The organism is Galbibacter kalidii (assembly GCF_026241135.1).
GTDB lineage: Bacteria > Bacteroidota > Bacteroidia > Flavobacteriales > Flavobacteriaceae > Galbibacter.
The window spans coordinates 1-47013 of record NZ_JAPFGA010000025.1 but is presented as its reverse complement, the minus strand read 5'-3'; the positions used below and the strand labels follow the sequence as shown (position 1 = coordinate 47013).

Below are 47013 nucleotides of genomic sequence, written 5' to 3'. Positions count from 1 at the left end.
CAGGGAATCCCTTTGGCCATGTCCAATCCCGTGGCGGGCAACCATAACGACCTCCACAATATAGAAGTAGAGTTTGAAGTGGTTACGGGCACACTGGGAGATGCCAATATAGCTGTAGGAGGCTTGTTCCTCAACGCTGATGCAGGGTTTGATTCCGAAGGCTTTGGGCAGGCGTGCCAGCTTAAGGAAATACAATGCCAATATCTGTTTCAATAAGCGCAACGGGGGCAAGGACAGGGACGAGTATTTTGACAAGGAACTTTATGATCAGCGCTATGCCATAGAACGAACCAATGCTTGGATGGACAGTTTCCGGTCATTGCTCAACAGGTTCGACACCACCATAGCTAGCTGGATAGGGTTTAACTTATTGGCATTTATGGTGATAGCATTGAAAAAATTCAAAAAGAAAAAGTTTAAATGAGTTCGTTTTATAAAAACTAATACTTTTAATCTCTCTTGAAGAAAAATCCTTTAAATTTATTTTTTTAGAATCATAATTTAAAATTTGAAATATAGGCTGTGGATTTGTATTCCCTTTTTGAAGAGACAAAAAGCAAACATTATCTACCTTGAACAAACTGTAACCCTTTGTTTCATATTCTGATACTGTTTTTAATCCTTGGTAATAATAATCGGTCAAAATATGTATGCTGTCTTTTTTGAATTGGATTGTTTGCTTTATTTCTAAATCCTTATTAGGATTGCTGTTTTCATCTTCTATAACATCATATTCCCAAATAGAACTGTTCAATTCTTTTTTTAATTGTTCAATATTTATAGATATCTTGGATTGAATTTCAATAAATTTAGCACTGTTTTTAGGGTTGGCTTTTCCATTTTTTAATGGTTTAAAATTCAGACTATCCAACAAATCAATAGTATAAAAACCTTCATCGTTTTTATTTAGAACTTTTAAATGTTTCTCCTTAAACTTAATTGTTCCATACTTTTTAATTTTATTATTTGCGGTCTTTTCAATTAAGCTTCCTTTGTTGTTAAATAAATACATTGAGTCTTTATTTTGCTTGATGACATAAGGGTATGGTACCATTTGATCCATTGACCTATACGCACCAACATAAAGTCCTGAATCATTCCTTACACCTCACTTTTACTACAACTAAAGCATGAAACAACTAACAAACAGGTAGCATATTTTAAAATATTACTCATCAAAAAGGGATTTAAATCAATAAAAAGTATAGTTCTCTAATAGAAAAATTAAAATTATTATTTTTGCTCTGATCTTTTGTGGTCCTCACCCCTTAAAAGCTGACGATACGCTGTGCTTTTGCGCGTTAAAAACTCCCATATGATCAATTTATTCTCCGACTCAATTATTTTTTGAAAGGAACTATCCGCTTCACAATAATACATAAAACCGTCTATGTGGCTATGTGGTATTTTTAAAGCATTTACAAACAATGAGTCTTGATAATATGATTTTACTTTTTTTAAACTGTCCTGCTTGCGTATAATTGCAATTATTTTATTATTTTTTTTAGTCCTCCCAGAAATTCCATTAATTAAAGCAAAAAGGACACCATTGTGATTCCTTAATGAATAAATTTTTTTTTCTGAATATGACATAGCAGGGACATTTGCATTAGGCAACCCTAAACTGGATGCTGTAGGGGTATTCTGATCCATTTCCTTCATATCATGTTCTAAAAACCCTGATAGGTGGTAAGGCCTGATAACGACTTCATCCAGTTCGTAGACAATAGGGGTCATTTGGACTGTAATATTTCTTTGATGTATAAGCCTATTCGTTATGATCACTTCTTTCATTTTGTATGAAATACTTGAAAACAGTAATGTGTCTTGAGCCTTTGCTTTTATTTCAAAAAAACCTTCTTTGCTGGTAATGCCCCCATTAAAACCGGTTTTATTAAAAACATGAACTCCCTCTATAGGTTTACCATCAACCATAACCTTCCCACTTATATATGTGTGATCTTGAGCGTTTGCATAAAGGCTCATGAAAAAGAATATTATTAAAATTCGGGTTTTCATTTTCTCCTATAAAATTACTCTAAACTGGTAAAAGAAACGCTCTATAAGCCTTAGATCTTCGGTAATAATTTCTGCTTGCCCCAACATTTCTTGTTTAAATTGAAGCTCTTTTCCGTAACTAGTAATCAATTTTTTTGGTAGTGTTACATCTATAATATAGTTTCCATCCTTATCAAGTGTATGCGAGACATGCTTTACCGCTCCTTTTAAAACCCCAAATTCGGTTTCGGGGTAATTGGCAAGCATAATATTTACTTTTTGTCCTATTTCTATTTTTCCTGAATTTTGAGATGGTGTAGTTAATTTTGCCATATATTGTGAATCTTTAGTCGGAATGATTGTAAAAACCTGATCTCCCGTAAATACGGTCTGGTTATTGCTCCAAAAATTAAGAAATGAAACTTTACCATTAATTTCTGATATTAATACATAGGTGTTTCCCCAGTCTTTAACAGCCTTTTTTAAGCTGCTATATGATTGAATGGTATTTTTAAGCAATTGTAATTCTTTTTTGCTTTTGGATATTTGTGTCTCTTTGGAAGTTTTTCGGGCTAGGGCTATATCTGATTTTAACTGAGATATTGAGACCCCCATATTCTTATAATTTCGTTCACTATTAATGAAATCAAGTTGTTTGTTTTCGTATTCCTGTGAAGAAATGACCCCCTTCTCATAAAGCAATTTATTCCGTCCCAGATCTTTCCTTTTTAATTCCAGCTCGGATTTCGTTAAACGTTGTTGCTCTTTTATATTAGCCAACCGTGTTTCAAGTTCGTCTAAAGAGATGTTATTAGCTTGGGCTTGATTGGAAAAAGGTTTTAATTCCCTGTTAAGAACATATGCATTATAACTGTTTTCAAAATCTGCAAAATAGGGGTCAATATCTCCCAAAAAAAGAATAGGAAGCTTTTCTGTCGGAAAATAAAATGCCTCTTTATTAACAGAAACTGTATCCAAGATGGATTTTAAATACAAAACATCTTCTGCAATCGCTGAGTTTTCTATAATAGCTAACACCTGTCCTTTAAAAACCTCTTGATTGTCCGACACATAGATAGAATCCATTTTCCCCGTTGCGTTAGCATATTCCTTTTGCGGAGGAACCGTTGTTGTAATAACAGCCTGTGAAGCAATTACATCTGGATATTTAATCAACCATGATAAAAAAAGTAATAAAATGATTAATGTTAGAAACAGCAAACTTCCCCAACGAATCATCCAGTTGGGGACTTTGGTGAGGATTTCCTGAACCTCCTCACTTCGTAATTCAATATCATCTAATGTATTTGGCATTATTTCCCTAATTCTAACTGATTTCTTACTAGATGATAATAATTTCCTCTATTTTGGACCAGTTCACCGTGAGTTCCGACTTCTGCTATCCTACCTTTTTCCAAGACTACAATCTGATGTGCATTTTTAACTGTGCTTAATCTATGAGCTACAACCACCACCGTTTTATTTTTAAAAAATGTATTCAGGTTTTCCATAATCACTTTTTCATTGTTGGCATCCAATGCGGAAGTTGCTTCATCAAAAAACAAATAATCTGGGTTTTTATATACGGCACGGGCTATTAAGAGCCTTTGCTTTTGACCTGTACTAAGCCCAATCCCTTCCATACCTATCTTACTATTATATGAAAGCGGGAGTTCTTCTATGAAATCTTTAATGTTAGCAACCTGAACTGCATATTTCAGCTTTTTCTTATCAACATAATCTACCCCAACGGCTATATTATTGGCAATGGTATCATTAAAAATATAATCTTCCTGCATGACCACTCCACATTTATCCCGCCATGACTTTTGGGAAATGTTCTTTAAATTATAATGCCCCAAAAGGATTTCTCCATGATTGGGGTCGTAAAACTTTAACAGTAATTTCATTAAAGTTGTTTTCCCACTACCGCTGGTACCTACTATAGCCGTTATTTTATTGGAAGGGATATGAAGGTGGAGATTATTTAAAACAAAGCTTTCTGAGCCAATATATCGAAATGAAATATTTTTAATACTGAAATCCAGTTTATCCTCTAGTTCACTTATTGTATCTGATTCACTGACTTCTTCATCCTCCTTTTCATGAATCTCAGCTAGCCTTTCAATCGAAATTTTGGCATCCTGAAACTCCCGCATAAAATTTATAAGCTGAGTAACAGGGGTATTGAGCTGACCTACAATGTAAGATATAGACATCATCATTCCCAAAGTAATACTCCCATCAATAACCAGTTTAGCTGACAAAACTGTTATTAAGATGTTTTTCAATTCATTAATAAAACCTGAACCGACACTCTGATATTGTTCTAAAACCAAGCCATCAACTGATATTTTGAAGAGCTTGGCCTGTAAGAATTCCCAACTCCACCGCTTTTTCTTTTCAGCATTATGGAGTTTGATAGTTTGCATTCCATTAATTAGTTCTATTACTTTACTTTGTTCCTGACTAATTTGGGAAAATTGCTTATAATCAATATCCCTGCGTTTTTTTAAAAACAAAGCAATCCAAATAAAATAAAAGACACTCCCCACTAGGAATATTAGAAACACATATAAATTATAATAGGCCAAAACCAGTCCGAAAATCAAAAGGTTGACCATAGAAAAAAGAACATTCAAAGATGACGTTGTTAAAAGTAGTTCAATCCGTTTATGATCGTTGATTCTTTGAAGGATATCCCCTGTCATACGGGTATCAAAAAAAGCTATGGGAAGTTTCATGAGTTTTATAAAGAAATCAGAAACCAATGAAATATTGATACGTGTACTTAAATGGAGAAGAATCCAGCTTCTAATAACCTCCACGGAGGTTTTTCCAAAAAACAAAAGTAACTGAGCGATAAGAATTAAATAGACAAAGTTGATATCCTGATTTCTAATACCAACATCTACAATGCTTTGTGTTAAGAAAGGAAAAATAAGTTGTAATATACTACCTGCTATTAAGCCTATTACTAATTGCCGAAGAAATGATTTATATTTGATTAAATATTTTGAAAGGAATGTTAAGCTTAGTCTACTTTCTTTTTCAAATTCATTTTCATAAAATTTTGGTGTGGGTTCCATTAATAAAGCAACCCCTTCCTCCGTCGTTTCCGTAGCATTATTGCCAATCCAATGTTTTAAAAATTCTTCTTGGGTATATTTTAATAATCCGTGCGCAGGGTCAGAAATATAAAAAGTCGCTTTTTTTATCTTATATAAAACCACATAATGGTTTTTATTCCAATGTAAAATACAAGGAAGTGGGGCATCAAGTATATCATTAAGTGAAATTGTGACGCCCAGTGAGCGAAATCCTAGCAATTCCGATGCATTGCTTATGTTCAATAAACTGCTACCCTCTCTATGGGTTTCAGATAATTTTCTGAGTTCCTGAATGGAAATAGTCCTTTGATAATGCTTAGCAATAATTTTTAAGCAAGTAGGCCCACAGTCTTTTATATCTGGTTGCTTGTATACAGGAAAAGATGACATTATACTTGAGGGCAATTAGGTGTTATAAAATCCATGTCTTCTATTAAGTCGTCTATGAAATACACTAATTCATCTCTCCTGTAATAATCATCGGGATATTGAAACCCATTTATAATTATTTGTGGAACTTTTGTGATTCCGTATTGTGAATTTTTTTTAAACTGTTTTTTTAATATCTGATCCGAAAAAGACTTATCTAAATCAACATTTTCACTATATTCAATTAGACCATTTTCATACCAACATTTATATTTTTGTAAGAAATTATTCTCCCCACCATCTATATAAGCCTCAATTAACATTCTATAGATTGCTAACTCATCATCATTACTTTCTTTGGGATTAATATTAAAACGAATCTCAATTGACAATTGAGATTTATACTTATTATAAATTTTTTGTATCATTAAGTGAATATCCCTACAATAGGAACAATAAGGGTCCGTTATAATTGTTATGTGTAAATCTCTGGTAGGAGTTCCTAAAATAATCTTGTTAGAACCAACCTCTTTAATATTTTTAAGATAATCAGACCTTAATAAATTGAATTTGAAAATATCATAATTTTTTATAAATCGGTTTCCTCTATCCTCATAATCTAATAACCTTCCCCATTTTTTTAAAAAACCTTTTATATAAAACCATAATGTTACAACCCCAGAATAGAGGATTAACATATTTAACACGAAAATATCGTTATACTCAAAACTTATGTCGCTATGAATAAATAAATATAAATATTGAACATATATTGTTGTTATTATACCAATACATAAAAGGCACCATTTTTTAATGACAGATATTTGAAAAAATAATGATAAGAATGTAATAGGGATAGATAATAGCAGAAGTATTTTTTGCAAAAATAGAAAATTACACATTATATCTTTGTCTTGGAAAATTAAAAGACCCAGGAATTGAGACGAAAAAAATAAGATACTTAGGTCTGTAAAACCTATATTCTTATATATTTTGTTTTTTGATGAAGATATAACAGAGCTACAGTTAATAGAAGAAGACAAATCACAGTAGCTATTTCCTTTACTCTTATCTCTATAAAATAGCCTTATCGCATATAGTGAAAATATTAAACCCAAAAAGGATAGGGCAAAAAATTCAAAGCTAACCCCTAAATTATTATATTTTAGGTTAAATAAAAATGGAAGAAGCCATAATAAAGCGATTATCCAGCGAATTGATTTTCTATTGAGAAAGTTAGAACCTTTCTTTTGATCATTGTTTTTGATGAGAAGAACTATCCCGCTCCAATTTAACCTTAAGTCTTGATCACTTATATAGTGACTATTTTCGAGTAAATATTTGTTGCTTTCTATTTTTTTAACATAAGCTAACCCTCCAGTATTTTTAACATAGTACAAGAAATTTTCAGGCAAGTATTCAATATTTTCAAAATCTACCCGTATAACTTCATTATCAGTACCTTTCTCTTTTAAAACATCTGAGATAGCTAGTATAGATCCAACGTTGGGATGCTTTTTTAGTTTTAAATAAAAGGACTTCTTATCAATTATAAAACCAATCTCTTTTAAATATGAAATGACTGCATTTATACTATTTTCATCAATCATTTATCCAATAAAAGTTATAGTTTATACAAATTGTCATTTATGAATTTTTGTACTACCCCTGGTAATAGAGGAATGTCACGATCATCAATCATTTCCCAATAATCAGTTTTATAATTGCTTTTTGAAATAAATTCATAATAAGAATTAGATTTGGCTCCTTTCATATCATTTACAAATTCTTTAGAAAGAACATAAAGCTCATTAACAGCATTTATTTGGGTATATGTGCTTTCTTTCTTTTGCTTTATTTTATAACTTCTACTTTCCTTAAAACTCTTTAAAGAAGAAAAGCTATCATTGTGGTTATAAGTGGCATTAATGTAATAATTATCTAAAATAGATTCTGAACCGAATGCCCTCATAACCTTTGGGTTTTCTTTAGAATATATCTGAATTTCAAGAATATTTTCAGTTCCCTCTTCTAAATATTTACCCAATATCGTATTTTTTTGACTTAATATAAGTTCCTGCTCTTCATCTTTTTTAATGTTATATTCTTCCATTAATTGTTCTTTATTGATATAATCATCAATATATGGAATACCTACAATATTAAAATTCAAACGTACTAACCCCTTTTCATCTATTCTTTTTATAGATTTATCTTTGTATGATCGGTTTTGAATTATCTTAGCTTTTATTCTACTGTTTTTTGTCTTGATATAGTATTCGGCTATACCATCCATATAATATTGGGGCTGGGAATCACTAAATTGGATACTTCTAAAATATGTTGTAATCTTAAGATATTTAGGTACTGTCTTTTCTGCTGATAGGATTACCTCTTCTAATTCTATTGGAGTAGTTATTTCCGACAGATGAATAGTATCTTTTAACATGATATCTGTAACCGAGAGTTTTATTTCTTTAAATCCTATTTTGTAAAAAAATAATGACTGAGTATTTCTTCTCTTTATTTCTTCGACAGAATCTTCTGTGATTTTTCCTTCTTTGTCTGTGGTTCCAATTAATTTTCCATTTTCGGTATAAATCTCTACCTGCTGAATAGGTTTTTTATACAAAGAATCTACAACCATTTTTTGCGAGAGAGCATTATTTATATAAAACGAAAATACAATTAGAATAAATATCCGTAACATAAGCATCTATAGTTAATAAATCAAAAGACTGTCTGTATATAATAACAGACAGTCTTTAATTTTCAAAAAATCAGTCTTATCGACAACGACCCCAATTAAATTTGGTGTTTTCTTTGATTCCATCCAACATTCCGGTAATACAAAAAATCCCCAAAAAGCCACCTTCGACACTTCTCATTTCATTTCTTGTTAGTTTTGTTTTGAAATCATCAATACTAAGTTTTCTTTTCATCATTTAAAATTTTATATATTATTCCTACTCTATTTAATGGATTTTCGGATACTCCATAATTGAATACCTTTAAAATATCATGAAACATAATAAGATAAGAGATATTTAACTTTTTAGTATGCCTCTCATTTAAGAATCTTATAAACGAGATTCATTTTCAAATGTAACACAACTGATCGCTTTCACCCTAGCATCACGTAATATCTGTTTCGTTTTATGTAATAAGTGATTGCTTCTTATTAAAGGAATAATCAAACGTATCACTTTCCATAAGTTTTATGGGTAGTACATTGATACCTTTTTTAAAATTTCTCAGATTTTTATTTTCCTTCCTTCTTGGCCTTTTTATAGCGTAATTTCCTTTCTTCCTATCAAACCAATTGATACAAAGCAAGACTAATAGGATAGCTAGAAGGGTAAGCTGGAAAAGTAATAATAAAAGCATTGCTTTGATTGGGGCTTAATTCTTTAGGGGGCAGGAAGGTAAAAGGTCACATTCTAACAGAAAAACAACGGTCAATACGCTTTAATTGGATTTTTGAAGTACTATTTATGAATGGATATACACCTCTTCAATGATGTTAACCTCCGGCTTTTGTATGCAAATCAAAATATTCCTTCCGGTCCAGGTTTGTTTTAATCCTCCAATAACAGTTGCTATCGGTAAAGCGGGGTACATATACCTTATGCCAGTCTATTTCTTCCCAAAAATCTACTATGGGAGGTTCTTCCGGAATTCGGCAAAACGCCTTTACTTCAATTATCCGCTCACCATTATCGTCCACATAAGGAATATATTGTAAATAATACTCTTTAATATTCTTCTTAACAGGCCTTTTCAAAAAATCAAATGCATTATCTCTGGTAGCCCTATCAATCATATTGTGGACAATCTGTATATCAGCGGAATCCGGTTTCCAGTGCTTATATCTAAGTAGTGTCCTTTTTATGGTGCGTTACAAACACTCTTTAACTTATAGCCACTCGCTTTCACAGTGCTAAAAACAAGGATCAGTTACGTAGGCTTTTACCGGTTTTTCGAATTCTTAACCTTTTCGTCAGCGTCTATTTTAATTTCTCCATAAATTTCCTTGAACGTGTCTAACAGATTGTAGTTCAACCCTTCCATGAAGCAGATTAACTCGACAGCTAACAAGTCCTTCGTTTTTTCATTAGCGAGTCTACTTATTTTATTTTCAGCCATTCCAATCTTATTTTCGACATCACTTTGCTTAAGAGTGTGTCTCTTTAGAAATTGTATGTCTGATGGTAGGCGACTATATTCTTCTAAAAAATTATTCTTTGCCCTATCCGGAAAAATTTCGTCTACTGCCTTGTTAAACTCAAATTCTTCTCTATCTGCTAATTTGACCCCAATGAGAACTATTCTATAAAATTCTTCAGGAGAAGGCTTAGCTGTACCCTTATTGCATAAGTCATTCATTCTTGGCTTCTTAACATTTGCCATGCTTCTGACTTTTTCCTTTACGATTCCAAGTTTATTTAAATACTCACCTAATAATGTAGCCATACAATAATTTTTATATGACTTTTATTTGAATTTCTTTTAAAAGTCATATTTTATTTATATATTTGTGTTATTAATGAAAGCGACACGTTAAAAAAGGAGTGTATCTCCTTGTCAACTACGATGTCTCTCTATTGGGGAAATAATCCGACTAAAATTATGCCCTAGAGAGTACAACGGGGTCGCCTATTATGCTGGAATATCTTATATTTGCAGATATATCCAGCGGGCGGTCCTTTACGTTTGTACTTCGATGGGCGAGATGAGATTTTCTCATCTAAGGTTTTCTTAGTCGGATTCCCTCACCAAATCGGAGGAGTAAGGGCCGTTTCGTTGGATTCCTTTATTCTCTCCTTTTTATAGGGTTTCATCGTTTACATAACTAAAAGATTATGGAAACGAAGTTTACCAAACCACCATCACCCAAAACCCGCAGCCCAGTTACAGGGGTTATCTCAGATTGTGGTATCGAACAGGTACCATCCCTTCAATCCATGTCAAAAAACATCAATACGCACCTAAATAAAGAACTCAAAACCGACAGCAAAACTGGGAGTCATACCATTTTAGTTAAGGGTATAAACTCTAATAGCTGCTGTTCGGTAGCACCGACCTCATACCTAAAGAAACACGTGTGTTTGCCACAGGACATAAGACGGTTACATCTATTATATTATCGCAAATATAAAAGTAGCTCCTTTTTCCCTCTCATGCAAATTCACCTTTGCTTTCTTACGTCATGTGGGGTCGGTTTTTGAAGATTTTTTTAAAACACTAACAACCAAGACTAAACGAAAAGAACAGGATGAAACACCAACCAAACAGTTTGATTACCAAGGCGCAATATAATGTTGCGTTTACGGTGTATTTTATCCTTTTTCCTAAAAAACCAAAGTGTCCTATTTAGGATACTAATTGTTATGAGAGTGGCGATAGACCTTTTTTATTTCCGGTACACGATATATTTTTCTCCCATAACTCACGCTACACTTTTTCACGATATCCGGTCGTGTGACGAATCACAAGATCTTAAACATCTAAGGCTGTCCTTCTTTAATAGGACCTGCCCTTACCGGGAGCTAATGCTCGCGGTAAACGGACAGGCACATAAGGGTTAGGGTTAGCTTGATGTAAAATTTAAAAGTAAGGCCCTCTAAGAAGTAAAAGGGAAAATTAGAAGGCCTAAATCTAACAAAACCGAAGTTTAATCAAACTAACTCAAAATTATGAAAAATACCTTTATAAATAAGGTCAGGATACTCCTTATTTGTATCCTGCTCATTTCATTAACCCTATTTGCATATAATGCCTGGGGTATGTCAAATAAACTTAACTATATATTAGACTCCCCTCCTTTGGGTGAGGATATTCAACATCAGGTCAGGGGCATGGTCGTAAACACTAACGGGATGCCAATTCCAGGCGTACATGTTCTCATCAAGGACACCCAAAACGGTACTTTTACGGACGATAACGGTGTTTTTACCATTACGGCCTCCCCTTCTGATGTGCTTATAATAAGTTATGTCGGATTTCAAACAGCTGAAATAACTGTAGGGTCTAATACAAAACTTTCCGTGGTGTTGAAGGAAGATATCACCGATCTTGGAGCCGTTACCGTTAACGCCGGATACTATACGGTAAAAGAACGGGAACGTACCGGAAATATAGCTAAGGTGACAGCTCAAGAATTGGAATTACAACCGGTGGTCAGTCCTTTGCAAGCACTACAGGGAAGAGTAGCAGGCCTCGAAGTTGTTCAAAGGACAGGGGTTCCCGGAATGGCCCCTACTCTAATGATAAGGGGGCAAAATAGTTTTCGAAATGGCTTTGGAAATAATGGGAACTTACCTCTTTATATCGTGGATGGGGTGCCTATCGACCCTAATCCGATCATTACAGGGGGATATGCCGATTTGTCTATTGTAACCGGAATAGATCCTTTAAACAATATCAGTGTTTCCAATATAGAAAGCATTGAGATATTAAAGGATGCAGATGCTACGGCTATTTATGGTTCACGTGGGGCCAATGGTGTTATTTTAGTCACTACAAAAAGGGCATCAAGGGCCGCAACTGAAAAAACGTCATTGGATGTTTCATTGTATTCAGGTTTGGCGACCGTTTCCAATAAAATGGAACTTTTAAATACCGAACAGTTTCTGGAGATGCGAAAAGAAGCCTTCGCCAATGATGGCATTGTAACCTACCCGGCCAATGCCTACGATATAAATGGCACTTGGGATCAAAGCAGATATACCGATTGGCAAGATGAATTTTTTGGCAGGACAGCCTCCGTCACGGATGCCCAATTATCCTTGTCTGGCGGAAATGAGTTTACCGCCTTTCGGTTAGGAGGATTTTACCATATGGAGGAAACAGTATTCCCGGGGGACTTTGGCTATGATCGGTTTAATGGATCTTTGAATGTGAATCACACTTCAAAGAATAGAAAACTAAAGGCCAGTGTTTTGGTCAATTATGGAATAGACAAAAACAAGTTATTCCAAAGCTCCACTTTTGTTAGTGATGCCTTGCGATTGTCTCCCAACGCCCCAGCGTTATATGACGAAAATGGTGAATTGAATTGGGAAAACTCTACATGGAACAATCCCTTTGCAGTGCTCAACAGGGTACAGGAAATAAACACCAATACATTAAATGCCAGTGCATCGGTTTCCTATACCATTTTTAATGGCTTAAGCTTAAAACTGAACTCGGGGTATACCAAAACGGATTCGAAGAGTTTAAGCATAATACCTGTCAGTATTTACGATCCTGCTATACAAGATAGTAGGTCGAATGAAGCCGACCATAGCGAGACGGTTCGGGATTCATGGATCGTGGAACCTCAATTAGCTTATGTCAAAACCCTATCGAAAGCAAATTTTGATATCGTATTTGGGGGCACCCTTCAGAAAAGTAATAGCAAATATTTGCAAATAAGGTCAAGAGGATATGCACAAGAACGGTTTATTGGAAATCTATCAGCTGCGGACCAGGTTCTGGTTTTGAATGTAGATCAACGGGAGTATGCCTACAGTGCTGCTTTTGGCAGGATCGGATTTAACTGGAATCAGAAATATTATCTTAATCTTACCGCTAGAAGAGACGGATCTTCTCGTTTTGGTCCGGGCAAACAGTTCGAAAATTTTGGTGCTGTCGGGCTGGCCTGGATTTTTAGTGAAGAAGGGGGTATAAAGAAGGCCATCCCATTTTTAAACTTCGGAAAATTACGTGGAAGTTACGGTACTACCGGTAATGATCAAATTCCCGATTACGGCTTTTACAATTCCTACCAAACGTACCTTGGAGGCTTAATATCTACGGGGTTGACAAACCCGAATTATGCATGGGAAGTAAACAAAAAACTGGAAGCTGCCCTGGAATTGGGCTTTTTTGAAGATCGCATCCACATGGAAACCAGTTGGTACCGAAACCGTTCTTCCAACCAATTGGTAAATTATCCGCTATCGACAGTTACGGGATTTCCTTCTATTACTGCAAATCTACCTGCGGTGATACAAAATACGGGATGGGAGATTGTATTAACTACGCAAAACATACGACAACCTAATTTTAACTGGGAAACCAGTTTTAATATTTCATTTCCGGAAAATAAATTGGTGGAATTTCCCAATATAGAACAATCTTCCTATGCCAATAGATATAGTGTCGGGAATTCTTTAAATATATTAAAGCTATACCGATATACCGGGATTGATCCTGAAACCGGTTTGTACCAAGTAGCAGATGTTAATGGAGATGGGCTTTATAATATAGATGATCAGGTAGTCATTCAAGACCGTAACCGGGATTATTATGGCGGTATAATGAACCGTTTACGTTATAAAGGCCTTCAATTGAACTTCTTGCTCGAATTTGTAAAACAACCGGGGATAAGCAATGCTTTTTTAAATAATCTATTCCCTCCCGGTTTTGGATTGCCTTTTACCGGAGGAAATGTAAGTTCAAATGTTTTAGACCGATGGCAAAATGCTGGGGATGATACAAATTTTCAACGTTATACCCAGTCTTTCCTTAATTATACGGGTTACGCAAATGCTAGGAACAGCAGTTTTGCATATAATGACGACCCCTCCTTTATTCGTTTAAAAACAATTTCTTTATCCTACAGCGTCCCTTCCAAATTTATTAAGGAATCGGGATTATCCTCTATTGTGGTCTTTGTACATGGACAGAACCTATGGACCTGGACCAAGTATAAAGGTTTGGACCCACAATATCCAGGCGGAAGTTTATTGCCTGCTTTAAAGAATATTACCTGTGGTTTTCGTGTCAAATTTTAATTAGTTAATTATGAAATATACATATATAATATTGCCCCTGTTGTGCATTTTCTGGGGTTGTGAAGATTTTGTGGAAGTAGATTTGCCTTCCAATCAGGTGATTCGTGAAGATGTTTTTTCCCAGGAAGAATCTGTAAAAGGATTAATGCAGGTCATGTTTTATGAACTATCAGATGCAAGCTATTTTTCAAGCGGAAGTGATGGATCGGTAACAATGGTCAGTGGCCTTGCATCAGATGAATTGATCAATTACAGTACCATTTCAGAGCATCCCGAGTTTTTTCAGGGAAATGTTACAACACATAATGAAATAGTCGGTCGTTTGTGGTCTACAATGTATTCTACGATCTATATGGCCAATGATATGATGGAAGGTTTAGGGGAACCTTACGCAGACGGCATTCCCGAAGAACTGAAAAATCAATGTATAGGGGAGGCCAAGTTTGTACGTGCCTTTGCCCATTTTTATCTGGTGAACCTTTTTGGTAATGTCCCATTGGTTACAACAACAGATTACCATAAGAATACTACGGCGAAACGATCATCCACTGAAGTGGTCTACGAGCAGATCATTTCAGATTTAGAAGATGCCATAACATTATTGGCCACTGGTTATGGTGGAGAAAGAACGCGACCTAACAGGGCTGCTGCCAGATTGTTGTTGTCCAGGGTGTATCTATACCTCGGTGACTGGGAAAAGGCAGGTAATCTTGCTACTGAGGTTATCTCTGAGCAGACTATGTATGAGATAATCCCTAACCTTGACGAGGTCTTTAAGGCAAACAGCAGGGAAACGGTATGGCAGATAGAACCCGTTGGGAGGATCTATACTTTGGAAGGGGAAACCTTTATTTTAACGGGGCTCCCTACCCTGTTCGCATTGAACCCTGAATTGGTTAGCACCTTTGAAGAAGGGGATAAGCGAAGGGAACAATGGATAGGTGTATATAGTTCTGGACCCAACAGTTATTACTATCCCTATAAGTATAAAATAAACTCAGCAAGTGAGTTTACCGGTGTAACCGAATATTCTACAGTGCTGCGGTTCGCAGAGGCCTATTTAATCCGTGCAGAGGCAAGGGCACAACAAAACAACCTTGATGGAGCCATAACAGATCTGGACGTTATCCGTGAAAGGGCCGATGTTCCCTTATTGTCTGCTACAAGTCCATCGACCAGCAAAGAAGGATTGATAGCGTCCATTCGTGAAGAGCGTAGAAAAGAACTTTTTACCGAATGGGGACATCGCTGGTTTGATCTGGTACGTACTGGAGAAGCAACCGATGTGTTAGTTGACAAAAATTGGTCAATTAAGAATTACCTGTATCCAATACCCGAACAGGAGTTGCTTATAAATCCCAACCTGGATCAAAATATAGGGTACGATCAATGACCAAAACACCAAATGATGCTTGTGTGAACTGTTCCTTATAAAAAGAGTATGATCAGAGCAGCTCTTACATGATAAATAATTGATAAAATTTATCCAATGAAAAATACAATTCTTAAAATAATACTTAGCGTATACATAACAGGATGTTCTGTGGCAACTTTAACTGCCCAAAATCCCAAAACAACTATAAACAGGGGTAATTCCCCACTTCAGGTAGGGCAGTTTGAAAACGGGCTAACCTACCATATTTATAGGGACTCGACACTTGACAGTGAAAAAATCCTTATGGGATTTATGGTCAAGGCCGGACGTGATAAAGAAACAGCGGATGAACTGGACTTTGCCCATATGATAGAGCATATCCCGTTTGTACGGGATTCGGTTTATCCTGAAGGCATTGACCGTTTCTTAAAGTACGATATGGTTCCTTATGCCGATGTTACTGCAAAAACTACTAAACCTTTTGTTAAATACTGGTTCCATTATCCCAACTCCCATCCTGAAGCTTTTGAAGCAGGGCTGTCCTGGTTCAGGGAAATTGCTTCAGGACTGCGTTTTGATGAGGGGATAATGGACAGGATCCGGAGTCAAGTGCAGGGAGAAATGATTTTTAGGATGCGCACAATATTGGATTGTGCTGCTGGGAAACCATATATAAGTTACCGTTTATATGGTAGAGGGACAAGGGATTTTTGTAATATAGTCAATGATATGGAGGAGTATAAAGCCGAAGACCTGCAGGCTTTTTACCAGCGTTGGTACATCCCGGAAAACATGGGGATATTCGTGGTCGGTCCAACCACGATACCCACAGAACAGGTCATAGGAAAAATCGAAACCCAATTTGGGGATTTACAACAACCTGTCAAAGTGCCAGAAGCTATCGACTACAACGAATTTTACCTCTCACAGGAAAACCAGTATATCAATATTGATACCCGGGGGCTTATTGAAATTCCCGAGATACAGCTGTATTTCCGAAAATCTCCCAAAAAAGGTATTTGCACCGAGCCTGCATTAAAGCTATCGCTGTTGGACGAGATGGTTGGGAGTCTAGTGACATCACGTATCCAGAGGCGGAGCCAATCCTTGAATAACCAGGATATTGAATCCATTGTTTTTTATCCGCAAGATCTCCCTCCAAGTTTTTTGGTCACTCCCAAACTAAAAAGCCCTACAAGTGTCAAAAAAGGTGTTCAGTTGCTTATTATCGAATTTAGAAAAATAATGGATAATGGATATACCGATGCAGAGTTCCACAATGCTGCCAAGGCAATAGAAGATAAATATGTCAACAGGGAGGGGCTTACTGCACAGTCCATCATGGATGAACTGTATGAAAACTTTTGGAGAGAAGATGGTTTTTTACCCAGGGAAAAGGCGCAATATATCAAAACTTTGTTAAGAGGACTGACCAAGCAAGATCTTAACAGACGAATGTACGCCCTGTTCAACCCGGGGAACAAGGTGGATGTGGTGGTCAGGGCAGCGGACAGCAGTTCTCATGGTTTAAACAAAAAGGAGGTATATGGATGGATGGCCGAAGCCTGGAAGGTACCAGTAGCTGACTGGGAAGCATCCCTTAAAAGTCCGGAACAGATTAAAATAAAACCAATCAAGGAATTATTATCACAGCAAGAATTTTCGCAGTTATCCGATACAAGAGATTATCAAGTCAATGAAGTGCCGGAATACGGTATCACGGATATGGATTTCCCCAACGGGATGAAGGTGGTCTTAAAGCCCTTTCAACCTAAGAATGGGTTTAAAGATAGGATACAGGTACAACTGATCAAGGCTGGTGGGGTATCTCAATTTACAGGAGAAGATTATGCTGCTGCCTTGTACTCCCCTGACATTGTCTCCGCAAGTGGATTGGGGTCTTATAGTGAGCAACAACTGGAAGCTTATTTCCGGCAACCCGGACAGGGAGGCCTTCAATTATTGCCTTATGCAAATCATACGGAGATTGGATTTCGGGGTTGGTATCTACCGGGACGGCTAGAAGGCTTGTTGGAATATTTATACTTGTATTTGACCCAACCAAATGTAGATAACAGTGCCCTTGCCGATTGGAAAAAGTCACAAAAGGTCAAGTTGCTAATGGAGCAACGGAATAACGATCTCAAACTACGGGATTTTACAAGGAATTTCTTTGAAGGACAGCCCTTTGTTTACGAAGAAACAATTGAAGCTATAGAGAAAGCAAAGGTTATGGATTTGTATAGAATACTATTTAGTGGTCCCAAAGGATATGTCGTAGTGATTACTGGAAATTTTGATTTAAATACGACTATGGAATCATGTAATAAATACCTAGGAGGGATACCGGAATATACACTAAAGAATAAGCTAATTACAAAAGAAAAAGATAGTCTATATCCACATAGTATCCCTCAAGGGCCTTTATCCTTTAATCTGGATGGGGATGATCCCAGAAAGGCGGATGTACGGGTTTGTTATTCCGGCAGGTTGGACTATTCCCCTAAAGAAGATGCCGGTCTTTTTGTGCTCAATAAAATATTTAATGACCGGCTTCATAACCGATTACGAAATGAAGAGAAAAACTCTACGGTTTACACGGTGTTTTCGACATATGACTTATTTGATCAAAACAATCGGTACAAGCTTACTATTACCTTTAACTGTGTAAATTCCAAGACAAAAAAAATGATAAATGCGTTAAAAGATGAGATCGATACCCTGAAAGAACAGGGACCAGTCCCTGAGGTACTTGAAAATGTACTGGCTAATATTTCCCTTTATTACATGCCTGCTTATGAAGATAATGCAGAACATATGGCTATGCAGCTTATAGATAGGTATAAATATAATAAAGAAAGGGAACCCTTGTATAGATTAAAAGATTATATCCAGAACATAACGGTCGCGGATGTGAAGGAGTTGGCCAAAAAATACTTGAATGAGGAAAATTATTATCAGTTCATTGTCAGTGAAAAAAGCTCCCAAGTGGAAAGCAACAACTTTTAATGCTTCATAGTATCCATAAATGTAAATGGGGACAGGATAGATAGTATCCTGTCCCCATCCCTAATTAAATATTACGGTACTGGTATAGGATTCGGATCAGAATTTCTTAATACCGTAGCACATTCTGCCGGTGAGCCCTGAGCCACATTAGATGAATAGGCTTGAAAAGGCCCGCCATGGGCAGCAGAGATCACTGTACAAGCAAAATCGTTCTCGTTGTCACAAGGATTGCTTGCTAATTCCCTACATACATTTGCATTAGTATCTTGATATGCATATTTAACAACAAACAAATCTGAAGCAGATGCAAAAGAGATGGCGAATGTAAGTACAAACACCAAAGCAGGTAAAATGAATTTAAACTTTTTCATGATTATAAAAATTAAGTTTAATTAAATTATGCCCCTCTTTGTGCAGGGCCATGGGCTTCTTCCCTGTTCTTCTCGCGCGAAAAGATTTTTTAATATTTTAAATAGCAGTTACAATGTCCGGATGTAAGCTGTAAACCACTATATGATTTCCTTGATAGGCCACTAAATAATTATTGGTTACCAAAAAATCAGACACCTTAAAGGTCTTATAGTCCGGTACCCGAAAGCTATAGGAATAGGTTCCCTGTTTACGTAAATCATACAGGTCGATGGTGGAGGCTTTTTTAAAGTCGTCATAGCTGTCATTCTTTGCCATTCCGGTAGCATATATATATAAATATTGATTGTTTGTGGCAGCATTTCTATTTACCAGAAATTGTGGGGATGCTAATTTTCTTACAGCACCATTCTGCGTTGTTACGGGTTTAACTTGTACCTGGGATATGGTATCTATAGTGTTGCTTCGATACAGTAATTTAACTTCGGTATCCATTACCATAAACTGGTTTCTGTAATAATAGATATAGATAAGTTTGGATAATTCTTCACTAAATAACATTTGACCATCGGTACAGAAAACTCCGTCAATCTGTTTTTCTAGGATATCATACCTTAATTCAATATTAGGGTAGATATCCTGTTCCAGTCCCAAAGCATACTCCTTGGTTTTTCTACTTATGGATTTAAGGGCCATTCTCTTTTTACCCGTCGGCACGGCAGAAATAAAATACGTACTGTCGTACATGAAGCGTTTCGGTTGCCAATTGTTTAGCATCCCTCTTTTTAGAATAGGGATAGTCCCTTCCATAAAATAAAAATATGGGGGTTGCACATCAACAGTATAACTTTTATAGGGCTGGATAGAACCTTCCTTCCCTAATCGAATGTTAATGTATGTGGTGTGTAAAGTAGGAAGTGTTATTTTAATTAATTCTGTAGGAGTCTTATAGTTTCCTAGGTAGATTGTATCTTCATCGTGACCGGCAAAGTAATATGCTTTTTTATTCAATGAAATGGCATCTACAAGGGAAATTCTATCCGTAATAAGTTTTCTTTCAAAACCATGATCTTTAATGATGTCTTTTTGTGACCAACCAAACAATCCGACAACAAGTAATATGCTAACAGCAAAGCAAAGTGATATTTTGACAATAGTGTTTTTCATGTTGTGTTATTTATTATCTAGTATTAATCGTTCAGATGTTTGAGATATTGGATTTGTTCGTTTCTGGGACAGGATTAATATACCGGTCATCGCAAGTAGTACAAACACGCTATTAAATATCAGGTGTTCTTTCCAGCCCATTTTTTCTAAAATACCTCCACAAGAGCAGGGAACATAAGGACTATAGGTCAAAATAATATAAATGTAGGCTGTAAACATGGTCATCAGACTAAAAGCAGCATAGAGTGCTGTATGGCGAAGGCGTGGTACTATGAGCATACCCGCAATTACCAGCTCTATGGCAGGGACTATCCAGGCTACCCAATCACCCATAGAAGTGAGCATGGGGGATTGTCCTAACTGTATTCGGAAATTTTCAAGATCCCATAACTTATTCACAGCTGCATACACAAATAATAAGATGAACAGCATGCTAATAATCTCAGTAATTAAGCCTGTATGTTTTTGATACCATTTCATTTCAATTGTATGTAATTGGTTTTGAATGGTATAAAATTAATGGGTTTGAAGTATCTGAAACGGATTATTTAGTATCCAAAACGGATTAATTTAATAATCTTAGCGTTTTGAAGGTGACATTTGGGTTGTCATCCTTAAATCACTTACACTATAACCATAACGTTTTTTAAATTCCCTGGAGAAATGATTAGCTTTCTTAAAGCCCATGGTCTGGGCAATTTGCTTAACGGGTATATTTGTATTTTGGGCTATTACATGAGCATTTCTAAGACGTTCGTTTTTTATGTATTGCAAAACAGTCATGCCATAGAGTTCTTTAAACCCCTGCTTAAGCTTAAACTCATTGGTCCCATATTGGATTGCCAAAGCCCCTAAAGTAGGAATGGGTTTACTTAAATTATGGTTGATAAACTCCCCGACCTGTCTGATTTTTTTAATATCATCATGGCTTAGTGGCTGTTTATGTGTTCTTTTCTTTGGGTTACTGATGGCATGTCTTCGTTGTTTGTCAATTCTTTTTCTTAACCGGTTTTCGACAAGGGACCACTTGCTTGCTATGTTTGGGAAGGTAAGTAAAATAAGGTTTGGGCGATCAGCATTATATGAAAAGGTTAAAATCGTACAATTGGCTGGCATATGTAACTCATTCTTGGCTCTAAAGGTAAGCTTAAGATTGGTTTCCTGGTCTTTTCTTTTGAATATAGTTTTAAAGTTTTTATCCCATTCTTGAGCAGATTCTGTTGTCAGAATTTTGTGGATCGACTGATTGACAATATCATTCTTTTTGTACTGTAACAATTTATACCCTTTAGGGTTAATATATACAACCTGACTTTTATCATTAACAAAAAAAAGCACTTGATTGTTGATCATATATGAATCGTGCATGGCTATATATCCCTGATGAAAAAAAGAATTCTGTATATTTTCAGTCATCATGTTCAATGTCGTGATCAGTGCTTCGAGTTCATCATCGTGATCGCTACGGGAAATCCGGTAATTGAAATTTCCGTTGGATATATGATATAACAGTTCGTACACCTGATCGAGCCTTCTTTGGGTTTCAGTATCCATAATTATTGTCACTTTAATTCATTTAAGCCAAGACCAAACCTTTGGGGAAAGGTATTATTAAAATGTGGTCACTTGTAAAAGCTTAAAAACTTTAAACCTTCCTCCTGATCCTTGCATATTTTAACAGGGACATTTGGAATATAGTTTTTCACATACATATTTGAAATTCTTTCTGAAACGGGGTTATCTGTAATCAGTGCAATAGCTTTACTCAAGAGGGCCCCTTCAATAGCCAAATATTTTCGGGCATCCCGATCTACTTCCATGATCCCGTTGATATCACAAAGAATAGGATATGCGATCCCCCTTTGTAATTTCATTCTAGCGGCAACAACTTCTATGGCCTGTTTCAGGCCAATGGTTACCTGATCCTTGTATTTGAAGAATAGTATGCCACCTTCGAGGGATATGTACGCGCAGCTATTTTCTATACATTTCTTCATGGTACTTTTCAAAAAAGGGGATTCAAATTACTGATTTTTTAACCTGATATACAGGGGAAAAACCCCCTAAATCGTTAAAAAAGTATCTGAAACGGATTATTTGCTATCTGAAACGGATTATTTGAACCGCTTTGGGAATTGAGGTGAGGTCAAGTGATTGATTTTAATTAGCTTGATTTCAAGGGAATTGATGCCTGTTTTTACAGGTGACATAGGAATCTCATTTAAATTATATCCAAATGGCTAAAATCAAAAACAATAACTTTTTAGATACCGTCAATGATGTATTCACCGATGCCACCCGGCAGGGGGTGCTACACCTGTACGCAGACGGGGATCTGTTTACCGGAAGGAAAATAAGTGTACAAGGGAAAAATTTGTTCCATTTCGGGACTACGGGCTATCTGGGATTGGAACAGGATATGCGGCTGAAAAATGCGGCTTCGGAGGCCATTTTCAACTACGGCACACAATTCCCCCTTTCCAAGACCTATATCTCACATCCTTTGTACCGGGAACTGGAAGAAAAAGTAACGCAGATGTACAACAGCCCAGTCATTATTACCAAAAACAGTAGCTTGGGGCATATCGGGGTCATTCCCAGTGCAGTGGCCGACCGTGATGCCATTGTATTGGACCATCAGGTACATTGGAGCGTACAGAGTGCGGCCAAAACCCTAAAGACCCGTAGTGTGCCCATTGAGATGATACGCCACAACAACCTTGACATGCTGGAGGACAAGATCAAAAAACTTTCCTCTAAACATAAAAAGATATGGTATATGGCCGATGGGCTGTATTCCATGTACGGGGACGAAGCACCGGTTTTGGAACTCATGGAACTCAGTAACAAATATCCACAGCTTCATCTCTATTTTGATGATGTGCACGGGATGAGTTGGGTCGGTAAAAACGGTACCGGGTTTGTGATGAGCAAGCTCAGGGAATTGCCGGAACATGTGCTGCTCTTCGGTACGCTCAGCAAGACCTTTGGTGCCAGTGGTTCGGTACTGGTATGTTCCGACAGGAAAATGTACAGCAGGATAAAGACCTTTGGCGGCCCGCTGACCTTCTCCGCCCAGTTGGAACCGGCCTCGGTGGCTGCGGCCATAGCCTCAGCCGATATCCACCTTTCCAAGGAAATCTACATGCTACAAGATGAACTGTTAGAACGGGTCGCCCTTTTTAATTCACTGTTGGAGAAAACACAGCTCCCACTGATTGACAAAAACAATTCCCCGGTCTTTTATATCGGGACAGGGATGCCCATCACCGGGTACAATTTTGTCAACCGCCTGATGAAGGAAGGCTTTTTTGTCAACCTGGGGATATTCCCGGCCGTTCCGGTAAAGAACACCGGGGTGCGGATCACCATTTCAAGGCATAACCAGCCCGAAGAAATCAGGGCATTGGTACAGGCCATGGAACACCACTATCCCAAAGCTTTGGAAGCCACCCACACCTCCCATGAAAAAGTTTGCAGGGCTTTTAGCCTACCTCTGACTTCCTATGGAAATGAAAAAGAGGTTTTACAGCATGGGTTAAGTGTCCAGCATGAAGAAAGCATATCCCGTATTGATAAAAAGCAGTGGAACAAACTTATGGCCGGCCACGGGGTTTTCGACTGGGATGGCCTGCATTTTCTGGAAACCGTTTTCAAGGACAACGGAAAACGGGAAGAAAATTGGCGTTTCCATTACTTTATCATAAGGGATTCACTGGACAAGCCCGTACTGGCCACCTTCTTTACCTATGCCCTTTGGAAAGAAGATATGCTGGCCCCAGAAACGGTATCAAAAAAAATAGAAGAACAACGCCAAAAGGATCCCTATTATATGACCTCCCATGTCCTGTCCGTGGGGTCGCTGTTTACGGAAGGGCAGCATTTGTTCCTCGATAAGTCCCATCCCCTGTGGCACGATGCCTTGCACCTGCTCTTTGATGAAATGGATAAATTGGACCGCAGCTTAAACCCTTCCATGGTGGTGCTCAGGGATTTTGAAAAGGACGAAACACTCAATGAATTTTTCCACAACCATGGCTTTATAAAGGTCTCCATGCCGGATTCCTGTAAGATCGACAATCTTGATTGGAAGGCGGTGGATGCTTATTTAAGGACATTGTCCTCAAGGTCGAGAAGGCATTTCAGGAAGGACATCGCCCCTTTTGAAGCACGTTTTAACATTGAGATACTGGATAAGATAAACCCGGAACAAAGAGAAACATTTTATGCCCTTTTTGAAAATGTCAGAAAGAATAACCTGGGGTTGAACACTTTTGCCTTTCCGGAAAAATTAATGGACAGTATGTCCAAACATCCGGGTTGGGAGTTCATTGTACTCACCCTTAAAGGCGCATATACCCGGGACAAAAAGGACCGCACTGTTGGGGTGATGTTCTGCTATAAGAATGGCAGGCAGACCTATGTTCCCGCTTTCGTAGGGATGGATTACAACTATGCCCATGAGCACCAGGTATACAGGCAACTGCTTTACCAAACGGTAAAAAGGGCCGGTGAGACCGGGTTCCAAAATATTGACTTTGGGATGACGGCCGGCTTTGAAAAGAAAAAGATTGGGGCCACGGTTACCTCAAAAACAGCCTATATCCAGGCCAAGGACAATTATTCCATGGAACTTATGGGAATGATGGAAAATAAATAACAATAATATATGATATGGAAAATACCTTTAGAAATTCTTCCCTAAATTAAATCGCCTCTATTGCTATTCTCCCATGGTATTTAAAAACGCAGTCGGATGGATAGAAAATACAAAGATGTAATTGATAGGTTCAATGAAAAACTGACCAAAATAAAAGCCGATAAAAGAATATCCCTAAAAAGAACCAATGAAGGGATCCATTTGTGCAACAATACCTTATATCTCCTCAAAGGTATTGTAGAGAAACACGGGTTTGAAGATATAACAGCTGAAATACATTTCTTTAAAAAGGTTAAGGCTGAACCGCTTGGTTTCCTGGTATATTTTAGCGAAGTGCGTTCCTGTGAACTGTTAATGCCTAAAGTGGGGATCAACAATCAATTGTCTTTCCTTAAAAAGAAAATCCGCCGGATCAATAAATTCTTTAACCGGAACTGGGATTTTGTCCATTATATGGAACAAGGGCTCACCTATCTCGATAATCAATATTTTACCCGTGAGAATCAAGTCTTTCCTCTGTATGCACTCCCCGAGGCTTGCTATCTGGACCCTAAGTTTTTTACTTCCAAAGACATGCTCTGGGCGCGGATAAAAGGGATGAACCACTATATCGCCTATGTAAAGAACCTGATTCAGGAAATTCAACCGCAGAACAAGTGTAGCCATCAGGAGCATAGATATACAAAACCCCTGCAATGGACTTCCTCTAAAGCTGCGCTGACAGAGCTGATCTACGCTCTTTATGTGACGCGTGCCATTAATGATGGTAAGGAAGATATCAAAACCATTGCTTCTTGTTTTGAGGTAGTATTTGGAGTGAAACTGGAAAATCTTTATAAAACTTATTTTGAAATTAAGGCCAGAAAAGGAAGTAGGACACGGTTTTTGGAAGAGCTGGTTCAGCGCTTTAATGAGAAAATGGACAGGGATGATGAGTTTTTGGACTTGTAAGAAAAGTATTCGTAATTACGAATAGGTTACGAGTTTGAGTTTTCTTGATAGGTATTATAAAATTTGGACCGTTTTGATATTTGTTTTGTGGTTCCAATAGTATAGATCACACCAAATTCCAGTAAAATTAATATGTTAAAATTCATTCGTAATTACGAACGCCTTACGAATGATTCCCGGTAAAACCCTTCAAATTTGTCAAACGAAAGTCAAATCGATGCAAAGCCGCCATTTCATAAAAAAGCGTAACCGTATCTGGTGGCTTTGTTCTTTAAAAACGTTTACAAATGGGAGCAACGATTATTACTACCGAAGACCTTTATGAGTTCAAGCTGGAACTCTTGGACGAATTCAAGCAATTACTTCAAAACCACAACGGCCATACCACAAAAAAATGGCTCAAATCAAACGAGGTCATGGAACTCTTGGGCATATCCCCGGGAACACTCCAGAACCTGCGTATCAATGGTACCATTCCCTATACCAAGGTAGGCGGTATACTGTATTACGATTACAGCGAGATCATGGATGTCTTGGAAAACAACCGTGTGCACAACAAGTTTTAAATTCCTGCGTAGGCAGGAATCTCATTTATGGAAGACATCAACTACATCAAGCACCTGAACGGGGTATTTGAACAATTTTCCAAGGATAGCCGTCTCAATCCGACCCATATCAGCCTATACATTGCCCTGTTCCAGTTTTGGAACTTCAGCTTTTTCAAGGAAGAGTTTTATATCAACCGGGAAGAAGTGATGCATTATGCCAAGATAGGCTCTACGGCCACTTACCATAAATGCATTAAAGAGCTTAGCCATTGGAAGTACATACTGTACACCCCATCACATAACCCTTTTAAAGGGAGCAAGGTCAGGATGTTCAATTTTGAAACAAGTATTGAACAAGCAGTGAACGACAGCCGTACCAAAAATCAAACAAGTGCTGAACAAGCACTGATACCTATAATAAAACATATACAAACTAGGGAAAACAATAAAAACATAAACAAACGCGGAAACTTTAAAAATTCAAATCCGCAACTTTTGAAAAACGGGAACAAACCTGACCCACTTGTTCAAAACCGGGACAACCTCAAAACAAGTTCGGACAAAGACTATAACGAACCTTTATGAGCCCATAATGGGCATTTAAAACAAAATAACCTGAAATGAAATCTCAAAACCCACATATGATCACCGAAGGCGGTGTGCAATACCAACTGGGAAAACTCAAAGGCAATTGCATCCGGTATGATTTTGACAAGATGCTCATTTACTTGGATGCCAAGGGGAAATTGATGTTCGGTAAGAAATTCAAAATCCACAAGGAAGACCGGGAGATCCTCTATAAGCTTTGCTCGTATTTTATCAGGGATAAAGCGACTTGTGATCAATTCGGGATAGATATCGAAAAAGGCATATTACTGACCGGCCCTGTGGGCTGTGGAAAAACTTCCCTGATGCGGCTGCTGAAACACATGGTGCCCCACCGGAAACCATACGAGGTCATCCCCGCCCGGAACATTGTTTTTGGGTTTAACAATATTGGATATACGGTTATCGAGCAATATGGGGACCATCGGTTTTATTGTTTTGATGACCTTGGCGTGGAACCCACCGGAAGGCACTTTGGCACAGACTGCAATGTCATGGGCGAAATCCTGCTCTCGCGTTACGACCTGTTTCTCAAACACAGGGTAAAGACTCATGCCACGACCAACCTCAATGCCCGAGAATTAGAGGAACGCTATGGCAACCGGGTTCGTTCCCGGATGAGGGAGTTGTTTAATTTGGTGGCGTTTGGTAAAGGGAGTAAGGATAAGAGAGCATAACGGTTAAAATTGATAACGCTAATTCGTTCAATCTTTTCTGCAACCCGTAACCCAACCAAACAGACGACTTCGAAAAGCATTTTTTTTATGATAAACATAGATTTCAATTCCCTTTGCATTGGCATTCCCGGAATGGTTACAATGCAGGGAGACGAAAATATCTACCTTTAAACTTAACCCTGTCTGACAAGGAAACCAAAGTATCCTTGTACCGGGTCGGGTAAATATCCAACTGGCCGTCGAAAAAAACTTTGTTCAACCGAATTATTTTTTCGGACATTTCCAATACAACATCTTTTTCTTTGATACCATTTATCCCAACCGCACCGGAATCCACTCCACCATGTCCGGGGTCGATGACTATGACTTTTTTATCATCCCGATAGTTATCGGGAGAATCTTGCCCAAAAACGATACACATTTTCAGCAGTAAAATCACAAAAACTTGAGCTGAGCGAAGCGGTGTGCTGAGCCTGCCGAAGTGTCGAAGTTTGACGTTTTTGAGCATCCCGGTCTATTTTAACTTTACCTTGTATTCTTTCCAGATTCTGTTCTGCTATGCCCAAATGCATACTGACTCTACATGATTCTGTAGGGTTCTCTAATGCTATTTCTTCAAGTTCAATTCCTTCTTGAAGAAAGTTTTCTATAAATTTATCATGCAAGTACCTATTGTTTCCGAAAAGCTTGTCAAGAGCTTTACTAAGCACTTCCGCTCTTGCTTCTTCAATAGCTACCGAATTATTTACGTATACAGTGCCCATGGCTTTTGCAGACCTATCCGGTCGTTTTTCTCCTCTGAATACAACCTGTTGTTCCTTTTGAGTTTCAGAAGAAGGGGACGTAGCGGCTATTTCTCCCAGAGTATTTTCTACTGTCAATTTAGCTTTACTAGGCTTAGGTTTTACCTCCGGCTTATCCATAGACAGGGGCGTAACTATTCCCAGAGTATTTTCCATTGCTGATTTAGCTTTATCAGGCTTAGGTCTTACCTTCGGTTTAGGCTTATCCATTAATCTTTTCTGTTCTGCAGCGTGACGGGTCTGCTCTATTTCATCATTTGCATATGCTGTCGCTACTGCTTGTGCAGGCCTGGCCAATCGCTCTGTTTCCCTTAATGTAACGGCTTCCCGAGGTTCTTGTTCCGTATTCTGGGTTATTTCTATAGACTTCATAAAATAATCTATTCTCTCAAAAGTGTCTTTGCATAATCCATTGCGGTCAACATGAAATATCATTCTATCAACCCCGTTGTCTTGAGGCAATTCATAAACAGCGTTTGTATTTTTTTTTGAATCGTCCACGAAAATGGAAACCACGTCTTGGTTTCCTGCCATTTTATTTGCGATTTCAGATTCTCTAATTAGGTTCGCCTTGTTTAAGGGGACATTATCATGGGAAACCGGGACAATAGATTCACTAAGAGCTCCCAGGCCTGCGTTTCGGTACATACGACGAATTGCACTGGAAACACCGGATGCCGTTAATGTAAATGTATTAACCCCCATATCACTGTACTCTTTTACCTTTTCAGCAAGTAATTTGGAGTCAAAAAACTCTATGTTGTTTTTAGCGATTTGCTTATCCACCCAACGACCTACCCCTTCTGTAAGTTCCAGATTGCTATTTAAAGCCTCTATGACCTCTTCTCTGTCGAATCCTTGGGGTAAATCCCCAGTATTTAGAGCACGTGTGATAGCATTGTGTATGTGCCCGTTCACTTGGGTGTGATCAAAATCTATAAATAAATTAGTTACAGCCATTTTCTGTATATTTTATGGTTACATTATTAAAAAGATCTGACATTATTGCATCGGTATTACAGTAAAGTTTAAAAACCAAGCTAGGGATAAATTTTTCCTTTGCTGAATACCCTATACACATGTGCCGAGGAAATATATTCTATACTATAATGGGAACATTGATATAACCTTGAAGGGCATTTGGATAGGAGGTTAATTGTAATGGGCTAGGATATAATCCAGTTCTGAATCCGAAATTAAAAGAGGGTTTGCTGTAATATTAACCTCCCATATCTCCTCAACATCCATAACGTATTTAACAGTTCCTATAGCTCTCTTTTCATCTGTACCTTTTAAATACAGGGGAACTGTTTTTGTATATGAATTTTGGCCTTCTTCATCCTTTAATTTTTCTACAACTTCATCCAGGTCTATTGTTATGTCAAATTCAAAAGGGATCCTAAATACCCCATCTACTCTTCCAGTATTATCGCTAAATCGTACGAAAAACCGTACAACATAGCGATCTATCATATCGATCTGCGTATCACCAGGTGTAGGGTTGCTCAATTCATTCATTATGGTATATGTAACCTTATGGTATTTCTTGCTCCCTTCCAAAAACTCAAATTTATACCCCAATTCCGAACGAACATAGCCACCGAGTTCCAAGTCTTCTACACGGGAATGCTCAGCTTTGGTCGAAACATGAACCTGATGATATCTATCAATTCTCTTTTCTATAGGTCCTTTCTTTACAAGCCAAGAAGAAGGGGTAGATGTTCCGGAAGGAACCGTCTGCTCAGAACTTTCAATATAGAATTCATTAACAAAATGATGTTCTCCCAAATAATCAAAAATATGATCATAATGATAGAAAGTCGGACGTAAGAGGGCATCCACATCATCATGATTGGGAACAGGGCCTTCAAGCTCTTCTGTTTCACAGTCCGTGGCTGGTGCTTTATCTTTTGAAAAATATTTGACGGAATACTCTGTCGTGGAAACTATTTCGGCATTTAAATAATTGTCAATATCTTCTGCCGTAATTGGATTAGAAAATATAAAATCTTTGTTTTCGATCGTATTTGTTATTTCATGGCGACAATCCGTATCGCTTGGCCTTAATAATTGTTTGGATATTGATGATGGAGTAGTAGTTGACGGAGGCTTATTTTTATCACTAGATTTAATGATATTGGTTATACTAAATCCGTTCAGTATATCTTTAAATAAGTTCTCGGTCAAGGCTTCTTCTACAGGTGTTAACTCCTCTACAGGAGAATTTTCGTTAGATTTCTGAGACTCCTCATTGTACGAATCATCATCTGAAGAACATGAAACGAGTAAGAAGAGAAAAATTGACAGGGTAGATAACTTAGAATTTTTCTTCATAATCGATAATCTTTAAAATTAATTGAATTCCTTTTGTCTGACAACTATTAAGATAAGTATGCCAACAAAATCCCCTAAAGAAAAATTAGGTGAAGGCAATATATTCTCCCCCATATTACCTAATTAAGTCAACATACGCTGGACAAATTTGGAGAGTATGAGTTCCTATTCAATTTAAGAACAAGTTAAAATTACGTTAAAACGTTGGTTTGGTGCAATTAAATTTAGGGGAAAACTGAAGGTTAATCATCTTCATCAATAAATAATCAATAATTTATAATATAAGAATTTATGACAGCATTTTCATTAATTATCCAGCAAGGAACCCTTGAAAGCCAATTACTAGATTGGGGTGGTACTATCAGAACGGTTTTAAACATCATAACTGCAATTTTTGCTGTGGTTGGTGGGTTCATAGTTTTCTTCCAATATATGCAAGGAAATGACCAGGCACAAAAGAATTTTATAAAATTTGTAATTGGTTTAGGAATAGTAGGGTTGGTAAATTTAATAGTTAAATTTTTTCTTCCTAATGCTGAAACCTTCTAAAATTAAATCAATTTATAAACTATAATTTCCATATGGAAATTCGTATACGGATTTAGGGAATTTCCTATCTATGGTATGACTTGAATGGAAGTAAATGGCATTTTTTGAAACCTTCTCTGTTTACAGGGAATATGCTCCTCAATATGGCAATGCTTTTCATTAGGTTTTACCTATATTATTTTAGTGATTACTTTGAACCTCTTTGGGAATATATGATTCAAAAAGGGAATTAAAAGAAAAAAGCAGATGAATAAATTCATGTGTTGGGTGTACTTATGATTGTTTTGTATGGCTTAGAAGCCATTTTCAATGTTTACCATACGTAAATTACTTGCATTATAAGTCTCACTATATAATACAGACATGCTTCTTTCTATGGGGGGGGGGGGCTGTCTGTTACCGTATATTTTGACATTTGCTTTGTTTCTATATGGAATGAAATGTATACTAAAATAGTGATTTAAACTACTAATAGTTAGAACTATGAAAAAGCTATTGCAGATAGATAGGTTGTTAATTTTTTTAAAAAAAATGGCTATGTTTTCTATAATCCTTTCCTTGGTGTCCGTTCTTGCAAGTCTAAGCTATGGGGTTTATTTACAAAAGAAATTATCAAAATCTCAAGTTTATATTCTGGATAGAAATACAATGGCTTATACAGCTAAGGTAGTTAAAGATGAGTTAACCTATCGTGAACCAGAAATAATTAATCACATGAAATTGTTTCAAAAATACTTTTTTAACCTTGATCAGTTTAACTATAAAAAGCACCTTGAAAAAGCGTTGAATCTAATAGATGATAGCGGTAAAAATTACTATCTAACACTAAAGAGTGATGGATGGTATCAAAACCTTAAAATGAATAATTTAATTCAAAAGTTTGAACTAGATTCTATTAAAGTTGACGTAAAGGAATATCCATATTCGGCCTCAATTTATGGTAAGACCATTGTATACAAGTATGGAGACGAAAAAGGAGGAGATAGAAAAAGAATAGGAATTAACTGTAAGCTATATGATGTATCAAGAACTGTAGACAATCCCCATGGATTAATGATTAGTAAATACCACATTTTATATCATGAATAGAAATAAGAAGATATTGATTCCAGTAGTATTTTTAATAGGACTTTCATTTTTAATAGTATTTGGATACTTTTCTTTATTTAAAAGATCGAAAGATAATAGTACAGACAGTTTGATTAGCTTTGAAGTTCCTGAAATTTCAGACAAGAAAGGAGATCAGGATTCTTCAAAGATTGAATATTATGATAAGTATGCAGATCCAAATAAAATTCAAAAAAAAAGAACTAAATTAACTAAGGATCAGGTTTATAATAGTAACTTAAGCCCTACATACAAAACAGCCGAGCAATATAATCTGCCTAATGAGTCTTTTAATGAGAAAGGCTCAATAAACCCAAATGATACAGGTGTAGAAGTAAGTAGGAATAATAACGTTGATATTGGTTTAGATGGTGATGAAAAAAGTCTTGATGATATCGAAGCCATTAACCAATTTCAATATGATGATGTGATTAATGAGGGCGAGGGCTCTTCCGATAATGAATATCTTGATCGATTATTAAATATCATGGAGTCAAATGCTGAATTAAGTAATAATAACATTCCAGAAGGAAATATCCCAGAAATGCTTCATGATTCTAGCTCTCAGGATTCTAAGGTTTCCGAAATTCATGAAATTGTTGGAAGCGTTGCGAAACAAAAAATGAAATATGGTTCTGGTGTCTTGCCAGTGGAATCGAAAGAAATGGAAAATTTAACGGTGACATCCATATCAGAAAAGGCTTTTTTCGGAGCAACAAAAAGCGGAAATGCTTTCGTCACAGCTATTTCAGATCAAAATGCCGGTCAAAAAGATAAGCTTTTTAAAGCCGAGTTTCTTTCGAATCAGTTAATAACCAATGGCGGGCTGGTAAAGATTCAATTGTTGGAAGAAATTTATATAGACGAAGAAAATACGGTTCCCAAAAACACCGTATTATTTGGTATAGCTAATGCGGCTCCTTCGCGAATATTTATAAAGGTAAGTCCCAATGTCAATATTCAAAAAGGCCAGGTAAGGTTTTCAAGCCCGATATATGTTTATGATTTTGATGGTTTGGAAGGGGTTTATGTAAAGGAAAATTTACTGGCTAAAATTCCGGCCGAAACGGCCGGTGATATTACGGAGTTAGTGAAAGACAGTTATAAACAGGCCAATCCTCTTACCGGAAATACAGGAGCCGTCCCATTAAAAGAAGCGTCTATCATAATAGGGTCGGAGAAAATCTTAAAATATCTGGATCGTATGAGGGTTAATATGTACGGAGGATATAAAATATGGCTCTCTGTCGATGATATAAAATAGACGATACGATGAAAAATTATAGACGAACAACATTTTATTTTATAGCACTTAATTTCTTTCTGGGTTTAACTGCCATGGATGCACAGGATACTGTTGAGGTTAAAACCATAGAGGTTTCCGATATATTAACCACACATTTAATTTTTGAGGAAGGAGTTGATTATGTAGACATAGGTACTTCGGAATTTGCAGTTGACAAGTTAAAAAACATTGTTAAAGTCAAATGCATTCGTCCTGAGAACTGGAAGAGTACGGGCAAAAAAACAAATTTAACAATAATCACGAAAGGGGGTGCATACTATTCTTTATGGATTAAATATAAAAAGAGTCCTGAAAAAAAAACCTACCGATTTAAAGACTCACACATTAAGTTGCCACTATTTAATGGCCACACCAAAAAGAAATTTTGTGATTATATATATGCCAAAAATTCCAATTTTCTCAAAAGAGAAATCAATCAAAAAATGGAATTTATTGTAAATGGAATTTATTACGAAAACGATAAGGTGATTTTTAGAGTAAAAATTGAAAATAAATCCAGAATAAATTTCACGACGGATTCTATCAGATTCTGGTTAACGACTAGAAATAAATTTGATATTCTAAGACCTTTAAAGAAGCAAAGAGCCGTACAGTTCATCGAAAAAGAAGCGAGTTTTGTGTGCAATAATACCAAGGATGTACCGGGAAATTCAGCATGTACGATTGTATTCGGCTTTGATAGGTTTTTACCCACTGAAAACGAAGTGCTGGAGGTACTAATCCCCGAGAATAGTTCCGGAGGGCGAAGGGGTAAAATTGTTTTAAAGGTAAAGGATTTTTTGCTTAAAGAGTTTTAGCGCTCCACGGTCATTTTCCCGAAGGGTATCGGATTTTTTATCACAGGCAAGGAATACACAGGTGTTGAGGAAGGAAAAAAGGATCAATGAAACCGCTTAAAGCACAGAAATACATGAGAAAGTATAGTATGATTTTTATGTTTTGCATACTGGGAATTACAAAAATAATGTCCCAAACTCCCGACGTTGCAGTTAGTTATGCTCTAAGAGAAATACAGATTCTTTTGGCAAAGCAATACGATCGGGAATTACGTAAAAACCTTCCTTTGTTTTCGGAGTATCTTGCTACAAATACTATTTTTTACGAAACAACCAAATCCAGAAGTGTCAGGGCTCCATCCCTTACCTATTATTCTTTTCCAACAAACCCATGTATCGGGAAGTGGGGACCTATAAAGAGAAATAGGTGTATAAAAAAAGTGGAGTTGTTAAGGCGAGCTAAAGAATTGGTTAGTGTAATTCCCGTCACTGCAACCAAATTTACTCCAAAAAGTGCTGTACAAAGTAGAGTAATGGTAAAAGTAAATTCCATACTAAAAGAGATACATCTCTTATTAAACGACTCTTAAAGTTAAAAATTAAACCTATGGTAGATTTTAAAGATTTTTTCCCTATTCTAACGATTGATGACGAAGATTTAATTGTTTCGAAAAAAGGAGATATAAGTTTGGCTTTCGAGGTAAAATTACCCGAAGTATTTTCCTTGGATAAAGAAAGCCTTATTTTAATCTCTGATACCATAGCTAATGGCCTTAGAAATTTACCAGTCGGAACAATTTTTCAAAAACAGGATTACTTTTTTATGAAAAACAATACAGAGCCTGTATCAACTTCCACAAAATATCTTTCAAAATCCGATAATACTTTTTTTTATGAAACTCCGGTTTTAGAACACAAATGCTATTTTATTCTAACCCATCCTAAAATAAACTCTAAAAATAAGGTCAGTGAGACAAGAAAGAAAAATAAGATAGAGCAATTTATTAAACTTTCGAAAGCATTTATTAATAAATTGACCTTATCAGAATATTTTAACATACGACAACTTAATGAAGGTGAAATTATCGCCTTGATGCAATCTTACTTTTCCTTATCCAATCAAGGATTGGGACGGGACGAAGAATATGAGATATCCTTTGACAAAGGGTTTCGAGTAAAAGACAACTTTGTGAGTGCTTTTTCAATGGGAAGTTGTCATAGTTTGCCTAAGTCATTCTCTCTATTTAAAAGGGATCATGAATATTCGACAGATAGGACAGACTTCTTTGTCCCTTTTACTCATAATTATGTTTTTTCCATTTCATGTAGCCATTTATATAACCAAACCATTTTTCTTGAAGACTCAGATAGCGTTAAAAGTGAAATAGAGAAAAAATCCAATAACTTTAAAGGATTAAGAAAACTCTCCCGGTTCAACATGTTAGCAAATGAAACCTTAAATAGTTTTTTGGATCAAGGAGAGAAAAACGATGTGGGTTATGTAAAGGTGAACTTTAACATGTTTCTTTGGAATCCTCAATATGATATTCTTGAAAATAATGTTAATCAGGTTAGGAAAGAATTCCAGAACTCGGGAATAAAAACGATATATCTGACTTCTTCGTTGAAAAATTTTTACCAATCAAACTGCCCGGGGAATTCCGCAAATATGGACAAAGTTCATCAGTTTATACTCCCAATAGAGGCCGTCAGTGCCTTCTTGAATTTTGAAACAACAAATTCAAAAGCTACAAGTGGCATACTTCTTTGTGATCGTGTACATGGAGAACCCATAAGGGTTGACTTATGGGATATTCCACTTAAAAAGGGGCTAATTGTAAATAGGAACCGGTTAATATTTGGCCCTTCAGGAACTGGAAAATCCTTTCTTATAAACCATATCGTAAGCCAATATTATGAGCAAGGCCACCATGTTATTATCATGGATATTGGAAATTCCTATAAAAAACTATGTTACCTTGTAGGAGGAGATTATTTGGAATATGAAAAAGAAAATCCTTTACAGTTTAATCCATTTAATATTGAGAACTATAATATTGAAAAAAAGGAATTTCTAGTTTCTTTGTTACTTTTTTTATGGAAGGGAAATGATAATAAAGCTAGTAGGGAAGAAAAAAATGCTTTATCCAAGTACTTGGGTGCCTTTTTTGAAAAAGCAGAAAACGATACTACAACTTTTCTTTGCTTTAATGCTTTTTACGAATTTGTTTCTGAAAATGATATTGAAGAAGCCGAATCATTTTTTAACAAAAAAAGTTTTTTATTTTCCACTGCAGATTTTTATAAGGGGGGAGATTATGATTTTGTCTTGAACGCCAACTCAAAAATGAATTTTTTGCACAAAAGATTTATTGTTTTTGAATTGGACAATATCAAAGATCACCCCATACTATTTCCGTTGATAGTCATGCTACTTATAGAAACAACAATGGATAAAATACGGAACCTTCCAGGTGTTCGAAAATCCATATTTATTGATGAATGTTGGAAACCTCTTTCGCAAGGCGAAATGGTTGGGTTCATAAAATATTTATACAAAACTATTCGTAAATTCTACGGGGAAATTGCTATTGCCACTCAAGATGTTGATGATATTATCAGTACTGATGCTGGTCCAGCAATGATTAATAATACAGATACATTTTTCCTCCTTTCTCACAAAAAGAAACTATCACTTAAAGATAAATTTTCTAAGTATTTGTCTTTTACAGACTCTGATATTTCCAAATTGTATTCTACAGCTAAAAGGCAAGTTTTTATAAAGATGGGAAGTTTATCTAATGTATACAATTTAAAAGTTTCTACCCAGCGGTATGCTTGTTATACTTCTAATGGAGATGAAAATGAAACGATTTATAAGACCTATGAAAAAACTGAAAACATAAAAATGGCTCTTGAAGACTTTATAGAAGAAATGAAATAATACATGAGTAAAAAATGTCCCACCCAAAAAAAAGAAAAGGATATTCTTTTAATAATATTAATATCCAAATTAAAAACATTACCTACACCACATGGTGGAATACTTATATTTATTGTGACCCTATTCATTTTTGAAGATAGGGAAGACGTTGTTACAAAGCTCATAAATACAACTTTGACCAATAATAAAAACATTGGACTTCAGAGGGAAGAAGCAGAACTTCTCTCAATGGTACTTTCTTTATTTGGTGAAACAAAATATACAGAACTAAAGAAAATCATATCAAAAGTTAAACCCTTGGAAAAAGCAGAATCCCCATTTACGGAAATTGATTGGTTTGAAAAATTATTTGCAATAACAAACATGCCACCTACCGATGAAGGTACATCCAAAAGAAGATTAGTGGGAATGCTAAAACCCCAAAAGGAATATTCCCTGCCACCGACGGGGTTTAATAAAGAGGGGCTTAAACGTCCTGTACAAAAAGTACAACACATAAACACACATAAACAATTCTAAAAATGGAAGAAAATAAAGAATTAGAAACACAAGAAAAAAGTAAAGACCAGTTAAATGGCAAAAAAGCTTCCCAAAACCAAAAACCAAATAGAGCGGTATCTTTTTTGCAGAATATGCAGAGTAAGCTAATGCCTGTTATCTTGGCCGTTCTTATGTTTTCTATAGGAGGCCCCATAGGTATCATAGCTGGAACCTCTCTCACGGCCTTTGCTTTCAAGAAGGAAATTGCCAATGGAATTAAGAAAGTATCAGACCTTTCCAAAAGAACCTTGAGTGAAAAAATATCAAAGAGGGATCAAAAGGAAAATACTAAACAGACTGTTTCCAAAGAAAAAGAACGTGCAAGCGTGCTGGAAGTAAATAAGGCTACCTTGAACCAAATGTCAACGAGATTAGAAAACGTTTCCAAAATTGGTATTATTCCTGATGACCAGTCAAAATCAACCCGCAATACAATGAGAAATAATTCCAAATTTAAAAAAATGACAGCGCCTAACATAACTCTGAGCCATAATGCTCTTAAAAGAAGAAAAAAAGAGAAAGAAAGGAAGCCAATTCCAAAGTTCGATACGAAGTTGGGGCAAAGAGCAGCATCCAGAAAAATATAAATATCTAAAAAAGCAATTATGACTACATCTATCAAAATTAAAAAGTGGAGTTTAAGTATCGTCTTTTTGATCGTATCTCTTCAGGGATTTTCACAATTTGTTGTTTTTGAGATTACATGGATTAATACGGACCGAACACTGTTGCAAATATTGGGACAAAAATCAGCAGTAAATTCGGCCATGCTGGTACAGCAGACATTAATCCATCAAGGCCTAAAGGATATCCGAAGGAGCAAACAAGAAATCCGAAAAAAGGAATTTGAAATAAATAGACATGATAAGTCGTTGGCAGTTCCATTGGGTCTTAACTTAACAATAAACAACCTGTTAATGGGAACTCCAATAGTAGCACCTTCTTCGTTTCCTTTTTATATTACTGCTGAAAAAAGTGAATACCTTACCAGAGAGTTAGCAATCAACAATTCGATTGCCGGTTTGATAAGTTCTGTAAGAAACACCAATATAAGAAATGCTAATACACAAGAGTTGTACTCCCTAAACCAAAAGTTGCTGGCAAAACTAAAGAAAACAAACCGACACGCATATAAAGATGCCTCATTTATCATTTTGGCCTCACTATTGGCCAATGTTGCGACAATGCCGGCAGATGATTTAAGTACTATATTAAGTTTGGGCTTATGAATTTCATATCTAAATATGCTTCAGTTTTGTTACTCCTAATTGTACTGTTGAGAGCTAATACATTACAGTCCCAAATCATTATCCGTTTGGTAGAAGCAGAAACTTCTGCCGCTGCCAATGTTGCAGCCCTTACTCTTATCAAGACAGCTGAAAATAGGGTGCATATGGGAATGAAAAATCTCAATGCCCAAATAAGGAAAGAGCTTCCCTATTATGGATTTACAAGTATTTTCAGCCCAATTTTCCGAATTGATAATGCCATAGTCAGAGTTCGCCAAAAACTTTCGGAAGCCATAAGAAATAATAACTCCATTCCCCTGCTTTTTAAGCGAAAGAAAAATAAAAGGCAAGATAAGCTTTTGATATATACAGCATACTTAAACAGTATAGAAAGTGATATAGGGGTTGATTTTTCAAACCATGGAAATCTAATTAAAACATGTATGGAAATTGTTTCCGAATTGGAAAAAGTTGAGGAGGATCTTGATAATATTTTAGAAGATTTAACAGTAGCAGAGCGTTTTTTTCTTGTTTTCCAATCCCGTTAAATTTTAACATATGAGTTCTTTATATATCTTTTCATTTCTACTTTTTACTACGAGCGTTTCTTCTCAAGTTGTTATTCACCTAGGCCCTTTCAACTCTAATTTTCCGGATCCCTTAGCGCATTCCCAGGAAAGAAGAGCCCTGTCTATAGACAGACAGATGATTCCTAAGCTAACAGCAATGGCAATGGAAACCCAAACTGTAAAAAAGTTTATTGTCGATTATGAAAACAGTTTGAGTGAAATAAGCAATAGTTTAAGTTTTCAAAAATTTGAAACTGATCGCTTTCTTGATAGATGTATAGAATACATTGTTGCAAAAAATTCTATTTCTGGAAATATCCCTGGATTATCGAGTTTAGCAAGGAAAATGAGTATAATAACGGCTGCCGATGTTCGAAAAATACGGTCCTTAAAAACTGAATTAAATACTTTATTTAAAAGGGACAATTATATGACGGAAGGTGAAAGAAAAGTAATCCTTTTGGATATCATTGATAGAGCTATCAAAATCTCCATACAATGAATTTTTCTAAAAGATTATTGTTGCTATATTCCAATTTTTGCGGATAAAAAGCAATATCAAAGATAGCCACTATTGCTACGACAAAGTTAAATAAAAAACAAAACCCGAATGAAGAGTAATATATTTTTGTTGATATTTATAATGCTATTTAATTATTCAGAAGGACAACAAGTCATAAATATTGTTCTGGATCCTTCTGCTTATGCAATTCGTGGAGTGGCTATACCTGGAATGCTTGGAACTGCAGCTTCTCTTAAAAATGAACAGGCAAGCACAATCATACCAGCTATAGTTAATGAGGAAAGGTCACTTATGAATAAGTGGAGGGGCTCTGTTTTAAGTAATATAAATGTTTTAAACGCCTTATCAATATCCTCAAGGACTCTTATAAATAGTATAGACGCAAAGAAAGCATTAATTTCACCCATACATTATGTCCCGGGCTATCGAAAGGAATTAAGAGAATTCGATCGACTGAGATCAAGGACTGAGAGGTTGGAACAAAGGGTAGCTACCTTGGTAGGAATTGGCACTTTTTTTATCGATGGCGAAGGGTATTATAGAAATGCTTCCCAGAGATTGGCTGTTGAATATCTAGAAGTGTATGCCAGATTGAGTAAAATAGACTTTAACCTTGGTAAATTAGTGGTCTTTATAAACTTGTTACCACTTATAGCTACTTAAAAACAGAATTATTATGATTGCATTACAATCTAGCACGAATGATTTTATTCTTCGAATGAGGTCAGATTTTCTTAATCAATTTGAAATTTTGATTAATAATTTTCATTCATATCTATCTACAATTACAGGTGTTTTAGTACTTATTTTTATTGTTTACAAGGTGATTCTATATATGGTAAACCCTGAAAAAGGTCTGGATCCTTTTGTAATTATTCGCCCTTGTCTAATTATGGCAGGAATTGTACTATACCAACCCCTTATTGATTTATTTATGATCAAGCCAATGGGACTTTTAACAGATATTGTTAAACAATCTATACTCAATTTGTCAGGCATAGATATTACCGGTTTTGATGGCAGGTTCAATTCTTCAATGACGCGTGTGGACGATAGATTGTATGACGTTTTACAAATCAATCCTTTCATGGAGCTTATACATCTATTTGTTTACTTTGTAGGAAGCTTAATCGCTTCATACATGTTGATCAAACAAGCTTTATCTATTGCGATTTATTACTTCATGGGCTATTTTTCACTTACTTTTTCACTGATTCCCGGAAATGAAAGGTCTTTTCTCAATTGGGCTTTGTCATTTTTAGCTATTCTGTTATGGGAACCATTTATTATGGTTTTAAAGTATTTGATTATACTAACAAGAATAGATACGGAGAATTTTAGTTCTTTTTTTGTTGTCGTTGCTGTTCAGGTATCAGCTATATTTTTGTTTCTTAAGGTCCCCCGATTTTGTGAATTGTTGATTAATGGAGGAAGTCCATTAGGAGCCCCTTGGGGGGGGGGAGGTGCAAGTGGATTTAGAAGAATTTCGAGTGGGCTATCTTCAATAAGATCTATGTTATCTAAAAAGTAAACTATGAGGAATAATGATAAAATTTTTGAAATTCCGAAATATCTGGAAGACACACCACAAATTTTTGGCTTTAGTATTCAAACTGCAATTATATCCATAGGGTTAGCTTTATTTACTATAATAATGTTGGCTAAATCTGTTTTAGTATCATTCCTTTTATTTGGTGTTTTGTTTGCAAACTTAAAATTGACAAAAAAATTTAAGGCAAGTGGCGGGTTAATAGCATACATGAACGAGATAGTAACTAAAGAAGACAATGTAAGAGTAAACAGTACGATTGAATCATTAATTCGAATTAATAAAAAAAGTAACGATGGGAAGTAGTAGTGGAGATAAATATTCTATGGATTTTATAATAATCTTTGGCTTTTTAATAGGTCTGTTTCTTATTGCCTTTGATATTGTTTTTTCGTTTGGGGTTAACATTCCTATATTAAATTCAATCCAAAGTTCCATTTGTAATTCTTTTGAACTTTTATGTAGAAATAAGATCAACATTAAAATTTTAAGTCTCTTGGTGTTTGCTCTATGTTCTATTGGGCTTCATGTAAAAAAAATACCCAAAACATCAAAATATAAATATTATGCCTTGGGCAGTATATTTTTAATGTTATTTATCAATCTCATTAGCCCTCTTTTTATACAGTTCCCTTTATTCTATCTATTGGTGAGTGTTCTTTCCTCTGTTCTATTTATTGCTGCCATTTTAATTTTCAGAAGATATTTTTCTTATTTCGACAAGGATGATCAGTTTAATGAAAACAATGAGATTTTTAAACAGGAAAAGAAAAAAATGACCAATGAGCATTCTGTTAACTTAAGAATGAAAAACGGATGGATCAACGTCATCAATCCTTTTAGGGGGTGCATTGTTATGGGAAATCCCGGGTCGGGAAAGACGTACTCTATCATTGAGGAGTTTATAAGACAACAAATGTTAAAAAAATTCTCTTTTATGATATATGATTTCAAGTTCCCGTCGTTAACACAGGAAGCATATAATTTCTATAAAGCTAGTAATAATAAAGCTTCTTTTAAAATAGTTAATCTTGAGGATATTGAATATTCTCAATTCATTAACCCAATAGCTCCGGACTTGATTCAAAGAACCAGTGATGCTATTGAAGCGTCTCAAACAGTTCTATTTAACCTGAACAAAGAATGGATTGAGAAGAAGGATTTCTTTGCACAGTCTGCTATTTCCTATTTTTCTGCGTGTATTTACTTTTTAAAGCTATATCAAAATGGAAAATTCTGTACGCTCCCCCATGCTATCTCTTTGGCCTCTCAAGATGACAAAAAGGTATTTAAACTACTAGAAACTGAACCTGAGCTTGAGTTCTTTTTAACTCCTTTTAAAGATGCCTTAGAAAAACAGGCCTACGAACAATTGGCAGGACAAACAGCCTCTGCCCGTATTCCTCTATCTCAAATAGCGACCAAAGAGCTCTTTTGGGTAATGGGAAATAATGTATATCCCGAAATGAATGTTGATTTAAATATTAACCTTGTAGATCAAGAATCTATTCTGGTCTTGGCAAATAATCCTAAGACACAAAAGACAAATGCTCCTGCACTGGGCCTTATTGTCACACAATTGATGAAGTTAATTAATGTTCAAAAGCGATCACCATCGTCACTTGTTTTGGATGAACTACCAACGTTGTATTTTATGGGACTCGATAATTTGATGGCGACTGCTAGATCTAATAAAGTATGTACGCTTTTGGGGTTTCAAGATTTGGAACAATTAAAAAGAGACTATGGAGAGAAAGCTGCTCAAACCATTTTTAATATTGCCGGAAATATTTTTAGCGGATCGGTAAAAAGTAATACAGCAAAAGAACTACAAGAGATTTTTGGTAAAACAAAACAAAAAATTAAGAATGTATCTGTTCAAACAGACGTAACATCAGTATCAATAAATGAACAACTGGAATACATATTACCTCAATCGAGAATTTCTCAACTATCTCAAGGGGAGTTTGTTGGTGTATTATCGGACAACTTTGATCAAGGATTAAAAAGAAAAATATTCAGGGGATTTATTATTCCGGATAAAGGGAGAAAAAACATTAAGGGAGAGGAGCTTATAAAAAACAGTGAACTCCCTGAAGATTTGGAATCTTATATTAATTTAAATTTTAAGCGAATTATAGAAGAGGTAAACATAATTATTGAAAATGAATTGGCTACACTTGAAGAAAAAGAACAGAACAAACCTTCTTAAGGGTGGTGGCTTGTACAACAAAACAGATACTACGAAAATGATTTCTTTGAGTTTATGAAAAGAGAATTTAGGTTCAATATATTACAGTACAATATTCCTATCCGTTCAACAACAACCATGTATGAAGAACTAAGATATTGGTATTTAACGGACCATTGCTTTTTTCGCATACTTAATTTTCGCCAGATACGGGAACTTTGTATTATTATGGGCTTTTAAAGGGCTAAGAGAAGTGATCTCCTGTATTTTTCAGATTCTGAGGTCCTTTATATTCATTTTCTCTCCCCGTGGGAGAGTGCCAATGCCTCAGAGGGTATGGTATTGATGAGGAGGGCCGAGCACAAAATAATGAGCAGGGCTCATGAGGAGGAGACCAGACACTTGACCGTGGTTTCGTTCTGGTGCTGCCGTTTAGGAGAACAGGTTGGAATTGTTTAAGAAAAATAACGAGAAGGCTTTTCAAAAAGTTAAAGGGATTTAGGAGGATTTTTTCGAGGTTCGATAAACTCAACGTGATGTCTGTTGCCCTTATCTATATTCCGTTGATTTTTGATACCATTAGTGTTAACACTATCTAAAAAACAATAGACATGGGAAATGTAAAAAGAGCGAGGGAAATAATTAACAAAGCTCAATTGGAGGGGCAAGAAAAAGTCTCTCTTAGCCAATTGGAACTGACGACTGATGACCTAAGAGCATTGTTGTCTGATTTAACAAGATGTTCTAACCTTAACGGGCTCGACCTGTCGAACAATGAGTTGTCAGGGCTCCCCGAAGAAATACGGGAGCTAACTAATCTTATAGTGCTCGATTTGTCGGATAATTCTCTATCTGACTTCCCTGAGGAAATACTGAACTTGTCAAACCTTAATGAGCTTGATTTATCAGAGAATAAATTATCGAATCTCCCAGAAGGAATACAGAAGCTGACTAATCTTGTGGAGCTCGATTTGAGAGACAACGACCTGGAGGAACTCCCTGACGGGTTGAGTGCCATGTTAAGTCTTGATGTTCTCAATTTGTCAGATAATCTTCTAACTGACTTCCCTGAGCAAGTATTCCCCCTTTCAAATCTTATAAAGCTTGATCTGTCGGGGAATGATTTGTCAGATCTTCCACAAGATATAAGGAATATGTCCGGTCTGGAGGAACTTGATCTGTCAAGAAACAACTTGTCAACCATCCCTGAAAACACGCTGGATTTACCTAACCTTAAAAGGCTCTACTTGATGTATAATGACCTCTCGGACCTTCCGGATGGGCTGGTGGATTTGGAAGAGCTTAGAGTACTGACCCTGGAGGGCAATCCGTTGACTGAGTTAGCCCGGCACTGGGTATCGCACTCCTTTGCTCCTGGGGTTGTTTCAACCGATATGGCTGCCTACGAGATCCTTAGGGATGTAGAAGATGTTATGGGTAAGCTTTATGGAGAAGAAGCAGCACCGGAAATAAGAGCCCGTCTGGAAGAGCTTGATTTAGGCCGTTTTGATATAGTAGAAGCGAACCGGAAAGAGACTACATGGGGCACCCTTTTTGAGTTTTTGGGAAAAGTACCTATTCGTTCCCCGTTGTTCTTGGAGGTGTATTTTCCGGCTACTAGGAGCCTCTTGGACCATGTCCTTGACGAGAGTATCTCCGTGGAAGACAGACAGGTGACCATGCAGAAGATAGCGACCTCTCTAGGAAATTGTGCTACCCCTGTAAACGATTTTTTGGTCCAGGTAGCGATAGGGGAGGCATTGAAAAACGGTCAAGGAAAGCTTTCAGATAAAATGCTCGCACTTTTGGATCGAGAAGCTGTAGAGAAGAGGGCTGTGAAGGAATTGAAGGAATTTTTGATGGAGAACGAGAAAATAGAACAGCTTCAAGGGCTTTCCAATAGTTTGTTCTGTGCGGAGGCAGAAACTTATCCGGAAAACAAGATAAAGATCGAGGGAGATCGGCCTCGTATTCCTTCCAAAACGTCCCATATAAGATATGCTTTTAGTCAGGTATCGGATGCATTGGCCAAGGAATTTCCCCGGTTGTGCTGCAAGGAGGAAGGTAATGAATTCATTCGTTCCGAAAGGGGCAACTATGTTGTGGATCCTGTGAAGCTAAGGTCGATGCGGGAGGCCTTTCTTACCGAAAACGGAGTTATGACGGAAAGGGAAAAGCATGTGGCAGCATATGGGGAGCAGCTGGAGAAATTTCTAAAGAAAAAAGAGCATGAAAATCTTATGTCTTTATATGATAAACCCGAAGTGGAAGACTTGTTGGATATTGAGAAGCAGAAAGGAGCTTTCAGGCGATTGTTGATAGAGATTCCAGAGGGGGACCTCAAGGGTCAGTTTTTGAAGTCGGTTGGGGAGTTGGAGAACAAGATCAAGGCTTTGTCAGTCAAATATAAGGGAGAAGACACAAGACTTTCGGGGCTTATGACAGCCTCGAATCAAAGAGAGCGGTCCCGGTCTCCTATCCGGGGGGGGGATTCTTTCTCCAATGAGGTAGTGTCCAATAGGAAAGGCCCCAAACTGTAGTGTGCCTGGGATTTCCTTTTTCGATATTTTTGATTTGATGATAATGCCTGCTTACATCAAACGACACTTCCGTCCTTTCCTGTTCGACAAAGGCCTCTCGCTTTGTGCTTCCTCCCGGGCCGTGGCCCGGGAATGGACTTGCAACAAAAAGTCGGACAATTTTTTAAGGACTATGCCGCATGATTAATTTTCTGATAAAATTCTTGTTCCATTTCGTAAGGGGTTTTATACCCCAACGAAGAATGCAACCGTTTCTTGTTATACCATATTTCTATCCATTCAAATATTTTAGATTTGGCACTTTCAATGGATTCGAACTTATAACGCAACACTAGTGCAATCAATTATATGGTCTACAGATTGTTAATATCCCCATTAAGCATTACGAAGAGGATTATTACAAAATAGAGGTGTTTAACAGGGGAATAACGGAT

General features: G+C 36.4%; 41 protein-coding genes and 2 pseudogenes. 25 read left to right on the top strand and 18 right to left on the bottom strand.

Features of this window, described 5'->3' with window-relative positions:
* Positions 1-216 (top strand): annotated as a pseudogene (locus tag OOZ15_RS18535) (IS5/IS1182 family transposase); the annotation flags it as partial.
* A 151-nt stretch (positions 217-367) separates the two neighbouring features.
* Here OOZ15_RS18535 and OOZ15_RS18530 read toward each other — a convergent pair.
* The 9 genes from OOZ15_RS18530 to OOZ15_RS18490 form a co-directional block, all read right to left on the bottom strand.
* Positions 368-1012, bottom strand: a complete 645-nt coding sequence (locus OOZ15_RS18530) for a hypothetical protein (RefSeq protein WP_265957941.1) — start codon at positions 1010-1012, stop codon at positions 368-370.
* A gap of 221 nt (positions 1013-1233) precedes the next feature.
* A complete protein-coding gene (locus tag OOZ15_RS18525) occupies positions 1234-1986 on the bottom strand; it encodes a carboxypeptidase-like regulatory domain-containing protein (RefSeq protein WP_265957940.1) in 753 nt (250 codons plus the stop codon).
* 39 nt (positions 1987-2025) lie between these two features.
* Positions 2026-3312, bottom strand: a complete 1287-nt coding sequence (locus tag OOZ15_RS18520) for a putative HlyD family type I secretion protein (RefSeq protein ID WP_265957939.1) — start codon at positions 3310-3312, stop codon at positions 2026-2028.
* The gene (locus OOZ15_RS18515; protein WP_265957938.1) at positions 3312-5498 is read right to left on the bottom strand and encodes a peptidase domain-containing ABC transporter; all 2187 of its coding nucleotides are present in this window, start codon (positions 5496-5498) and stop codon (positions 3312-3314) included. The genes OOZ15_RS18520 and OOZ15_RS18515 overlap by 1 nt, the downstream gene beginning before the upstream one ends.
* A complete protein-coding gene (locus OOZ15_RS18510; RefSeq protein ID WP_265957937.1) occupies positions 5498-7087 on the bottom strand; it encodes a vitamin K epoxide reductase family protein in 1590 nt (529 codons plus the stop codon). Before OOZ15_RS18510 ends, OOZ15_RS18515 begins: the two co-directional genes overlap by 1 nt.
* A gap of 14 nt (positions 7088-7101) precedes the next feature.
* Positions 7102-8124 carry a hypothetical protein gene (locus tag OOZ15_RS18505; RefSeq protein ID WP_265957936.1) on the bottom strand — a complete coding sequence of 341 codons (1023 nt, stop codon included), beginning with the start codon at positions 8122-8124 and terminating at the stop codon, positions 7102-7104.
* 139 nt (positions 8125-8263) lie between these two features.
* The gene (locus OOZ15_RS18500; protein ID WP_265957935.1) at positions 8264-8419 is read right to left on the bottom strand and encodes a hypothetical protein; all 156 of its coding nucleotides are present in this window, start codon (positions 8417-8419) and stop codon (positions 8264-8266) included.
* Positions 8420-9000: 581 nt separating this feature from the next.
* Positions 9001-9300, bottom strand: a complete 300-nt coding sequence (locus tag OOZ15_RS18495; protein ID WP_265957934.1) for a hypothetical protein — start codon at positions 9298-9300, stop codon at positions 9001-9003.
* A gap of 146 nt (positions 9301-9446) precedes the next feature.
* A complete protein-coding gene (locus tag OOZ15_RS18490) occupies positions 9447-9950 on the bottom strand; it encodes a hypothetical protein (RefSeq protein WP_265957933.1) in 504 nt (167 codons plus the stop codon).
* Between the two features lie 1313 nt (positions 9951-11263).
* Here OOZ15_RS18490 and OOZ15_RS18485 point away from each other — a divergent pair.
* From OOZ15_RS18485 to OOZ15_RS18475, 3 genes are all read left to right on the top strand, one after another.
* Entirely contained in the window at positions 11264-14257 is a 2994-nt protein-coding gene (locus tag OOZ15_RS18485; protein WP_265957932.1) for a SusC/RagA family TonB-linked outer membrane protein, read from the top strand.
* 10 nt (positions 14258-14267) lie between these two features.
* Positions 14268-15650 (top strand): RagB/SusD family nutrient uptake outer membrane protein, encoded by a 1383-nt coding sequence (locus tag OOZ15_RS18480; RefSeq protein ID WP_265957931.1) that lies wholly within the window; start codon positions 14268-14270, stop codon positions 15648-15650.
* Between the two features lie 96 nt (positions 15651-15746).
* Positions 15747-18641: a M16 family metallopeptidase gene (locus OOZ15_RS18475; protein WP_265957930.1), complete on the top strand. Its 2895-nt coding sequence runs from the start codon at positions 15747-15749 to the stop codon at positions 18639-18641.
* 71 nt (positions 18642-18712) lie between these two features.
* Here the strand turns inward: OOZ15_RS18475 and OOZ15_RS18470 are convergent, their stop codons facing one another.
* From OOZ15_RS18470 to OOZ15_RS18450, 5 genes are all read right to left on the bottom strand, one after another.
* The gene (locus OOZ15_RS18470; protein ID WP_265957929.1) at positions 18713-19012 is read right to left on the bottom strand and encodes a DUF6520 family protein; all 300 of its coding nucleotides are present in this window, start codon (positions 19010-19012) and stop codon (positions 18713-18715) included.
* Positions 19013-19109: 97 nt separating this feature from the next.
* Positions 19110-20177 carry a hypothetical protein gene (locus tag OOZ15_RS18465; RefSeq protein WP_265957928.1) on the bottom strand — a complete coding sequence of 356 codons (1068 nt, stop codon included), beginning with the start codon at positions 20175-20177 and terminating at the stop codon, positions 19110-19112.
* Between the two features lie 6 nt (positions 20178-20183).
* Positions 20184-20657 carry a MauE/DoxX family redox-associated membrane protein gene (locus OOZ15_RS18460; RefSeq protein WP_265957927.1) on the bottom strand — a complete coding sequence of 158 codons (474 nt, stop codon included), beginning with the start codon at positions 20655-20657 and terminating at the stop codon, positions 20184-20186.
* Positions 20658-20756: 99 nt separating this feature from the next.
* Positions 20757-21731 (bottom strand): helix-turn-helix domain-containing protein, encoded by a 975-nt coding sequence (locus OOZ15_RS18455; RefSeq protein WP_265957926.1) that lies wholly within the window; start codon positions 21729-21731, stop codon positions 20757-20759.
* A 68-nt stretch (positions 21732-21799) separates the two neighbouring features.
* On the bottom strand, positions 21800-22174 hold the full coding sequence (locus tag OOZ15_RS18450; protein ID WP_265957925.1) for a DUF7793 family protein: 375 nt from the start codon (positions 22172-22174) through the stop codon (positions 21800-21802).
* 239 nt (positions 22175-22413) lie between these two features.
* On the opposite strand from OOZ15_RS18450, the gene OOZ15_RS18445 reads away from it, so the two are divergent.
* The 5 genes from OOZ15_RS18445 to OOZ15_RS18425 all read left to right on the top strand — a co-directional run bounded on the left by OOZ15_RS18445 (position 22414) and on the right by OOZ15_RS18425 (position 27619).
* Complete coding sequence (locus OOZ15_RS18445; protein ID WP_265957924.1) at positions 22414-24837, top strand: bifunctional aminotransferase class I/II-fold pyridoxal phosphate-dependent enzyme/GNAT family N-acetyltransferase; 2424 nt, start codon at positions 22414-22416, stop codon at positions 24835-24837.
* A gap of 96 nt (positions 24838-24933) precedes the next feature.
* A complete protein-coding gene (locus OOZ15_RS18440) occupies positions 24934-25788 on the top strand; it encodes an RteC domain-containing protein (protein WP_265957923.1) in 855 nt (284 codons plus the stop codon).
* Positions 25789-26075: 287 nt separating this feature from the next.
* Positions 26076-26354, top strand: coding sequence for a helix-turn-helix domain-containing protein (locus OOZ15_RS18435; RefSeq protein ID WP_265957922.1), 279 nt, complete (start codon positions 26076-26078; stop codon positions 26352-26354).
* A 27-nt stretch (positions 26355-26381) separates the two neighbouring features.
* Positions 26382-26921 carry a hypothetical protein gene (locus tag OOZ15_RS18430; protein WP_265957921.1) on the top strand — a complete coding sequence of 180 codons (540 nt, stop codon included), beginning with the start codon at positions 26382-26384 and terminating at the stop codon, positions 26919-26921.
* A gap of 35 nt (positions 26922-26956) precedes the next feature.
* Positions 26957-27619, top strand: coding sequence for a P-loop NTPase family protein (locus OOZ15_RS18425; protein WP_265957920.1), 663 nt, complete (start codon positions 26957-26959; stop codon positions 27617-27619).
* A 27-nt stretch (positions 27620-27646) separates the two neighbouring features.
* Here the strand turns inward: OOZ15_RS18425 and OOZ15_RS18420 are convergent.
* The 3 genes and pseudogenes from OOZ15_RS18420 to OOZ15_RS18410 form a co-directional block, all read right to left on the bottom strand.
* Positions 27647-28040 (bottom strand): annotated as a pseudogene (locus tag OOZ15_RS18420) (N-acetylmuramoyl-L-alanine amidase family protein).
* Positions 28006-29382, bottom strand: coding sequence for a hypothetical protein (locus OOZ15_RS18415; RefSeq protein WP_265957919.1), 1377 nt, complete (start codon positions 29380-29382; stop codon positions 28006-28008). Before OOZ15_RS18415 ends, OOZ15_RS18420 begins: the two are co-directional and overlap by 35 nt.
* A gap of 192 nt (positions 29383-29574) precedes the next feature.
* Positions 29575-30756: a hypothetical protein gene (locus OOZ15_RS18410; protein ID WP_265957918.1), complete on the bottom strand. Its 1182-nt coding sequence runs from the start codon at positions 30754-30756 to the stop codon at positions 29575-29577.
* 291 nt (positions 30757-31047) lie between these two features.
* Here OOZ15_RS18410 and OOZ15_RS18405 point away from each other — a divergent pair, with 291 nt between their 5' ends.
* From OOZ15_RS18405 to OOZ15_RS18330, 16 genes are all read left to right on the top strand, one after another.
* Entirely contained in the window at positions 31048-31305 is a 258-nt protein-coding gene (locus OOZ15_RS18405; RefSeq protein ID WP_265957917.1) for a hypothetical protein, read from the top strand.
* A 483-nt stretch (positions 31306-31788) separates the two neighbouring features.
* Complete coding sequence (locus tag OOZ15_RS18400) at positions 31789-32394, top strand: hypothetical protein (RefSeq protein ID WP_265957916.1); 606 nt, start codon at positions 31789-31791, stop codon at positions 32392-32394.
* Positions 32387-33676: a conjugative transposon protein TraM gene (gene traM / locus OOZ15_RS18395; RefSeq protein ID WP_265957915.1), complete on the top strand. Its 1290-nt coding sequence runs from the start codon at positions 32387-32389 to the stop codon at positions 33674-33676. The genes OOZ15_RS18400 and traM overlap by 8 nt, the downstream gene beginning before the upstream one ends.
* Before the next feature lie 8 nt (positions 33677-33684).
* On the top strand, positions 33685-34515 hold the full coding sequence (locus tag OOZ15_RS18390) for a DUF4138 domain-containing protein (RefSeq protein WP_265957914.1): 831 nt from the start codon (positions 33685-33687) through the stop codon (positions 34513-34515).
* A gap of 86 nt (positions 34516-34601) precedes the next feature.
* A complete protein-coding gene (locus tag OOZ15_RS18385) occupies positions 34602-35084 on the top strand; it encodes a hypothetical protein (protein WP_265957913.1) in 483 nt (160 codons plus the stop codon).
* Between the two features lie 17 nt (positions 35085-35101).
* Positions 35102-37438 (top strand): TraG family conjugative transposon ATPase, encoded by a 2337-nt coding sequence (locus tag OOZ15_RS18380; RefSeq protein WP_265957912.1) that lies wholly within the window; start codon positions 35102-35104, stop codon positions 37436-37438.
* Positions 37439-37441: 3 nt separating this feature from the next.
* Positions 37442-37957: a hypothetical protein gene (locus OOZ15_RS18375; protein ID WP_265957911.1), complete on the top strand. Its 516-nt coding sequence runs from the start codon at positions 37442-37444 to the stop codon at positions 37955-37957.
* A gap of 2 nt (positions 37958-37959) precedes the next feature.
* On the top strand, positions 37960-38565 hold the full coding sequence (locus OOZ15_RS18370; RefSeq protein WP_265957910.1) for a hypothetical protein: 606 nt from the start codon (positions 37960-37962) through the stop codon (positions 38563-38565).
* A gap of 18 nt (positions 38566-38583) precedes the next feature.
* Entirely contained in the window at positions 38584-39207 is a 624-nt protein-coding gene (locus OOZ15_RS18365; RefSeq protein ID WP_265957909.1) for a hypothetical protein, read from the top strand.
* Positions 39208-39293: 86 nt separating this feature from the next.
* Positions 39294-39755, top strand: coding sequence for a hypothetical protein (locus tag OOZ15_RS18360; RefSeq protein WP_265957908.1), 462 nt, complete (start codon positions 39294-39296; stop codon positions 39753-39755).
* Positions 39756-39765: 10 nt separating this feature from the next.
* A complete protein-coding gene (locus tag OOZ15_RS18355; RefSeq protein WP_265957907.1) occupies positions 39766-40278 on the top strand; it encodes a hypothetical protein in 513 nt (170 codons plus the stop codon).
* A 108-nt stretch (positions 40279-40386) separates the two neighbouring features.
* Positions 40387-40962: a hypothetical protein gene (locus OOZ15_RS18350; RefSeq protein ID WP_265957906.1), complete on the top strand. Its 576-nt coding sequence runs from the start codon at positions 40387-40389 to the stop codon at positions 40960-40962.
* Positions 40963-40975: 13 nt separating this feature from the next.
* Positions 40976-41830, top strand: a complete 855-nt coding sequence (locus tag OOZ15_RS18345) for a hypothetical protein (protein WP_265957905.1) — start codon at positions 40976-40978, stop codon at positions 41828-41830.
* Positions 41831-41833: 3 nt separating this feature from the next.
* Complete coding sequence (locus OOZ15_RS18340; protein WP_265957904.1) at positions 41834-42154, top strand: hypothetical protein; 321 nt, start codon at positions 41834-41836, stop codon at positions 42152-42154.
* On the top strand, positions 42144-44060 hold the full coding sequence (locus OOZ15_RS18335; RefSeq protein ID WP_265957903.1) for a TraM recognition domain-containing protein: 1917 nt from the start codon (positions 42144-42146) through the stop codon (positions 44058-44060). The genes OOZ15_RS18340 and OOZ15_RS18335 overlap by 11 nt, the downstream gene beginning before the upstream one ends.
* 590 nt (positions 44061-44650) lie before the next feature.
* Positions 44651-46579: a leucine-rich repeat domain-containing protein gene (locus OOZ15_RS18330; RefSeq protein WP_265957902.1), complete on the top strand. Its 1929-nt coding sequence runs from the start codon at positions 44651-44653 to the stop codon at positions 46577-46579.
* Positions 46580-46749: 170 nt separating this feature from the next.
* Here OOZ15_RS18330 and OOZ15_RS18325 read toward each other — a convergent pair whose 3' ends face one another.
* Positions 46750-46911: an integrase core domain-containing protein gene (locus OOZ15_RS18325; protein WP_416337327.1), complete on the bottom strand. Its 162-nt coding sequence runs from the start codon at positions 46909-46911 to the stop codon at positions 46750-46752.
* Between the last annotated feature and the right edge of the window lie 102 nt (positions 46912-47013).

Coding starts and splice junctions, on each gene's coding strand:
- OOZ15_RS18530 (WP_265957941.1), bottom strand. CDS start 1,012: ATGTATTTATTTAACAACAAAGGAAGCTTAATTGAAAAGACCGCAAAT.
- OOZ15_RS18525 (WP_265957940.1), bottom strand. CDS start 1,986: ATGAGCCTTTATGCAAACGCTCAAGATCACACATATATAAGTGGGAAG.
- OOZ15_RS18520 (WP_265957939.1), bottom strand. CDS start 3,312: ATGCCAAATACATTAGATGATATTGAATTACGAAGTGAGGAGGTTCAG.
- OOZ15_RS18515 (WP_265957938.1), bottom strand. CDS start 5,498: ATGTCATCTTTTCCTGTATACAAGCAACCAGATATAAAAGACTGTGGG.
- OOZ15_RS18510 (WP_265957937.1), bottom strand. CDS start 7,087: ATGATTGATGAAAATAGTATAAATGCAGTCATTTCATATTTAAAAGAG.
- OOZ15_RS18505 (WP_265957936.1), bottom strand. CDS start 8,124: ATGGTTGTAGATTCTTTGTATAAAAAACCTATTCAGCAGGTAGAGATT.
- OOZ15_RS18500 (WP_265957935.1), bottom strand. CDS start 8,419: ATGAAAAGAAAACTTAGTATTGATGATTTCAAAACAAAACTAACAAGA.
- OOZ15_RS18495 (WP_265957934.1), bottom strand. CDS start 9,300: ATGATTGATAGGGCTACCAGAGATAATGCATTTGATTTTTTGAAAAGG.
- OOZ15_RS18490 (WP_265957933.1), bottom strand. CDS start 9,950: ATGGCTACATTATTAGGTGAGTATTTAAATAAACTTGGAATCGTAAAG.
- OOZ15_RS18485 (WP_265957932.1), top strand. CDS start 11,264: ATGTCAAATAAACTTAACTATATATTAGACTCCCCTCCTTTGGGTGAG.
- OOZ15_RS18480 (WP_265957931.1), top strand. CDS start 14,268: ATGAAATATACATATATAATATTGCCCCTGTTGTGCATTTTCTGGGGT.
- OOZ15_RS18475 (WP_265957930.1), top strand. CDS start 15,747: ATGAAAAATACAATTCTTAAAATAATACTTAGCGTATACATAACAGGA.
- OOZ15_RS18470 (WP_265957929.1), bottom strand. CDS start 19,012: ATGAAAAAGTTTAAATTCATTTTACCTGCTTTGGTGTTTGTACTTACA.
- OOZ15_RS18465 (WP_265957928.1), bottom strand. CDS start 20,177: ATGAAAAACACTATTGTCAAAATATCACTTTGCTTTGCTGTTAGCATA.
- OOZ15_RS18460 (WP_265957927.1), bottom strand. CDS start 20,657: ATGAAATGGTATCAAAAACATACAGGCTTAATTACTGAGATTATTAGC.
- OOZ15_RS18455 (WP_265957926.1), bottom strand. CDS start 21,731: ATGGATACTGAAACCCAAAGAAGGCTCGATCAGGTGTACGAACTGTTA.
- OOZ15_RS18450 (WP_265957925.1), bottom strand. CDS start 22,174: ATGAAGAAATGTATAGAAAATAGCTGCGCGTACATATCCCTCGAAGGT.
- OOZ15_RS18445 (WP_265957924.1), top strand. CDS start 22,414: ATGGCTAAAATCAAAAACAATAACTTTTTAGATACCGTCAATGATGTA.
- OOZ15_RS18440 (WP_265957923.1), top strand. CDS start 24,934: ATGGATAGAAAATACAAAGATGTAATTGATAGGTTCAATGAAAAACTG.
- OOZ15_RS18435 (WP_265957922.1), top strand. CDS start 26,076: ATGGGAGCAACGATTATTACTACCGAAGACCTTTATGAGTTCAAGCTG.
- OOZ15_RS18430 (WP_265957921.1), top strand. CDS start 26,382: ATGGAAGACATCAACTACATCAAGCACCTGAACGGGGTATTTGAACAA.
- OOZ15_RS18425 (WP_265957920.1), top strand. CDS start 26,957: ATGAAATCTCAAAACCCACATATGATCACCGAAGGCGGTGTGCAATAC.
- OOZ15_RS18415 (WP_265957919.1), bottom strand. CDS start 29,382: ATGGCTGTAACTAATTTATTTATAGATTTTGATCACACCCAAGTGAAC.
- OOZ15_RS18410 (WP_265957918.1), bottom strand. CDS start 30,756: ATGAAGAAAAATTCTAAGTTATCTACCCTGTCAATTTTTCTCTTCTTA.
- OOZ15_RS18405 (WP_265957917.1), top strand. CDS start 31,048: ATGACAGCATTTTCATTAATTATCCAGCAAGGAACCCTTGAAAGCCAA.
- OOZ15_RS18400 (WP_265957916.1), top strand. CDS start 31,789: ATGAAAAAGCTATTGCAGATAGATAGGTTGTTAATTTTTTTAAAAAAA.
- traM (WP_265957915.1), top strand. CDS start 32,387: ATGAATAGAAATAAGAAGATATTGATTCCAGTAGTATTTTTAATAGGA.
- OOZ15_RS18390 (WP_265957914.1), top strand. CDS start 33,685: ATGAAAAATTATAGACGAACAACATTTTATTTTATAGCACTTAATTTC.
- OOZ15_RS18385 (WP_265957913.1), top strand. CDS start 34,602: ATGAAACCGCTTAAAGCACAGAAATACATGAGAAAGTATAGTATGATT.
- OOZ15_RS18380 (WP_265957912.1), top strand. CDS start 35,102: ATGGTAGATTTTAAAGATTTTTTCCCTATTCTAACGATTGATGACGAA.
- OOZ15_RS18375 (WP_265957911.1), top strand. CDS start 37,442: ATGAGTAAAAAATGTCCCACCCAAAAAAAAGAAAAGGATATTCTTTTA.
- OOZ15_RS18370 (WP_265957910.1), top strand. CDS start 37,960: ATGGAAGAAAATAAAGAATTAGAAACACAAGAAAAAAGTAAAGACCAG.
- OOZ15_RS18365 (WP_265957909.1), top strand. CDS start 38,584: ATGACTACATCTATCAAAATTAAAAAGTGGAGTTTAAGTATCGTCTTT.
- OOZ15_RS18355 (WP_265957907.1), top strand. CDS start 39,766: ATGAGTTCTTTATATATCTTTTCATTTCTACTTTTTACTACGAGCGTT.
- OOZ15_RS18350 (WP_265957906.1), top strand. CDS start 40,387: ATGAAGAGTAATATATTTTTGTTGATATTTATAATGCTATTTAATTAT.
- OOZ15_RS18345 (WP_265957905.1), top strand. CDS start 40,976: ATGATTGCATTACAATCTAGCACGAATGATTTTATTCTTCGAATGAGG.
- OOZ15_RS18340 (WP_265957904.1), top strand. CDS start 41,834: ATGAGGAATAATGATAAAATTTTTGAAATTCCGAAATATCTGGAAGAC.
- OOZ15_RS18335 (WP_265957903.1), top strand. CDS start 42,144: ATGGGAAGTAGTAGTGGAGATAAATATTCTATGGATTTTATAATAATC.
- OOZ15_RS18330 (WP_265957902.1), top strand. CDS start 44,651: ATGGGAAATGTAAAAAGAGCGAGGGAAATAATTAACAAAGCTCAATTG.